Genomic DNA, 55,298 nt, shown 5'->3' with positions numbered 1-55,298 from the left:
ATCGACACCGACGACGACCGGAAGGTCCACTGATCGGGCCGTCCACGGAGTCGACCACCTGCGACGCGGTCAGTTCTCAGCGATCTCCTCCGGCCGGACGGGGGCGAGCCCGCGCCACTCCAGTTCGGCCTCGATCTCGTCGATCCGGGGCGCGATGACGCCCGGCTCGTGGCTGTCGGTGCCGACGCTCACCCGGAGCCCGGCGTCGACGAGCCGGTCGAGGAAGTCGGGAGCCGGGTGGAACTCCCCGTAGTCGTCGAGCAGGCGCCCGGCGTTGATCTCCGGGACGGTCCGCGAGTTCCGGAACGCCTCGACGACCGCCGCGTAGTGGTCCTCGGTCGCGAACCCGCGGAGGTGCGGGTTGCGCTCGATCAGGTCCGGATGCGCGGCGATCGCGAACAGCTCGGCGTCGATCAGCGCGACCAGCTTCTCGAAGTACCGGTCGACGAGCGCCTCCCGTTCGTCCGCCGGCTTGTCGGCGAAATGCGCGCGCGTGTGGACGTTCGCGCCGTCGAGCTCGTGGACGCTCCCGATCGCGTAGTCGAACCCCGCCCCGTCGAGGAAGTCGGCGATCGCCGCCTCGTGGTCGGGGTCGTAGTCCATCTCCACGGCGTCGAACACGTCGAGACCGACGGCGGGGTCCTCGCGGATCTCCTCGATCGCCTCGCGCCGCCGCTCGTAGGTCATGTCGAGGTTGAAGCCGAGCGCGCGCTTGAACCGCTCGGCCTCCGGGTCGGGCGAGACGTTGCAGTGGTCGGCGATCCCCACTCCGTCGAGCCCCGCGTCGGCGGCGGCGTCCACCATCTCACGGAGGAACGCGCCGTCCGAGTAGGTCGTGTGGACGTGGTAGTCGTGCACGGGCCGAGTTGATCCCGGACCGACTCGTAGTCTTCGGATCGCGTGCGACGCCGACTCGTGGCTTCCCGCCCGCGGCCTCGCGTCAGTACCCCGTCCCGAGCGCCCAGTTCGCGACGAGCGCGGCGAACGTGACCCCGAACAGGGCCGCCAGGATCCCGAAAGAGACGCCCCAGCCGAACAGGTCGGCCGCGAGTCCGACGCCGACGGAGCCCGCGGAGCCGATCACGGTGTACACCGTCCGAACGAGTCCGAACCCGGCGCCGCGCTCCGCGTCGCCGAGCGCGTCCATGAACCGGGGGTCGATCGCCGAGAAGAAGCTCGCGCCGGAGCCGGCCAGCAGCACCGCGACCGCGACGCCGGCGAAGCCCGGACCGAGGACGAACGCGGCGGTTCCGATCGCGCCCGCGAGCATCGCCGCGCCGATGGCGACGTCGCGGCCCGCTCGATCCGACAGTCGCCCGAGCCCCACCTGTGCGACGGCGCGGACGACGAAGAACGCCGAGAACACCCCGGCGGCGCCCGACGACGAGAAGCCGCGGAACTCCACGAGGAAGGTGGGGAGAAACGACATCACGCCCTGAACCACGTACGTGCCGGTCATCGCGACGAACAGCGGGAGGAGGACGTTCGGCCGGGAGAGGAGCTCGACGAGCGGCGCGAGCGCGAACCGCTCCCGCATCGGCTGGTCGGGGCGCCGCGGCTCGGTCGGGCGGACGCGCCACGCGAACAGCAGGAACACGGGTACGCCGACCAGCGCGGCCAGCGCGACCGCGGGACGCCAGCCGTACCGGACCCCGACCCACGCGGCGGCGACGGGCGCCACGAGCCCGGCGAGCGGCCCCCCGATCGAGTGAAGCCCGAGCGCCGTCCCGAGGTCGTCGAACGTCCGCGAGAGCAGCGTCGTCGCCACCGCGTAGTGGAGCCCGGCGACGAGCCCCAAGAGCACCGCCGCCAGCACGAACGCGGGGAAGACGGGCGCGAGAGCGAGGACGACGCTCGTCGCCGCGGTGCCGCCGACGGCGACGAGGATCACGGCGCGCTCGCCGTACCGGTCCGCGAGCACGCCGCTCGGGAACTGGGCGGCGCCGTACGCCAGCCACATCCCGGAGAGCGCGAACCCGATGGCGGTGTTCGACACCGTGAAGTCGTCGACGATCAGCGGGACGACGGGGCTGATCGCCAGCCTGGCGAAGTACGTCACCAGAAACGCGAGCATGCACAGCGACAGCACCGTGTGGCGGTACTGCCAGCTCATCCGACCGTCACTGGCGATTCGTCAGGGCGGGACGGCGCCAACGGTTTCGAGTCCGGACGGCACCGCGGCCGACGGTCACTCTCCGTGCGAATCGGACCGGTGGCGTCCGCCGGACGAGCGCGCTCGCAGACGGGCCCCGATCGTGTCGACCCGCTCACTCGTCGAAGGTCCCGGCGGTGAGGTAGCGCTCGCCGCTGTCCCAGAAGACGGTGACGACGAGTGGTTCGTCGCCGGCGAACGCGCCCGACTCCCGGAGTTCGGCGGCGACGTCTTTGGCCGCGAGGTTGGAGGCGCCGGAGGACTGGCCGACGAGCAGCCCCTCTTCGCGCGCGAGCCGGCGACACTCGGCCTCGGCGTCCTCGATGTCGACCGTGTGCACCCCGTCGAGCAGGTCCGTGTCGAGGTTCGGCGCGACGAACCCCGGTCCCATCCCCTGGAACTCGTCGACGCCGGGCTCGCCGCCGGAGAGGACGGCGTTGTCGCTCGGCTCGACCGCGTCGATCCGCACGTCGGGGAACGCCTCTCGGAGACGCCGCCCGATCCCGGTGAGGGTACCCCCCGTGCCGACGCCCGCCACGAGGGCGTCGACGGGCCGACCGTCCACCTGATCGAGGATCTCCGGTCCGGTGGTCTCGTAGTGAGCGCGCGGGTTCGCGGGGTTCTCGAACTGGCGGAGCTGGGTCATCCCCTCCTCGCGTTCGAGCGCGTCGGCGCGCTCTTTGGCCTCGGAGATGTCGCCCTCGACGAGCTCCACGTCGGCGCCGTACGCGAGCATGAGCCGCCGGCGCTCGACCGACTTCCCTTCGGGCATCACGAGCGTCACGTCGTACCCCTTCACCGCTCCGACCATCGCCAGCCCGATACCCGTGTTGCCGGAGGTGGGTTCGACGATTCCGTCGCCGGGCGTCAGGTCGCCGGCCTCCTCGGCGGCCTCAACCATGTACAGCGCCGGGCGGTCCTTCGCGGAACCGCCCGGGTTGTGCGACTCGACCTTCGCCGCCACCGTCGTCCCGGGCGGCGAGCCGACTCGCACGAGCGGCGATCCGAGCGCGTCCAACACGTCCTCGTCCATGTGCGACCCGAGGGGGGCGCCACTCAAATGCCCCGCGGACTGCGGCAAGGCGTGTCCGGAGAGCCGCCGACCCGTTGCCACCGACGAGGCGTTTACAAGCGTCGCCGGCGTGCGACCGGGTATGACGCTCGAAACGCTCGATCCACACTTCGACGACGCCGACGCCCCGACTCCCCCCGACGACGAGTTCGATCCCGCCGTGCTCGACGCGCTCGGAACCCGCGACTACCGGTTCAAAGTCTGGGGCGGCGACTGGTGCGGCGACTGTCAGCGACAGCTCCCGGCGTTCGGCGCGGCGCTCGCGGCGGCCGGCGTCCCCGACGACCGGATCGAGGACTTCCCGGTGACGAAGGGCCCGAACGGCAAGGAGGGGGAGGCCGTCGACGAGTACGGGATCGAGCTGATCCCGACGGTCGTCGTCGAGACTGCCGACGGCGAGGAGGTCGCGCGGTTCGTCGAAGAGGAAGACGTGTCGATCGCCGAGTTCCTCGCTGACGAGCTTGCGGGCGCGGAAGTTGACGCCTAGACGGTTACGCCGAGACGGTTACCGCCGAGACGACGAGAGCCGGACCCCGTTTTGAGAGTCACTAGCGACTGAGTCGGCGATCTCCTGTACAGCAGCGTTTACCGCTCGACTGTGCCCCGGGCGAATTCGACAGCCGTGAACTCGAAGCGTGCCCCACCGTCGCGCCCCTCCGTGAGTGCCACGTCCCAGTTGTGGGCTTCGGCCACGTGGCGAACAATTGAGAGGCCGAACCCCGTCCCGTCTTGGTCGCTCCTGTAGCCGTGAGCGAACACCTCGTCGCGTTCGTCAGGAGGTATTCCCTTTCCGGCATCCGCAACGAAAAATCCGGTCGTGGACAGACGGTCTTCGGTGGTCCTGTCGATACGTCCGATAGTGAGAGAGACGGGCGGCTCGTTGTGATCGATCGTATTGCGAAAGAGGTTCTCCAGGAGGTGTAACAGGGGTGAACAAGTCTATAGGCTTAGTGCAAGAGCCCGTTCATCGGAAGTAGAACAGCGATTACTTTCACCCCGGACAAGACGCGCTAGCGGTGTAGAAACCGAAATTGGGTGGTCGGGGAGTCCCAGAGTCCATCTACACGGAGTGACCCTTCGTCTTTATCGCCCACCTAAAATTGTCTGAATCATACGGCTTAACAGGTCTATTGAACTCGGGATGTCGGCCGTGCCCACGAATACTCCACGAAGCAGGTGTGCTCGGGTGTCCGATCGAGAATCCATGACACGAAGCGACTCTTCCCGCCGGGATAGGGAAGGCGGCGTCCGCCATCACCGACTCCCCTAGGCGCTCGACGACGACGCCGGCGACCCGCTCGACCCCGTCCGTGACGTCGTCCCCGTGGACGATTGAACTGTCGCGAAAGCCACGTAGGGTTCCGATCGAATCGCTCACCATTTGAGGATTCAGTTGCCAGTCGGCGCGGTCTGAGAATTCCGATTCCCGTAGCCGAATTCAACTCCTCAACACACGCCGTGAACGGATCTCAGGCCGAACCTGAAGCTATTGAATCGGAATTCTGGGTGGAGCAGAACACCCCGGCCAGATTTTCGGTCCGACCCTGAACCACCTCTGGAGTATCATAACGATATGGGGCTGTCCCCATAGAACTAGTTGAGCGCCCCCCGGGTGATGTCCGATGTCGTGTATCGGCGTCTCGTGGGTCGCGTGCGATCAACAACGGAGCAGTCCGAATACATATGCAGAGAAGAGATATACTCAAGACGATCGGAGGTATCGGAGCGACAGCAACCGCTGCAGGTGTGGGTATCGGTACGATGTCGGGCAGCGCAGCCGCTTCATCGCTCAGCATCGGCTCTGGCGAAGCTAGTGTTGCGACCGCTCAGGGCGAGATCGATAGAGTGTCCATCCAGCCCAATATCAACGTTTCCTGGGATGGGTTTGATGAAGTCGTGGGGAAGGTGAGAGTTCTTATTGAGGCAGCACCACACGATGTCGAAAACGAGAATGTCGGCGACTTTGCTCCCGTTTTCAGAGCTACCGGATGGCTGAATGGCACCGATGACCCCGGTACCGAAGTCGAAACGGGGCCCGGCTACTCTGGTGAATTCGCTATTGCTGGAGAGTGGCTCGGTGGGTCCGACGGGATCACACTCTACGACCGAACGGGTCCAGACTACTCCGGAGTTAGTCAACCTGAGAACTTCTTCAGCGGCACGTCTGTAGCGCAAGATGTTCCTGAAGATGGCTTCGAGAACGGGAATTACGAACAAGCAGGAACCGTTGATAGGTTCTTCAACCCGTCTGATGGCACTACTGAAAACAGTGAGGTCCAACTCCGGTATACAGTAAGCTTCCACGCACCAAACTCCAGTATCGCCGCGGACTACGACATTCCTGAGAGCGATGTCAGTGGGTCGTCACCGCTTGTGATGGCGGGTGCTGATGACGTTGGCTCACCGATCACGAGTTATTCCGCGGATGTAATTCCGTACGATGTGCTGCAGAATAACGCGAGTGGACACCCAGCTATCCTTACCACTACGTCCACTTTCAACGTCAGCGTAGAAAATGAGTCAACCAGCGCTAGTGGTGGTGGAGACAGTAACACTGATGCTTCTGGCTCTGACGAAATCAGTGCAACCGGAGACGAATAGAGTAGGTAGCTAACCCTCACGGGTCATGTTAATTTAAGCATCGATTCCAGCAGACTGCGAAGGCTCGGGGTCATGATCCTTCCTCTGTTCGGCGTCGCGCTGCCAGCGCAGGCGGGCCGCGTCGACGACGTTAGTGCGTGCACCGGCGGACGGATTCTAGAGTTCGAAAGCTCGGACGAAGAGCGTCATCCTGACGGTCCTCCGCTCTGCGGTTCCCTCGCGTTGCGGCAGGGATCGTCTTCGCGTTCGTCGTCGGCACGTCCTTCGACGCCGCACTCCACTCACAGATCCGCACCCACGAGTCGCACTCGGGGCAGCGGTGCGCGCGATCGTCGTCGTCGCCGTGGACTCGTCGGAAGTCGCTCGGAACGTGAGCGCCACACTGGAGGCAGTTGCTCCGGCTACTGTGAGATCGGAGCAACATCATGCCGAGACCACCTCGGCTAACGCAGATCGGGGGACGGCGGTGACTACCGGCTTAATTCTAGCCCGGACAAGACTCGCTAGCGGTGCCCCTAATGGTGTAGAAGACCGAAATTGGGTGGCTGGGGAGTCCCAGCCCACCAATCTCGCCCGGTCAAAGACCGAGCGGACAGTAGGTGGGCCAACACGGATTTGAACCGTGGACCTCCCGGTTATCAGCCGAGCGCTCAACCTGACTGAGCTATTGGCCCAGGTGAGCGCATTCATTCGTTGCGCTGGTAGGATTTTAAGGGTTTCCTTTCGCGAATCGCCCGCAGTCAGCCGGTTTCAGATCGCGCCAGAAACGGGTCACGCGGAGGGGAGAGCGCGTAGAAAGCGACGGCGTCAGTCGCCCCGGTCCGACTCTTCGTCTTCGACCGTGAAGTCCACGTCCACGACGTCGTCGGCGTGGTCCGGGTCGTCGAATCGGTCGCCGTCGGAGGCGTCGCCGGCGTCGTCGCCGGCGGAGCCCTGCTGGTCGAAGCCGTCGTTGCCGCCGAACGCGCCCTCGTCGAACTCGTCGCCGTCGAAGTTGCCTCCGCCGAAGTTGCCGCCACCGAACGAGCCGCCCATGGTGAACCCGGCTCCGTCTCCGTCACCGCCCGGGAATCCGCCGACGTAGACGTTTCCGGTGGTGAACCCGCCGGTCTCGCTGTCGAGGTACGGGATCACGACGTACTTCTTGAGAGCCATGCGGATCGGGACCCGAGAGAGCGGGAGCGCGAGCAGAAACCCGACCGCGTCGGTGACGAGCCCCGGCGTGAGCAGGAACGCGCCGGCGGCGATCAGGAGGCCTCCGTCGAGCAGTTCGTCGGTCGGGGGCTCGCCGCGGGCCAGTTTGCGCTGGACCCTCGCGAGCGTCGCGCGCCCCTCGGCGCGGAGGAGGAGCATCCCGAGGACGGCCGTCAACACGACGAGCGCGACCGTGACCGCCCACCCCAGCCGCGTCGCGACGACGATCAGGAACAGCGCGTCCACGAGGGGGACGACGAGGAGCAGCGCGAGCAGCGTTCGCGGGCGCATACCGTTGCCTTCCCGCCGGGGACGCATAGCCCTTTTCGTCCCGGTTCCCGCGCCCGACGCGCCACCACCGTTCCGCGACCGCCACGGCTTTGACCGGGCGGTCCGAGCCGACCGTATGGACATCGTCGGCGCGCTCGGCCGCGACCCGCCGGACCGCGAGTCGCTGCCGCGGTGGCTCGCCCCGCTCCCGAAGGCGCTGGAGGACGTGGCCTTTCGGTTTGTCTGGGTGATCGTCGCCATCAACCTCCTCGGCACCGCGTTCGGCTTCTGGTACTACCGGTTTCAGTTCCGCGAGCTCCCGGTCGAGATGTGGGCGTTCATCCCCGACAGCCCCGGCGCGACCCTGTTGATCGCGCTCGCGCTCGCGGCGTGGGGGCTCGGGCGGTCGAGCGACACGCTTGCGGCCCTCGCCTTCTTCGGGAACGTCAAGCTCGGGCTCTGGACGCCGTACGTGCTCGTCGCCTTCTCCCCGGCGTTCCTCGCGAACTCGGGCCCCGCGATGTACGCGTTCCTCTTCGTGAGCCACCTCGGGATGGTCGTGCAGGCGTTCGTCCTCCACCGGATCACCGACTTCCCGCTGAAGGCGGTCGCGGTCGCGACCGCGTGGTACACGGTCGACCTGCTGATGGACTACTTCGTTCCCGTGATCGGCGAGGTGACCCACACGTCGATCCCCTACCCCGACGCCGAGCCCTGGTTCACGACGACCGTGCTGCAGGTCGCGGCGGCCGGGGCCGTCGCGCTCACCGTGATACCGCTGTTCTGGGCGCTCTCGACCCGGATCGCTACGCTCCGCCTTCGTCTCCGATCCGGCGACGGCGCCTGATCCCGCGACGACACCGAACTGTGATCCTTCCGGCTGCGTCACCCGTTTAAGTTCCCGCGGACCGTGGGGGGTGTTATGAGCGCGTACGAGCGGATCGCGGACCTCTCGGTGACGATCGAGTCGGTCGAGCGTCGCCGGTACACCGGCGAGACCACGAGCGGGTTCGAGCGAACGACCACGGAGTTCCGGCTCGCCGGCGACGGCGTCGTCGGGCGCGGCGAGGACGTGACCTACGAGACCGCCGACCACGACGCGCTCGTCGGGACCGACCCGATCGACATCGAGGGCGAGTGGACGATCGACGGGCTGTCGGCGCGCCTCGACGAGATCGACCTATTCGCGCACAAGGAGCCCGAGCAGGCGTACTTCCGGAACTACCGCCGGTGGGCGGTCGAGAGCGCCGCGCTCGATCTGGCGCTCCGTCAGCGCGGGGAGTCGCTCGGCGAGTGCCTCGGGATCGAGCCCGACCCGGTCCGGTTCGTCGTCTCGACGCGGCTGGGCGAGCCGCCGACGACCGACCGCGTCGAGGAGCTGCTCGCGCTCGACGACGAGCTGGAGTTCAAGCTCGACCCGACGCCCGACTGGCCGGAGGAGGCGTTCGAGACCCTCAGAGAGACCGAGGCGGTCCGGATCCTCGACCTGAAGGGCTGGTACGAGGGCACCGACGTCGACGTCGAGGCCGACCCCGAGCTGTACCGCGACGTGTTCGCCGCGTTCCCGGCCGCGGTCGTGGAGGACGCCGCGTTCACGACCGAGACGCGCCCGCTCGTCGAGCCGCAGGCCGACCGGCTCTCCTTCGATTACCCGATCGACGGCGTCGAGAGCCTGAAGGCGCTCCCGGTCGAGCCGGGGTGGTGTAACGTCAAACCCTCTCGGTTCGGCACGCTCGAATCGCTGTTCGAGGCGATAGCGTACTGCGAGGAGCGCGGGATCGAGCTGTACGGCGGCGGCCAGTTCGAGCTCGCCAGCGGGCGGACCGCGATCCAGACGCTGGCCGCGCTCTTCTACCCCGAGGGGCCGAACGACGTGGCTCCGCGGCCGTTCAACGACCCCGAGGCGTCGCCGCCGTACCCGACGAGCCCGATCCGGCCCGACCGCGACGCCGTCGGCTTCGAGTTCTAAGGCGGGAAGCGGAAGCGGCGGGCGGATCGGGTTCGGGGCCCACCTATCGCTCGCGCTCCGCGAGCCGGTCCGACGACCGCGACGATTGCGAGTCGCGTTCCGCCGCGGACCCGAACCGCGACGCCTCTTCGGCCTCGCGCTCCCGGACCGTCGCGATGCGCTGGGCGGCGTCTGCGATCGCGTCGAGCGCGGCGAACGCCCGGTAACTGAGGTACAGGCCGGCCGGCAGCGCGACCCCGACGACGACGCCGAGGAGGACTTGCGCGACGATCACGAGCGAGTAGACGAACGCGAGGACCGAGACGGCGGCGAGCACCGCCCCGACCGGCGTTCGGAGGGCCTCGGAGGGGGAGAGCGGGTCGTGTCCCATGCGCGACGCTACCGGCGCGGGAGACGTAAAAATAAACGCGAACGGGGGACTGGACCCGCGCGCCGCGGCCGCGGCGGCGACCGCGATCAGTCGTCGGCGGGGGCCGCGGAGTCGCCGGCGGAGACGCCGGTACCCGGCCCGACCTCGATCCCGAGTTCGTCGAGCTTCTCGTCGGGGACGACGCCGTCGACCCAGTCGCGGGTCTCGTAGTACTCAGCCTTCATCTCGTCGAGTTCGCAGAGCTGACCCTCGCTGGCGCCCGTGCCGGGGATGGCGTCCGGGTGCCCCTCGACGAACCGGTTCGGCAGAGTGTCGTCCGCCCCGTCGAAGCCGACGAGGTTGTTGTAGTAGCGTTCGAGGTTGTAGACGCGCTCGCCCGCCTCGAACAGCTCGTCCTCCGAGACGTCGCGGCCGGTCATTCCGTTGTATTGGAGCACGTACTCCTCGATCCCCTCCGCGAACGCGCTGAACTTGCAGATGTCGAAGGAGTCGGAGACGGCGTGTAAGTCCTGGAAGGTGGCGGTGAGCTCTCCTTTGCCCTCCCACTCGTACGGATCGACCTTCTCCGGAATGCCGAGGATCTCGGCGGCCGGCGTGTAGCCGCGCAGGTGGCAGGCGCCGCGGTTGGAGGTCGCGTACGCGATCCCCATGCCCTTCATGCAGCGCGGGTCGTAGGCGGCCATCGTCTGGCCCTTGACGGAGAGCTTGTTGCCGTGCGCGTCCTTCGCGTCGGCGACGCGCTCGGGGCCCTCTGCGAGGAGGTCACCGAGGTCCGAGGAGCGGTGCCCGATCTCGTCGAGCAGGTCGATCATCGTCTCGGAGTCGCCCCAGTCGAGGTGACCGACGCCGTCGAGCTTCTCCTCCTCGCTCATCTCCATCGCCATCGCCATCATGTTGCCGGCCTCGATGGTGTCGATGCCGAGGTCGTTACAGCGCTCCAGCATGAGCGCGATCTCGTCGCGGTCGGAGTGGCCCGAGTTCGGGCCGAGCGCCCACGCGGACTCGTACTCGTACGACTCCGTGCGGACGTTCATGTCCTCGCCCTTGTGCGTAACGTCGACCTCGACCTCCTTCTTACACGCCACCGGACAGGAGTGGCACGTCGGCTCGTCGACGAGGATGTTCTCGCGGACGTTCTCGCCCGAGACGCGCTCTGCCTCGATGTCCACGCCCTCCGTCTCGTTGTACGCCTCCGTCGAGGTGTACTTCGCGTTCTTCGTCGGGAGGCCGTCCATCTCCTCCGTCGCGTTCATCAGGACGTTGGTGCCGTACATCGAGAGGCCGCCCTCGTTGGGCGCGGTCACGTCGGACTCCCGGATGACCTCCATCGCCTGCTGGTACCCCTCCTGGAACGTCTCGGGGTCGGCGGGTTTCGGCATGTCGGTGCCGCTCTTCACGACGACCGCCTTCACGTTCTTCGAGCCCATCACGGCGCCGGTGCCGCCGCGGCCCGAGGCGCGGTCGTCCTCGTTGATGACGCAGCCGTAGCGCACCTCGTTCTCGCCGCCCTGCCCGATCGCCATCACGGAGACGTCGCGACCGACCTTCCCGTCGACCTCCTCGCCGAGGGCGTCGATCGTATCGTGGACGCCCTGTCCCCAGAGGTGAGAGGCGTCGCGTACCTCGACATCGCCGTCCTCGACGAACAGGTAGACGGGCTCGTCGCTCGCGCCGTCGAGCAGGATCCCGTCGAGCCCGGCCCACTTGAGCCGCGCACCGGACCAGCCGCCATGGTGCGAGTCGGTGACGGTCCCCGTCAGCGGGGACTTCGTCACCAGCGCGATCCGACCGCTCATCACGGTCTGGGTCCCGGTGAGGGGCCCGGTCATGATCGCGAGCCGGTTGTCCGGCCCCAGCGGGTCGACGTCCGGGCCGGCGTCGAAGACGTACTTCACGCCGAGTCCGCGCGCGCCGATGTACTTCTTCGCGTCCTCGTCGTCGATCCCGCGGTAGTCGACCGCCCCGTCCCCGAGATCGATCTGTGCAACTCGGTCTCTGTAGCCGCCCATTTCAGTCATGTAATGTTCTACCATTATATTAGGGCCGTGTCGTGTTAGGTGTTAATTCGAGATAGTAACCGGAATGAGTTACTCGGAGCCGTCCGACCTCGGCCGGTCGCGATCCCCCGGGGAGTGGCCGAGTCCGGCGATTTCGCCGCGGTAGCGCGGTCGGGACCGTCGATACCGGGACTTAACCCGATCCGAGTCCTAGCGGACCGCGTGAGTTGCCCTCCAGACGACGGGCGCGGCGAGGCCGAACGCGACCGGGACGGACGCGACGAGGCCGAACGCGACCAGGACGGACGCGACGAGGCCGAACGCGACCAGGACGGACGCGACGAGGCCGAAGCGGGGGGCGACTCGGCCGGCCGCGGCCCTTGGCTCGTCACCGGCGCGTTCGCGGCTCTCCTCCTGCTGTCGTCGGTCGTTCCCGTGCCCGGATCGGCGCCCCCAGTGGGGAGCGGCGTCGGAGCGCTCCCGCTCGACATCGGGCTCACGGACCCGTTCCACCTCCTCGGCTACGCGGTCCTGACGCTCCTCGCGGGGCGCGCGATCGGTCGGGGGCGGGGCGGGCTCTTCGTCGCCGCCGGCGCGGCGGTCGCCGTCGGGTTCGGGATCGAACTCGTGCAGGCGCCGATCCCGTGGCGGTCGTTCGCCTGGCGCGACGCCGCCGTCAACGCGGTCGGGGCGGTGATCGGGGCGGGCGCTCTCGCCGCGGTCGACGCGGCCGCGGCGGTTGGTCTGATCGGCGCGTCCCGCGATCGCTCGCGATGACGACACGGCTTTACGCGCTCGCCCGCTTCTTTCGATAATGAGCAAGCCGAGCCCCGACGCGTACGAGCAGGGGCGCGGGATGGACGCGCACAACGCCGTGATGCGCGACATCCGCGCCGAGCGCTCGGAGACGTACGACCCGACCCAGCCGACCCGCGTGTGGATCGACGAGGACAACACCCCGGACGGGGTCGTGAACTCCCTCACGATCATCCTCAACACCGGCGGCTGCCGGTGGGCCCGCGCCGGCGGCTGCACGATGTGCGGCTACGTCGCGGAGTCGGTCGAAGGCGGCAGCGTGAGCCACGAGGCCCTCATGAACCAGATCGAGGTGTGCCTCGACCACGAGCGCGAGGAGGCCGACGCCCCCGCCGAGCTGATCAAGATCTACACCTCGGGCTCGTTCCTCGACGAGCGCGAGGTCCCCGCGGAGACCCGGCGGGCCATCGCCGAGACGTTCGCGGACCGGGACCGCATCGTCGTCGAGTCGCTACCCGACTTCGTGAGCCGGGCAAAGATCGGCGACTTCGCGGACCACGGCATCGCGACCGACGTGGCGGTCGGGCTGGAGACCGCGACCGACCGCGTCCGTCACGACTGCGTCAACAAGTACTTCGACTTCGCCGACTTCGAGGACGCCTGCGCGGAGGCGGCCGCGGCCGACGACGAGTTCGCGGCCGACGTGGGGATCAAGGCGTACCTCCTGATGAAGCCGCCCTTCCTCGCCGAGCCCGAGGCCGCCGCCGACATGATCGACTCGATCCGCCGGTGCGCCGACGTGGACGGCTGTCACACCGTCTCGATGAACCCGACGAACGTCCAGCGCTACACGATGGTCGACGAGCTGTTCTTCGAGGGCGGGTACCGGCCGCCGTGGCTCTGGTCGGTCGCGCACGTCCTCGAAGCGACCGCCGACGTCGACGCCATCGTCGTCTCCGACCCGGTCGGGCACGGCTCCGACCGCGGCGCGCACAACTGCGGCGAGTGCGACGACCGCGTCCAGACCGCGATCAAGGACTTCGACAAGCGACAGGACCCGAGCGTCTTCGAGCAGGTGTCCTGCGAGTGCGAGGCGACCTGGGAGCTGGTGATGGAGGAGGAGACGAGCTACAACATGCCGCTCGCGCGTTAGGCGCGTCCGAAACCGCCGCTATGGAGGGTGTCACCGATCACTAAGTTGCGATTTCCCGAAACGTTCGATCTATTCTACGCGGATTTTTGAATGTAATGTGTGTGAGAACGCGGATCATACCGAACGATCAGGTCGAAAAAGACCCTTATACCTCCGGATACTGAGTTGAGGTATGAACGCAGACGCCAGCAGCTCCCGATCCTTCCGCGGGAAGTCGGTCCTGTTCTGTGCGGAGTGCAGTTTCGAGAACCCCGTCTCGGACGGGTGGCTCGTCGTCAGCGACGGCGACGAGCGCACCATCGTCTGTCCGGAGTGCGGTCACGTCGCCGACCATCGGACGGAGCGGTCGGCGCCGGCGCCGCGGGCGGACTGAGCAGTATCGGCGACGAGTCGTATCGACGACCGAGTCGTATCGGCCGACCGGGCGCCGATCGGCGCTCTCACTCCCTCCCCGGCGCGCGCTCGGCCAGTACCGGAATCGCGTCCAGTTTGTCCTCGCCGAGCGCGTCCCAGTCGATCCCCGTCGGGCGCGCGTACGGGGTCCCGGTTCGAATCGTTCGCTCGGGAGTCACTACCAAGTCGAGCGGCACGTCGTGCGCGTCGGGTGCCGGGAGATCGGCGGCGTCGGCGATCGGCGACTCCGGACCGTCGAGGACCGATAGCTCGTGGACCGTGGTCGCCACGACGGTCGCGTCGTCGTTGACAGCGCCGAGTTCGCTGAGCACGCCCCACTCCAGATCGCTGTACCCCTCGCCCTTTCCGATCCGGGCGCCGTCGGTCGTGACGCCCACCGAGCCGGCGACCACGAGGTCGACGTGGGACACGTCCTCCGGCGCGGTCGGAACGCCGTACTCGGAGATACCCGAGACGGTGGTGGCGTCGTCGAACTCTTCCGGAGCGATGTCGTCCGGATCGAGCCGGAGGAAGGGGTCGGCGTCGCGGAGCCGCGGCTGTGCGACGTACACCGTTTTCCCCGCCCGAAGCGCGGCGCGTCGCACGGGGAGCTGCGGCGCGTCGGGGTTACACTTCAGCGTCGCCGCCGACGCCCACGCGTCGGTCTCCGTCAGCCGATCGCACGCGTCGGCGGCGCCCGCGAAGTTCGGGATCCGGTCGTGGGGCGGGAACGGGAACCGGGCCTGGTCGCCGGCGTCGAAGGCGTCCCAGACGGCCTCGCGGACGGCCTGTTTCTCCATGGTCGACACAGGGCTCGCGGCGACAAGTAGCCCACGAAACCGATCCCGACACCGTCGCGTCTCGCGCACGTCTCCCTCGCGTACCCCACTCATCCCGCTTGAGTCTCGCGATCCCGCTGATCTACCGGTGTGTTTATATATCAGATGTGTGTGAAATCACCTATGCTCGAAGACGGACTCTCGTACCCGGTTCGGGACGACTGGATCGGACGGATCATCATCGGGGGGGTACTGGGTTTCCTCTCGGTATTCCTCCTCCCGGCGTTCGTCATCGTCGGGTACCTCGTCCGCGTGCTCGAACAGACGATCGCCGGCGAAGACGTCCCGCCGGAGTTCGACGAGTGGGGCGACCTCCTGATGAAGGGGGTCATCGGCTCGGTGATCACCATCGCGTACACGGTGATTCCGTTGGTCGTGTACGGCGTCATCGTCGCGATCGTCGGCGGAACGAGCGGCGCGATCGGCGGCGACGCCGGCGCGCTCATCGGCGTGGTCGGGATACTGCTCGCGCTGGCGTTTATCCCCGTGCTGTTCCTCATCTACTACGCCGTTCCCGCCGCGCTGTCGGCGTACGCGGCCCGCGGCGAGATGGGCGCCGCGTTCGACCTCGACCTGCTGAAGCCGGCGCTGTTCAGCACCGAGTACCTCGTCGCGGTGCTGATGCCGATCGTCGTGGCGGTGATCACGTGGATCATCACGGCGGTGCTGGCGGTGACGTTCATCGGCCTCCTGCTCGTCCCCTTCGTCCAGTTCTACGGGCAGGTCGCGGTGTTCCGGATGTTCGGCTCCGCGTTCGCGAGCGTGAACGACCGGGTCGAGGCGGGTGCGACGGGCGGCGACGCGGACGCGGTCGGCGGCGACGACCTCGCGTACTGATACTGAGGAAGCACGCGACGCGCCCGCGACGCGCCTTTTAAACCGTTCAACCGCCCACGTACGGGTATGTTCGAAGACCGGCCGGACCGCGACGCCGAGGTCGTCCTCGTGGGGCGCTCGAACGTCGGCAAGTCCACGCTGATGCGCGAGCTGACGGGGCACGACTTCTCGACCGGCGGCAAGCCGGGCGTGACCCGCCAGCCGAACCACTTCGACTGGGCCAGCGAGAGCTTCATGTTCACGGACCTGCCCGGATTCGGGTTCATGTCCGGCGTCGAAGAGGAGCACCGCGAGGCGATCAAGACGAACATCGTCCGCTACCTGGAGGAGAACGCCGACTCGATCCTGGCGGGCGTCGTCGTGATGGACGGGAAGGCCGCCGTCGACATCATCGACCGCCACGCCGAGCGCGGGAACATCCCGCACGACGTGGAGATGTTCGGCTTCCTGGAGGACGTCGGCGTCGAGCCCATCGTCGCGGTCAACAAGACCGACAAGATCGACGACCTCGACGAGCGGCTCGACGAGATCTGCGACCGGCTCGGGCTCTACCCGCCGTGGCAGCAGTGGTCCGACCGGATCGCCCCGATCTGCGCGAAGCGCGGCGATATCGAGGCCCTAGAGGAGTGTCTCCGAACCCGGTTCCACGAGCACAACCGCGACGACCTGCTGAAGTTCGTCTCCTAAGGCTCGCCTCCGAAGTGAAGCCGCCGCCGGCGCGCTCACCTCGTCACCTCGCGAGCGACCGCCTGCTCTTTTAAGCCCGCAGGCGGCGTTGGCGTCGGCATGAACGCCCGTCCCGTCGCGACCCTCGGCGTCGCGCTCACCACGTTCCTCGCCGTCGCCGCGCTCCTCACCGAACTCCTCGCGGCCCGGGTCGCGTTCTCCGCGATCGTCGGGCTCCCGGTCGGGCTCGTCGCCGGTGCCGCGGCGGGAATCGCGGCGTGGGCGCGTCTCTGGGCCGTCCCGCGGACTCGACCGCCTCTGCTCGGGGTCGCCGCGTTCGGGTACGCCCTGCTTTTCGCCGCCGCGCTCTCCTACGCGGTACCGGCGGCCCGCGCGCTCGTCGGCGTCGACACGGCGGTCCCGTTCGCCGCGGTCTGTGCGATAACCGCGTTCCTGCTCGCTCGCCGGTACGGCGACCGGATCGCGTGAGTCGGGGGTGCCGGGAGGGGGCGAACGGTCGGCGTAGTCAGGCGAACACGACGAACCGGAACAGCCACAGCGTGGCCATTCCGGCCCCGATAGTCGCCATCACGTTCTCCGTGCGCCACGCGATCACGCCAGCGACGGCGCCCGCGATCAGCCGCTCGTCGACGAGCGTGGCGGCGACCGAGGGGCGGATCGTCACCAGGTCGGGGAGCACGAGCGCCGCGAGCACCGCCGGCGGCACGTATCGGAGCGGGCGCTTGATCCGGGGTGGCACCTCGTCGATCCGCCCGAACAGGTAGATGAAGGAGAGCCGGAACCCGTACGTCGCGAGACCGATGAGGACGATGGCGAGCCAGACCCCGAGCGAGCCGCCGAAGGGAAGCGCGGACCCGCCCGTCACTCGCCGAACACCTCCGTTAGCAGGCCGACGACGATTCCGGAGACGGCCCCGACAAGCAGTCCGAGGTTCAGAGGGAGCCCGGCGGCCGCGACCGCAATGGCGCCGCCGCCGACGCCAGCGGCGGTGGTCGGTCGGTCCTTCATCGCGGGGACGAGGAGCGCGAGGAACACGAGCGGGACCGCGAAGGTGAGTCCCCACGCGTCGGGGACGCCGGCGCCGACCACGACGCCGACGACCGTCCCGACCTGCCAGACGACCCACAGCGCCGCGGCCGCGCCGACGTAGTAGCGCCACCGGCTCCGCTCAGGGTTCGCCTCGAACTCCGCGACCGAGAGCGCGTACGCCTGATCGGTCAGCACGTACGCGAGGCCCGCCCGAAGCTTGCGGCCGTAGTCGGCGAAATGCGGCGCGATGGAGGCCGAGTACATCACCATCCGGACGTTGATCACGACCGCGGTGCCGATCACGACCGCGAGCGGTGCGTTCGCTCCGATCAGTTCGATCGCGGCGAGCTGGGAGGCGCCCGCGAACACGATCACCGACATCCCGACCGCCTCGGCGAGTCCGAGTCCGGCGTTGACGGCGGCGATCCCCGCGACGAGCGCGAACGGGGCGATCCCGAGCAGCAGCGGCGACACGTCTCTGACGCCGGCCCAGACGTCGCTGTCGAAGGGGGTTCCGTCGGGGGAGTTGCCGTCGGGGGAAGCGCCGTCCACGGTCACTCGCTCGGGTAGACGGGCTCGTCGTACTTCGCCGCGAGGTGATCGGCGTGCTCCAGCTTCGTGTTGGCTTTGCGAAGCGTCCCGAGCAGCGAGTGGATCTCCCGTTCGGTCGGGTGCGCGCGTCCGAGCAGCCGGCGCATCAACAGCTCGTTCTTCGCGCGGTGGTGTTCGCGCTGGCCGGTGGCTTCGAGGAACTCGCCGAAGTAGTCGTGGAAGCGCTCCACGTCCGCCTCGGGGGCGCGAGTGACCTCGGTGTCGGGCAGTTGCGTCTCGTCGACGGTCAGATCGCGGAGCTCGTACAGCAGGACCGTGGCGGCCTGCCCGAGGTTCAGGACGGGGTAGTCGTCGTCGGCCGGGATCGAGCACACCTCGTCGAGCCGCGAGAGCTCCTCGTTGTTGAGCCCGCGCCCCTCTCGGCCGAAGACGATGGCGGTCGGCGCGTCCACGGTCTTCAGCGACTCACGCAGTTCGACGGGCGTCTTGAAGGGGTACCGCTCGTGGCTCCGGTCGTCCTCGCCGGTGATCGCGGTGGTGCCGACGGTGTGGTAGTTCGCGACGACCTCGTCGAAGGTCACCTCGTCGGCGTTCGGGAGCACGTCCTCGCGGGCGTGTCCCGCGAAGCCGTACGCCTCGCCGTCCTCTTTCAGCTCCGGCGGATCGACCAGTTTGAGGTCGGTGAGACCGAAGTTCTTCATCGCTCGGGCGATGGTGCCGATGTTACCGGGCGTCTCCGGCTCGACGACGACCACGACCGGCTTGCGGCTGGTCGGTCGACCGCGCTCGTCGCCTTCAGCGCTCACGCCGTCGTCAACGGTCGCGTCCTCCTCCCCGCCGCTCATCGGTTCGACGGGTAGTCGGTCGAGAGGTCGACGTCGCCGAGGTCGTCCTCGTCCAGTTCGTCCCCCTCGTCGTTGCTCTCGCCGGCGAGTTCGAGGATGTCGATCCGGTCGCCGTCGAAGTCCTGCTCGACGCGCTCCTGGATGTCCTGCTGGTCCGGCAGGTCCGGGAGCCCGTCGGGGTCCTCGTCGACGTGCTCGACCGAGCCGTACCCCTCCGGGGCCTCGTTGCCCGCGGCGACCCACTCGTGGAAGCGGTCGGCGAACTCCAGGGTGCCGGCGTGCTCGCTGCCGCCTTCCTCGCGGAACCAGTAGAGCAGGTCCCGCTCGTGTTCGGGACAGAGCAGCACCTCTCCCTTCGGCTCGCCGTAGACGATCTCCGCCTGGTTACAGCGGTGGATCTCGTCTTCGCCGTGTTCGAGGTAGCAGACGTCACAGGGCTCCTCGACGAGGCCGACGAGCCTGACGAGACGCTCTCGGGGCTCCTCGGGGATCTCGTCGAGGGGCTTCAGCTCCTCGTCGTCGGTGAATATCTCCTCCTCGTCGAACCGCCATCCGCGGAGGCCGACGCTCACTTTCGCCATGTCCGATCCCACGCGAGGCGCGGATAAAAACGCGTCCTTCCGGGGACGAACGCCCCGTTCGCGAGGCATATACGGGTCCGGTCCGTATCCCCGCCAATGCGACGACGGGAAGTCCTCGCGGCGGTGAGCGCGGCGTCGACCGGCGGGATCGCGGGCTGTGGCGGAGGCGCTCCCATGGCTGACGACGGGGGCGACGGGGGCGACGGGGGCGACGGCGATGGCGGCGGCGAAACCGACATCGCCACCGACGACCTCCCGACCGACTGGCCATCCGGGACCTACGCCGACTACGAGTCGACCACCGTCACGGTTCGGAGCCCCGACGACGAGGTCCGAGGGATGGTGCGAGCCGCGATCGCGGATACGGGCGACAAGCGATATCTTGGACTGAGTGACGCGAGTTCGCTCCCCGAAAACGCCGGGATGCTGTTCACGTACTCGGCACCACGTGATACGCTGCGGTTCGTCATGCGTGAGATGGACTTCGGGATCGACATCGTCTACGTCGATGGCGACCGGACGATCACCCGGATCCACAACGCCCCGGAACCGGGTCCGAACGAGGACGGGAGCGAGCAGGGGTACGACGGCTCGGGGCAGTACGTGCTCGAAGTCCCCTACGAGTGGACCGACCGACGCGGCGTCGAGGTCGGGGACTCGCTGGCGTTCGATCTGTGACCCCGGTTATCGGGCCCCGTCGGTAACCGTCGGTTCGGGGGCGTTCAGCGATCGAGCGACGCCCGCTGTGAGCACGACGCTCATGACCGCGAACAGCGCTAACAGCGCGGCGGCGAACCCGGCCACGCCGACCGTGACGAGAAGTTGACTCCCGAGTAGTTCGCCCCCTATCGTCGCGACGAGGGCGGCCAACGCGAGTCCGATCAGGCGGTCTTCCGTTTTCGTGTCCATACTTCGAGTCCGTGCTGGACGGTATTAACGCGTGCCCGACGGCTGCCGTCGTGGCTCACACTGACACGTCACGTCGCGAGCGGAGGCCGATCGACGGCCCGTCGCCGGTCGACTCCGCCCGGTCGATCTATCGGCGGCCTCGCCCGCGCCGGTCGCTCCGCTCCGCGCACTCGTCCCGTTTATGTCGCTCGCGCCCGTGGTGAGCGTATGCGAAACGTGGACGCCGCGGGGCTCGGGATCGGCGACGACCACCCGCCCCGGATCATGGGCGTGCTCAACGTCTCCGCGGAGTCGCCGTACGACCCGAGCGTGTACGACGACCCCGGCGAGGCCGCCAAGTACGTCGACGAGGAACTGATCGGCGAGGGCGCCGACATCGTCGACGTGGGGCTCGAATCGGCCAACAAGGACTTAGAGGTGCTCTCTGCCGACCAGGAGTTAGCGCGGCTCGACACCGCGGTCGAGACCCTCGAATCGACCTCGGGCGACGCCGTCTGGTCGATCGAGACCCGCTACCACGAGGTCGCCGACGAGGCGCTCGCGCGCGGCTTCGACATGGTCAACGACATCTGCGGCTTCGCCGACCCCGAGATGCCACGCGTCTGCCGCGAGCACGACGCCGCGGTCTCGAAGATGGCCTCGCCGCCTGACCTGGATCGACCGGGGGCGATCGAGGACGTCGACGACATCTACGAGGCGCTCTCGCGGAACGGCCTCACCGACAAGACGATCCTGGACCCCGCGTTCGGCGGCTGGTCGGTCGAGAAGACACACGCCGACGACCGCGAGACGTTCCGCCGCCTGCGGGAGTTCCGGGGATACGGTCGCCCCCTCCTCGTCTCGATCAACCGCAAGAGCTTCCTCAAGACGATCGCGGGACGGAGCACCGAGGAGGCCCTCCCGGTGTCGCTGGCGGCCACTTCGATGGCGGTCGAGCGCGGCGCACACGTGATCCGCACCCACGACGTGGCCGAGACGCGAGACGCCGCCCTCGTGGGGGCCGAGTTCGCTCGCAATCGGGTCCGATCGGACGCCGAGGCCGGTGATATCGCCGTCGAGGAGCTCGACGTGACGACCGTCCGGGAGGCCGAACGCCACCTCGACCGGCTCGCCGCCGACCCCGAAGTCGCCGGCGACGCCGTCGTCCGCACCTACGAGCTCGGCGGGCTCACCGACGAGGCCGTCGGCGCGCTCCGGGCGGCGACCGCCGACCTCGGCGTCGGCGCGGCGTTCGCGCTCGCCGGCTCCGCCTCCCACGAGGTGACGGCCTCGCCCTCAGCCACCGACGGGGGGGCATCCGACCGCACCGGCGCCGGCGGGGGAGCCGGGCTCCTCGTCGGGACGCCGGCCGCGCTCTCCGAAGTTCGATCGTCTGCTTCGAGCGTTTCAGGCGCTCTCGACGCCGTGTTGGAAACGATCGACGGCACCTCCAAGTAAGAGAAAGTTTATGCCGTCGTGTAGACAACCCGTCCAGTGGACGCCGGAGGGGCACGCGGGTAGGGGTACTCAGTGCTACTCCGGCCCATACCATATTCCGCTCCGCCAGCGGCGGCGCCGTCCGGCGCCGCGGTCGAGCCGCTGTACCGGCGCGCCGGCGGCGAGTGATCCGAAATGAACTTCGAGACCTTCGAACCCGTCTACGAGGCGATCCTCGCGGACTTCGGCTTCGACCGAGCGGCCGACGAGCGCGCCCGCGACGTCGCCGCCGATATCGCGACCCCCTTCCCCCTCGGTCGGCTCGACGACTGGCGCGGCCGGACGGTGGCGATCGCGGGCGCCGCCCCCCGCCTCGCCGACGAGGTCGACGTCGCCCGCGACGCCGACGTCGTCGTCGCCGCCTCCACCGCCGCCGACGCGCTCCGCGATCGGGGGGTCACAGTCGACTGCATGGTGACCGACCTCGACAAGAACCCCGAGACTGCGGCGGAACTCACACGCGAAGGTGTTCCGGTCGCGGCCCACGCCCACGGCGACAACATTCCCGCGGTCCGCGAGTGGCTCCCGCGGTTCGCGGACGACGCGACGCTCGCGACGACGCAGGCAGCCCCGGTCGGACCGGTCCGGAACCTCGGCGGGTTCACCGACGGCGACCGCGCCGCCTTCCTCGCGGACCACGTCGGCGCCGGGCGCCTCGTCTTCCCCGGCTGGGACTTCGACGACCCGGACGTGGATGCGATGAAGGCGCGGAAGCTCGACTGGGCCGCGCGGCTGCTGCGCTGGCTGGAGCGCCGGCGCGGCGAGCGGTTCGCCGTGCTCGACGGGCGCCGGGAGGAAGCCGATGCCGCGCTCGATCCGGTTCTCCGCGGACGCGACGGTGTCGACGACGTTTAAAAGGGCTACTCCACGCGATCCTTCGGCAACAGCTCCGCGCGGTCGCGGGCGCCGAGCCACTCGACCAGTTGGACGAGCTGGTCGCTCGCGGCCTCGAACAGCCGCGCCGCCTTCTCCTCGGTCACGTCGGTCGGGTCGCCGAACGCCCCGTTCGCGGAGTTGTCGATCGAGTCGTAGAACGTCCGGGCGCCGTGGACCACCGCGTCCGACTCGTCGAGGTGGACGAGCCCCTCGTCGCGGGCGTCTTCCAGCCGGTCCGCGTCGACCAGCTCCGGTGCGATGTGGGTGATCATCGCGGTCTCCTTCGGTCCCGCGTGGGGGCCGTTGTGCTCGAACAGGTCGTCGACGAGCTCCGGGATCGACTCGTCCCACATCCACTCGATGGCGTACGCCGTCTCGTCCTCGTGGAGTCGGCGCCCGACCTCACGGAGGTGCTGGACGTTGCCGCCGTGGGCGTTCACGAACACGACGCGGTCGATCCCGTGGTACGCGAGGTTCCGCGTGAACGACTCGACGTAGTCGCGGAACTCCGGCGGGTCGACCCACATCGTTCCAGGAAACTGCCGGTGGTGGGGACTGACGCCGACGGTGACCGTCGGGGTGCGGACGGCGCCCGTCTCCTCGGCGGCCGCGGTCGCGAGCGCCTCGGCGATCAGGTGGTCGGTCGCCAGCGGCAGGTGCGGGCCGTGCTGTTCGGTGGAGCCGAGCGGAACGAGCGCGACGGACTCGTCTCCGAGCGCCTCCCCGAGCTCCGGCCACGTGTGGTCGGCGAGATACATACCCGACCTCGGGTTCGGGGACGTATGAAACCCGCTTTCTCGGACGCGTTCGCCGGGAGGGGAACTCCTAGCGACCCCGAGCGGCGCCGTCGGCCCGTGTCGCCACCCTTTTTGTGTCGTCCCGCCGAATTCGGGCGTATGTTCGGAGGAGGCGGCATGAACCCGCGAAAGATGAAACAGATGATGAAACAGATGGGGATCGACGTCGAGGAGATCGACGCCGAGCGGGTCGTCATCGAGACGGCCGACGGCGACGACCTCGTCTTCGACGGCGCCGACGTGACCAAGATGGACGCCCAGGGCCAGGAGACCTACCAGATCGTCGGCTCGCCCGACGCGGTCGCCGACGCCGGCGCCGGCGGGAGCCCCTCTGCGGTCGAGGGCGGCGACGGGTCGGTCGACGCGACGGAACGCGACGCGGGCGTGACCGACGCCATCCCGGACGAGGACGTGGCGCTCGTCGCCGAGCGCGCGGGCGTCCCGCAGTCGGCGGCCCGCGAAGCCTTGGAGAACGTCGACGGCGACCTCGCGGCTGCCATCGCGGAGCTGGAGTGACTGATCCGGCGTGACCGACGCCGCGTACCTGCTGGTCCACGAGGACCGGGAGTACCTGCTGGAGCCGGGCGAGGAGTTCGGCACCGACCTCGGCGTGCTCGAGGTCCCCGAAGACGTCGAGGGCGGCGACACCGTGGAGACCCACCTCGGCACCGTCTTCGAGGTCCGCGAGCTCCGCGGTCCGGACCTGTTCAACCACCTCGAACGCACCGGCGCGCCGATGATGCCCCGAGACGTGGGGCTCGTGATGGGCCACACGGGCGCGTCGGGCGGCGACCGCGTGCTCGACGCCGGGACGGGGACGGGGATCCTCGCGGCGTACCTCGGCCGCGCCGGCGCCGACGTGACCACCTACGAGATCGACGCCGACTTCGCCGAGGTCGCTCGCGGGAACATGGCGACCGCCGGCGTGACGGACCGCGTCGAGGTCCGAACCGGCGACCTCACCGAGGAGCTGGACGCGCTCGCCGACGAGGACTCCTTTGACGTGTTAACACTCGACACTGGCGACGCCCCGGCGGTCGTCGAGCGCGCGGACGACCTCCTGGTCTCCGGCGGATGTCTCGCCGTGTACTCCCCGTTCGTCGAGGGGACCCGCGAGGCCGCCCTCGCCGCCCGCGAGGCCGGCTTTGAAGGCGTCGAGACGCTCGAAACGATCCAGCGCGAGATGGACTTCTCAGACCGCGGTTCCCGCCCCTCTACCGCGGGCGTCGGCCACACCGGGTACCTGGTGTTCGGCCGGGCGCCGTAGCCCGAGCGGCGCAACGTTCTTTCCGATTCCGCCGGCTACGGAGCGTATGGCTTCGCCGACGACCGGCGACGACTCAGTTGACGGCGACCGCCCCAGCGAGGGCGACGGCCTCGGAGACGACCCCTCACCGGTCGCCGTCGCGCTCGACGAAGCCGACGACGGGCTCGTCCAGGCGATCGAATCGGCGCTCGCCGGCCGGTCCGAGGTCGTCGCCGTCGGCGTCCCGCTGGCGCTTCTCCCGCCGGTACTCGCCGCGAGGGACCGCACGACGGACGGCACGTGGCGCCTCGCCTGTCGGCCGGGCGTCGCCGAGGCGCTCGGTCAGGCGTTCGTCCTCGGTACCGCGGTCGCCGAGGCGGTCGCGGAGGGGGCGATCGAACTTCGGACCGGGACCGATCTCGTCCGCCCCCGTCCGGAGATCGGTCCCGGACGGATCCTGTTCGCGTCGTCGGACCGCGTCGACGCGGTCGCCGGCCCGGAGGGGAGCCGGACGCTCGTCGGTGAGGAAACGGCGGAACGCGTCGCGCCCGCGGTCCGGGCGGTGCGCCGGCGGTTCGCGGCGGCGACGCCCGCGTCGGTCGACATGCCCGCGCGAAGCCGTCTGGTCGCGGCCGCCCGCGAGACGCTCGACGACCGGTTCGCGGACGACGTGGCGGCGGCGCTCGACGCCCTCCCGTACGGCGCGGTCGGCCGGACCGGCGAAGTCACCGACCGGACGCTCCTGGTCGCGCTGGCGGCCCGGCACGACCACCTGCTGTGGGACCTGCGGCGGTGGATCGGCGACGAGAGCACCGAGAGCGGGGCGGGTAGCGAAGGGGTCGGGATCGCCGCGGGACAGGACCTCACCGACGACCGTCGCGCCCTCGTGCGACGCGGCCTGATCGAGGCGATCAAGGTGCCCGCGGGCGACGGTCGGCCGCAGCTCCGACTTCGCGCCGTCGACGACGCGCTGCTTCGCGCGACGCCGGGAGAGGTGCTCAGCGTGCTTCGCGGACGGTTCGCGCTCCCGCTCGACGGAGACGGGACGATCCAGCGCCCCCAGAACGAGGAGCGGCGCCCGGTGTGGGAGCGGGCGCGACGTGACAAGAACTAACTCCCGGCGGCGCCCCCGAACGGGTATGCCGAACTTCTCCGACAGGGTCGAGCGGATCTCGATCAGCGGGATCCGCGAGGTGTTCGAGGCGGCCGGCGACGACGCGATCAACCTCGGGCTCGGCCAGCCCGACTTCCCGACGCCGGACCACGCGCGACGGGCGGCGGTCGACGCCATCGAAGCCGGGAAGGCCGACGCCTACACCGAGAACAAGGGGACGCGATCGCTGCGCGAGGCGATCGCAGAGAAACACCGGACCGACCAGGGAATCGACCTCGACCCGAGTAACGTCATCGCTACCGCGGGCGGGAGCGAGGCGCTCCACGTCGCCTTAGAGGCGCACGTCGACGACGGCGACGAGGTGTTGATCCCGGACCCGGGGTTCGTCTCCTACGACGCGCTGACCAAGCTGACGGGCGCGGAGCCGGTCCCGGTCCCGCTGCGCGACGACCTCACGATCGACCCCGCCGCGATCGAGGCGGCGATCACCGACGACACCGAGGCGTTCGTGGTGAACTCGCCCGGCAACCCGACCGGAGCCGTCTCCTCCGAGGATGACGTGCGCGAGTTCGCGCGGATCGCCGACGAGCACGACGTGCTCTGCGTCTCCGACGAGGTGTACGAGTACACCGTCTTCGACGGGGACCACCGCTCGCCGATGGAGTTCTCCGAGACCGACAACGTGGTCGTGATCAACTCCGCCTCGAAGCTGTTCTCGATGACGGGCTGGCGGCTCGGCTGGGTGTACGGCTCGGCCGAGCGCGTCGACCGCATGCTGCGGGTGCACCAGTACGCGCAGGCCTGCGCGTCGGCGCCCGCCCAGTACGCCGCCGAGGCCGCGCTGCGGGGCGACCGCGGGATCGTCGACGAGATGACCGCCTCCTTCGAGCGCCGGCGCGACCTCCTGCTCGACGGCTTCGACGACATCGGGATCGACTGCCCGACGCCGCAGGGCGCGTTCTACGCGATGCCGCGGGTGCCCGAGGGGTTCGTCGACGAGTGTCTCGACCGCGGCGTGGTCGTCGTTCCCGGCGAGGCGTTCGGCGAGGGCGGGCGCGGCCACGCCCGGATCTCGTACGCGACGGACGAGAGCGAGCTTCGCGAGGCGCTCGACGTGATGGCGGACGCCTACGAGGCGGCGAAGTAAGGGTCGGGAGCGACGAGATACTGGCAACACCTGCCAAACAATAACTATAGAACATTACCCAGTGGCGGGAGGTTTCCGCAAGTTATACTGCCGCCGGTGAAGTACCGGGTGGTAATGGACCGGAACATTCAGGTCAGCCGCCTCGATCGCCGCGCGGTCGAGGACCAGGAGGTCGAAATCGTCGAGCGGAAGGGTGTCGGCCACCCGGACTCGATCTGCGACGGTATCGCTGAGTCGGTGTCGCGCGCGCTCTCGCAGCTCTACTTGGACCGCGTCGGGAAGGTGCTCCACTACAACACCGACGAGACGCAGCTGGTCGCCGGGCGCGCCGCGCCCGCCTACGGCGGCGGCGAGGTCGTCGAACCGCTCTACGTGCTCATCGTCGGGCGCGCCACGAAGGAGTACGAGGGCGAGCAGCTCCCGGTCGACTCGACCGCGCTCGCGGCCGCCCGCGACTACCTCTCCGAGGCGATCCCGGAGCTGGAGTACGGCACCGACGTGGTCGTCGACGTGAAGCTCGGCGAGGGCTCGGGCGACCTCCAAGACGTGTTCGGCGAGGACACCCAGCAGGTCCCGATGGCCAACGACACCTCCTTCGGCGTCGGGCACGCCCCCCTGACGGAGACGGAGGCGATCGTCTACGAGGCCGAGCGCGAACTCAACACGACCTACCACTCGGACCACCCCGAGCTCGGACCGGACGTAAAGATCATGGGCAAACGCGAGGGCGACCGGATCGACATCACCGTCGCGGCCGCGATGGTCGACCGGTACGTCGACGACCTCGACGACTACGACGACGCCGTCGCCGACGTACGCGAGTTCGTCACCGAGCTGGCCGAGGCGCGCACTGACCGCGAGGTTCACGTCGACGTCAACACCGCGGACGACTACGACGAGGGCTCGGTGTACCTCACCGTCACCGGCACCTCTGCCGAGCAGGGCGACGACGGCTCCGTGGGGCGCGGCAACCGCGCGAACGGGCTCATCACCCCGAACCGACCGATGTCGATGGAGGCGACCTCCGGGAAGAACCCCGTCAACCACATCGGGAAGATCTACAACCTCCTGTCGACCCGAGTCGCGGAGTCCGTCACCGAAGAGGTCGACGGGATCCGCGACCTGCAGGTCCGCCTGCTCTCGCAGATCGGGCGCCCGATCGACGAGCCCCACGTCGCCGACGCGCAGCTGGTCACCGAGGAGGGGATCGAGGTCGACGACATCGAAGACGAGGTCGTCGCCATCGTCGACGAGGAGCTGGCGAACGTCACCGACGTGACCCGTAGCGTCATCGACGGCGACGTGTCGACGTTCTGAGCCGGCGACAGGGGGCCGCGGAGCCGACCCCACCGACCGCAACCGATTTGTGGAGCGACCGAGTCCGATCGCGTGTGACGCGGGTGTGTCTCCTCGGCGATCCGGACGTGAACCTCACCTACGAGCTGCTGTCCCGCGAGACGGCTCGGGACGCGCTCGCGACCTACGAGATCGAGGAGCCCTTCGAGAACAGCGTCGCCGTCGACACCGTGAGCCTCGGCGCGGCGGTGTCGCTTCTGAACGACATCAACTGGTACCTCGTGCGCTTCGTCGACGAGGCGCTCGTCCGCGAGCCGTCGGTCTCGCCCGACGAGTGGCTCTCCCGCGACCTCGCCCGCGAGGTGCGCGACGGCGCGGTCCCGCCGGAGGAGACCGACCAGCGCCTGAAGGTGTTCGGGCTCGTCGACGGTCGACCGGTCGAGCCCCTCTACGTGCGCCGGACGCAGGGGGAGACGCCCGAGTACGACCTCCGAGACGTCGACGAGACGGTGGTCGTCCGGGTGAGTGAATCGGAGTTCTCTGGGTGAGTGAATCGGAGTGTCGATGTCAGACGGGAGCGAGGTCGTCCGGGACTCGAAGCGCGGCCCTCAGTCGGAACGCCCCGTTTCCTCGCCCTCTTGCGGTTGGGGATCCGCAAACTCGACGGCGGTTATCTCGAACCGAGCTCCCCCCTCCGCCCCCTCGGTGACCGCGATCTCCCACCCGTGGGCGTCGACGATCTGCTTGACGATACTCAGTCCGAGGCCGTTTCCGTCATCGCTCGTCGAATAGCTGGTGTCGAACACCCGGTCGCGGTCCGCCTCGGGAATGCCGGGACCCGTGTCCTCGACGTAGAACCCGTTTCGGCACTCGCCGACTCGCACCGTCACGGTGTCGCCCCCGTGTTCGATCGCGTTTCGAATGAGGTTCTCAAGCAGCCGCTTGAGGCGGGGCTCCGACGCTCTGACCGCACCGCTAACGTCGAGCGTGAGCACGGCGTCGCGGGTGTCGACGTGCTTCCAGCACTCCTGACAGAGGGCCCGGAGGTCCACGACCTCGGTCCCGCTCACGTCGATCCCCTCCCTGGCGAGCGCGAGGAGATTGACGATGAGATCGTTCATGCGTTCGTGTGCCTGGTCCACCTGTGCGAGTTCGGGGCTGTCGTTCTCCTCGCGGGCGAGCGTGAGGTATCCCCGAGCGACGCTCAGCGGGTTTCGCAGGTCGTGTGAGACGGTGCTCACGAACTCTTCGAGACGTTCGTTCGTCCGCTTGACCTCCTCTCGCTCCGTAATGTCGATATACATCGCGAGCGTTTCCACGCTCCCGTCGGACTCGTTGCGGTGGGGAACGTCTCGCATGTGCGTCTCGACGACTTCGCCGTCGGCGGTCACCAAGCGACGGTGCGGGGTCGTCTGCGCCTCGTCGAAGCCGCGATCGCCGCCGGTTTCGAGCACGTCTTTCGAGCCGGGCGCGTAGAACTCCGCCAGTTCGCGCCCGACGATCGCCTCGTCGTCGTATCCGACCGCGTCCGCGAACCGCTGGTTACACTCCGTAACGACTCGCCGCCCGTCCTCGACGGTCGTGATAACGGCCATCACCGGGGCGTTTTCGAACAGCCTTCGATACCGCTCTTCGCAGCGCGTCGAGAGCGTCGCGAACTCCTCTGCCCGTCGACTGAGCCGTTCCTCTCGGGCCTTGCGCACGGTGATGTCTTGGACGACGCCCCGGAGGGACTCCACGTCCCCGTTTTCGGTCTCGGGGACGCCGATCACGCGGAGCCAGCGCGTCTCTCCGTCTGAGGGGCGATAGCGGACGTCCGTATCGAACGGCTCCCCCGTTTCGAGCGCCGACTCGATCGCGGTTTCGAGGGCGGTCCGGTCCCCGTCGTGGCGGTTCTCAAGGGCGCCGTCGAGTGTCACCTCCTCGCCGTCGAGCGTCGGTCCCTCGCCGTCGAGCCCCAGCAGGTCGGACAGGTGATCGCTCCACACCAGCTCCCTCGTGTCCGGATCGATCTCCCAGCCGCCGACGTCCGCGATTCGGGTGGCCCGTCTGAGCGGGCCTCCCCCGCGTTCGAGTTCTCGTTCGAGCAAGTGTGCGATGAGCTCCGCAACCAGCATCTCACCGGCGGTGAACGGCTCGGATCTCGGCGCGGTAGCGACGAAGCAGACGGTCCCGAACGGCTCTCCGTCGACGACGAGCGGCGTTCCGTGATAACACCGGAGCCCGCGGATTTCGAGGGCGGGGTCGTCTTCCCACCCCTGACCCGGGGCGTCGTGAAGCGCCAGCTCGGAGTCCGATTCGATCGCGTGCCGACAGTAGGTCGTCTCAAGGTCGAGCACCGGGTCGGGCGGAAACCCCCCGTCGGGCGAACCGGTACTGACGAGCGCCTCCCAACGACCCGCGTCGCTGTCGATCCGTGCGAGATGAGCGCTGTCGGCGTCGAGAAACTCCCGTCCGAGTTCGAGCGCGCGGCGCGCCTTCTCCTCGAACGGGACGTCTCGGCGGAGCGCTTCGTATAGCCGGCGTCGGACGGTGTCGGTCGCGTCGAGAGGAGTTGTCATTCGATATTGATATCGTACTGATAGGTTCGGATGGGCTGGGTCGGCACTATCCGTCGCGTTGTCTACCGCGTTACGGGTATAAACCCACTCGCCCTGAACAGGAATAACCGTGCCCTGTGTCCTGCTTGTACTGACAGGGGTATACAAATACTCCCGGAGCTAGTCCCGAGACGTCTCTGGGAGGTTGAGCGTGTCGAAGACGACGTTTCGCACGCCCCGACGAACCCGTTCGGAGGTCGCCTGTTGGGTGATTCCGAGTTCGTCACCGATCGCTTTCAGGTTCGTCTCGCGGGGGATATCGAAGTATCCGTCCTGCGCGGCGACGGTCAGCGCTTCGCGTTGCTGCGGCGTCAGCGTCTTCGAATCACGACCGCTCGAATTGGTGAGTTCGTAGATGCTGTCGATGGTGAAATCGGTGATCTCGTTGTCGGCGAGGTACTGATAGAACTCGGCGACGCGCTGGTGCTTCTCGAACCGGAACCGGAGCCGCCAGTAGTGGTTGCTCGCCTCGCCTTCGAGAATCGACCCCTGCGCCGAGATGATCCCCTTGATGATGTCGAGGTCGTCGAGGACCCACTCGATGCGGTAGAGGTAACTGCGGTTTCCCGAGTTGTTGACCGACAGATCGTCGAGCACGGTGACGTCGTCGGTCTTCCCACTCTCGTCGAGCGTGTCGGTCAGTTCGTCGAGCGTCTCGGGAGGGCCGGTCACCCAGACGTACGGAATCGCACGGTCTTCCGTCGGGACGATCCGTTCGAGCTCGGCCTCCAACCCCTCGTACCGGCTGATGAAGTCGCCGAGCGCGAAGCGATCGGTGGAGATCGAGAATTCGACAAGGATGCTCATACCGTCGCCTTGTCACTACCAGAATTATAACTCATCGTGTTTTCAGTTCGGAGGGTAGCGACAATCGGCGACCGACTCGGGAGCCTCAGGGGCGGTTCCGCCGGAGACGGGTTGAAAGGGATCCGGACCAAACACGTGTTATGGGACTGAAATCTGACGGCGACGCGGAGCTCCACGAGATCGATCGCTTCGGCCGCGGCGTCGGCTGGATCGCGTACCCGGACGAGGGGATGGAGCGGGCGAGCCACGCGGTCGCGGTCCCGAACGAGGAGAGCGAGACGGACGACGTGTGGGTGTTCGACCCGGTCGACGCGCCCGGCGTCGACGACCTGCTCGAAGGGCTCGGGGCGGTCGCGGGCGTCGTGATCGGGCTCGACCGTCACAAGCGCGACAGCGCCGAGATCGCGACCCGACACGACGTTCCCGTCTACGTCGCAGAGTGGATGACCGGCGTCGCCGACGAGATCGACGCGCCCGTCGAGCGGTTCGGCTCGCGGGTGGCCGACTCGGGGTTCGAGGCGTTCCGGATCCGCGACTCGTCGGTCCCGCCGTGGCAGGAGGTCGGCTTCTTCGACGGCGAGACGCTGATCGTCCCCGAATCGCTCGGCTCCGCCTCGTACTTCCGGGGCGACCGCGAGCGGCTCGGCGTCCACCCGATGCTGCGGCTGACGCCGCCGATCGAGGCGCTCTCCGGGCTGAACCCGGAGCGGGTTCGCGTGGGGCACGGCGTGGGCGTGGACGAGCGGGCCGCCCTCGCCGTCGAGGACGCGCTCTCCGGGTCGCGCCGCAAGGCGCTCGGCCTCTACGCGAAGACGCTCCGCTCGGCGATCGGGATCTGACCGTGTCGGTACCGCTCCGCTCGTGATCCACGTCACGCGCGACCTGTTGACGGTGCTGCTCGACCACGCCGCCGAGCGCGACCCCGAGGAGACGAGCCTGAAGCTCTCGGCCACGCGGGCCGGCGAGTTCGGCGAGGACACCGGGCTCGATCCGGTGACTCCAGTGCTCACCCACTTCACGCCTGCGGGCGTCGGCGGGTCGGTGAACGCGGTGTTCGGCGTCGACATCGGGACGCCCGCGGGCCGGGGCGGCGCGCGGTTCGTCTCGCACCCGGACGGGTTCCTCGGGGTGTCGAAGACGGACGACCTCGCGGCGGTCGTGCTCGTCACCGTTCCGCCGTACGACGACGATTCGGTCGCCGCGTTCGATCGCGCCGGCGACGGGATCGAGCTCGGGGTCCTCGACGCGGCGCCGCCGGAAGAGACGCTCCCGGAGTGATCGCGTCCCGGAGTGGTCACGTCTCGGAGTGGTCGCGCCCAAGAGACGGACAGCGATCTATCGGCGCCCGCGATCCGAGCATGGGTTTAAAACGTCCCGAGCGAGTACCGTCCCGCAATGGCAGCACGCCCACCCGGCGGCGGATCCTCGGAGCCGGACGCGATCGAGTTCGGTATCGCCGTGCTCGACGAGCGGATCGAGGAGGCGGAGGTGTCGTTCCCGGCGACGGCCGAGGAGGTCCGAGACGCCCTCGGCGACCGTGAGATCCCCTACGACGCTAAGGGCCGGACGATCACGCTCGGCGAGGCGCTCGACGAGGTGCCACAGAGCCGGTTCGAAAACGAGACGGAGTTCCTCGACGCGCTGTACCCGGTGTTCGACCGCAAGCGGCGGGAGGGCGGCGGATTCCTGACGAGCCTGCGAGACGCGCTCCCCTTCTGACGCCCTCGACCGTCCGCTGGGCCCGCCGGACTGCCCGGTCGTTCGCTAGACCTCCACTTCCGGCTCGGCCTCGGCCTCGTCGCTCCCGGTGTCGAGCCGTTCGATGATGTCGTTGATCAGCACCACGTCGCCGACGGCCCGGACCCACCGGTACGGGACGATGACGCCCGTGTTCCCGCCGACGCGACCGGCGAACAGCTCGTGGTTGAGTTCCGCGAGCGCGAGCCCGGTCACCGACTGCGCGTCCAGATCGAGGCGTACGTCCTCGATCTCGCCGACGAAGACGCCGTTGTTCGAGTACACCTCGCGACCGACGAGAGACGTGATCTCTTCCGGAGCAGCGTTCATATGCGATACGGTCACGAGCGCGCCTATTAAGCGTTCGTTGTCGAACGACGCCCGTCAGACGGAGCGGGCGGGATACGGGGTGAGGAGAGGGGTCACTCCCGCGGCGCGACCAGCTCCACCGGGTGCATCGGCGGCGTCCCCAACAGCGCGTCCAGCTGTTCGCCACAGGAGGTGCCGGAAGCGACGACCGTGCGGTCGGTGTCGCCGAACTGCTCGCGGAGGGGCTCGCCCACGTCCATGCTCAGCTCGTAGTAGTCCGTCTTGTAGCCGAACGAGCCGGCCATCCCGCAACACTCCGTCTCGGAGACGCGCACGTCGTAGCCGAGCCGTTCCATCACGGCGGTCGCGTGCTCGCCGACGCCGATCGTCCGCGCCTGGCAGTGCGGGTGGTAGGCGACCCGCTTCCCCGAGGCGACCGGTCCCGTGCCTTCCGCGGGCGCCCGGAGCGCGCCCGGGTCCCCGCCGTTCTCTAGCAGTCCGAAGACGTACTCCATCACGTCGTAGCTTGCGTCGGCGAGCCGCTCGAACGACGACGCCGGGAGGAGCTTCTCGTACTCGCTCCGGAACATCGCGAGGTCGCTCGGCTCGACCACGACCACGTCGCGGCCGGCGTCGACGTGAAGCGCGAGCCCGGCGTACGCGTCTTCCGCCGACGATTTCGCGGTCGAGATCATCCCCTGCGACAGCGGCGGCCGGCCGCTTCCGGGGAGGTCGGGAACCCGGACGTGAACCCCGAGCGCCTCCAGCGCGCGCACCGCCGCCTTCCCGCGGTCGACGTCGACGTAGTTTGTCGCCGTGTCGGGGTAGAGCACGGCTTCTCGGGCCGCGTCGTCCGCGGGGACCGCGGCGCCGCCCCGACGCTCGAACCAGTCGACGAGCGACTCGCTCGCGAACTCGGGCAGGTCGCGTCGACGGTCGATCCCTGTCACGCGCTCGGCCAGCGCGCGGAGCGGGCCGGCGTCGGCGAGCCGATTCGCGATCGGTGCGGCGAGGCTCCCCAGCTTCGCGACCGTCTCGTAGTTGCCGACGACCCGCGTCCCCAGATCGAGTCCCGCGGGCTCCTCGTCGGGGACCAGCTCCTCGAACAGCCAGTCGGTCTGCCCGGAGTCGACCTCGCCGCGGTTGATCCGATCGCGGACGACCGTGTTGATCCACGGGATGTCGATCTCGACCGGACACGCCGGGACGCAGCGCGAACAGCCGGTGCACAGGTCATTGAACTCGGCGGCGGTATCGAGCCCCTCGATGCCCGCCTCCCAGCCGGTCGCGATGCCGCCGGAGTACGTCTCGCCGCCGAACGCGTGGCCGCCGACGCTCTGGAAGTTGCCGCAGGCGTTCGAGCAGGCGGAACACCGGATGCAGTAGAGCGTCTCCTTCAGCTCCTCGTCGTGGCGCATCGCCATGCGCCCGTTGTCGATGAGGACGAGGTGGAAGTCGCGGTCGTCCCCCGAGCCGTCGGCGAGGGGATCCGCGTCGTTCCGGAAGTCCGGCACCGGCGATCCGACGGGCGGGGTCAGCGTCGAGATGTAGGAGGTCACGTCCTGTCCAGTCCCGGACCGACCGATCAGCTCGACGAACGGGGCGAAGTCCTCGACGGTCGGGACGAGCTTCTCGACGCCCGCGACCGCGACGTGCGTGTCGGTCGCGGTCACCGTCTTCCGCGCGTTGCCCTCGCTGGTGACCAGGAGCATGGTGCCGGAGTCGGCCGCGATGAAGTTCGCGCCGGTCATCCCCACGTCGGCGTCCTCGATCAGCTCTCCGAGCCGCTCGCGGGCGAACATGGTGAGCTCCTCGGCGGTCTCCGGCGGGTCGTCGAGGTCGAACCGCTCCGCGAACAGCTCCGAGATCCCCTCGCGGGACTTGTGGATCGCCGGCGCGACGATGTGAGAGGGCGCCTCGTCGGCCAGTTGCAGGACCCACTCGCCGAGGTCGGTCTCGACCACCTCCACGCCCTCCTCCTCCAGCGCCTCGTTCACCTCGATCTCCTCGGAAGTCATCGACTTCGATTTCACGAGGCGGTCGGCGTCGCGCTCCTCCGCGGTCAGCTCCGCGATGTACCGGTTCGCGTCGGCGGCGTCGTCGGCGAGGTACACCGTCCCGCCGTTGGCTTCGACCGACTCTTTCACCCGGTCGATCAGCTCCGGCAGTCGGCCGATGGCGTCCTCCTTGATCTCGCGGGCGTCGCCTTTCAGCTCCTCGTAGTCGTCGAGCCGCCCGGTCGACTCGATCCGCCCCTCGTTGAACCCGCGGGTGTTCTCGGCGACCGCGTCGCCCTCGGTGGCCATCAACTCGCGGATGCGGTCGGCCTTCGAGGCGTCGCTACTCATCGTCGGTCGCCTCCGATTCGTCCGCCCCCGACTCGCCCGCCGCGTCCCCGTCCGCCCCCGACTCGCCCGCCGCGTCCCCGTCCGCCTCCTCGTCCCGCAACAGCACCACGTGAACCTCCTTCGGCCCGTGTGCGCCGTGGACCAGCCCGCCCATGTCGGCGGTGGCGCTGGGACCGGTCGCGAACACCACGTCGCTCGACTCGTCGCGCGCCCTGGGCCCGAGCCACTCGAACGCGTCCGGCATGTCCGGGACGAGGTCGGCCTCGCGGAGGACGACGACGTGGCGGTCGACGAAGAGGCTCACCGGCTCGGTTCCCGCTCTGTCGGCCTCGATCGCGACGCTGCCGTACGCGGCGACGCCGAGTTCCGCCGCGGTGACGCCGGTGTGAGCCTCGCGGAGGTCTGCGGTCGTCGGCTCGGTCTCGACCCGGTCGGGGAGCTCGGCGGCGGCGCGCGCGACGCCGACGGCCGGCTCACCCGCGGCCTCGTCAACCAACTCCGCGCACGCGCTCCGGGGGCCCTCGGTGACCGTCACACCGAGGTCGTCGAGTCGACGCTTGAACGTCGTTCGGTCGGCGAGTGACATGTCGGGTTGTCAGGCGGCGAGTATATGGAGTTTGTGTCGCCTCCCGGGGTCCGGGAGGGGGAAACCCGCGGCCCGCCAGCCGGGGGGAGGTTTTTCATCGTTCGACCGAGAGGGGTTCGCATGGCGACCAACACGCCGGACCCGCGAGACGGGGGAGACTTCGACTACACGGGCGGGACGGTGGAGCGGCCAGAACTCGTCGATGCGCTGGAGGACCGCGTCGACGGCGACGTGCGCTTCGACGAGTATTCGAAGCGGCTGTACGCGACCGACGCGTCGGCGTACGAGGTCACGCCGATCGGCGTCGTGATGCCGGAGTCGACGGCGGACGTGGCGGCGGTCCAGGAGTACTGCTCCGAGGAGGGAATCCCGGTGTTGCCCCGCGGCGGCGGCACCTCGCTCGCGGGACAGACCGTCAACGAGGCGGTCGTCCTCGACCTCACCGACTCGATGGACGAGGTGATCTCGACGGACCCCGACGCGGCGACCGCCCGGGCGCAGGCGGGGGCGTACGTCGGCGACCTCAACGCCGCGGTCGAACCCGACGGGCTGAAGTTCGCGCCCGACCCGGCGTGGCGCGACAAGTCCGCGATCGGCGGCGCGATCGGCAACAACTCCACCGGGTCGCACTCGCTGAAGTACGGGAAGACCGACCACTACGTCGAGGAGCTGGAGGTCGTGCTCGCGGACGGGACGGTGACGACGTTCGGCGAGGTCGCCGTCGAGGAGCTCAGGGAGTCCGCTGACCCCGACGCCGACGACCTCCTGCCGCGGATCCACGCCGAGGTCGTCCGGATCCTCGACGAGGAGGCGGAGGCGATCGACGACCGCTTCCCGGAGATGAAGCGGAACGTCTCCGGCTACAACCTCGACCGCCTGCTCGCCGAGTACCGGGGCGAGTACCGCGAGGAGGGCGTCGTCAACCTCGGTCGGCTCATGGCCGGCAGCGAGGGGACGCTCGCGACGGTGACGGAGGCGACCGTCTCGCTCGTCGAGATCCCGGAGACGAAGGCGGTCGCGCTGCTCACCTACGACGACCTCCTCGACGCGATGGAGGACGTGTCGCCGATCCTCGAACACGGCCCCGCGGCCGTCGAGGTGATGGACGACGTGCTCCTGGGGCTCGCCGCCGACACGCCGGAGTTCGAGGACGTCGTCGGGATGTTGCCCGAGGGGACCGACTCCGTCCTCCTCGTCGAGTTCTACGCCGAGAGCGACGCCGAGGGAAAACGGAAGGTCGCGGACCTGATCGCGGACCGGGTGGGCGCCGCCGACGAGGCCGTCGCCGACGCGGATGCCGTCGCCGACGCGGTCGTCCCCGAGACCGAGGCCGACCCGCGGGAGGGCGCCGACGAGACGACGAGCCAGCCGCGCCGCGCGGTCGACGCGATGGAGGCGCACGACCCCGAGAAGCGCGACCGGTTCTGGAAGATGCGCAAGTCCGGGCTCCCGATCCTCCTCTCGCGCACCACCGACGAGAAGCACATCTCCTTCATCGAGGACTGCGCGATCCCCCCGGAACACCTCCCCGAGTACACCCGCGAGTTCCAGGAGATCCTCGACGACAACGACACCTTCGCGACGTTCTACGCGCACGCCGGGCCGGGCGTGCTCCACGTCCGACCGCTGATCAACACGAAGGACGTCGACGACGTGGACGCGATGGTCGACATCGCCGACCGCGTCACCGACGCCGTGGTCCGGCTCGGCGGGTCGGTGTCGGGCGAGCACGGCGACGGCCGCGCTCGGACCCAGTGGAACCGGAAGCTGTACGGCGAGGACCTCTGGGACGCCTTCCGCGACCTGAAGACCGCCTTCGACCCCGACTGGCTGCTCAACCCGGGGAACGTCTGCGGCGACTTCGACATGGGCGAGAACCTCCGGTTCGGCTCGGAGTACGAGTACGACGCCGGCTTCGACCCCGCGATGGAGTGGGCGATCGACAACGGGATGCAGGGGATGGTCGAGCTCTGTCACGGCTGCGGGGGCTGCCGGGGTCCACAGGAGACCACCGGCGGCGTGATGTGTCCGACCTATCGCGCTTCCGAGGAGGAGATACAGGCGACTCGCGGCCGGGCGAACATGCTCCGCGGAGCGATGAACGGCGAGCTCCCGGACGACCCGACCGACGACGAGTTCGTCACCGAGGTGATGGATCTGTGCGTCGGCTGTAAGGGCTGTAAGGTCGACTGTCCGAGCGGCGTCGACATGGCGAAGCTCAAGGCCGAGGTCGAGCACGCGCACCACGAGGAGCACGGGATCGACCTCCGCACGCGACTGCTCGGGAACTTCGAGCGGCTGGCACCGCTCGGCTCGGCGCTCGCGCCGCTCTCGAACCTCCACGCGAAGCTCCCCGGAGCCGGCCTCGTCACCGAGAAGGTACTCGGGATCGCGAAGGAGCGCGACCTCCCCACGTTCCGCTCGGAGAGCCTGACCGACTGGTTCGAGGCCCGCGGGGGCGCCGGGGTCCCCCGCGCCGAGGCCGACCGCGACGTACTCCTGTTCCCCGACGTGTACACCACCTACACGAACCCCGGCGCGGGGAAGGCCGCGGTGCGCGTGCTGGAGGCCGCGAACTGCCACGTCGCGATTCCGGACGTGGACGGGAGCGGTCGCCCGCCGCACTCGAAGGGGATGCTCGACGAGTCGCGCGCGGCGGCGAGGGACGCCGTCGAGACGCTCGCGCCGGACGTGCGAGACGGCTGGGACGTGGTCGTCGTCGAACCCACCGACGCCGTGATGCTCCAGAGCGACTACCACGACCTGCTCGACGGCGACGCCAGCGACGTGCCCGACGCCGACGTGGCGACCGTCTCGGGGAACACCTACGGCGTCATGGAGTACGTCGACGCTCACCGGCTCGACGAGGGGATCGCTCTCGACGCGCCAACGGAGTCGCTCACCTACCACGGCCACTGTCACCAGAAGGCGACGAAGAAGGACCACCACGCGGTCGGCGTGCTCCGGCGCGCGGGGTACGGGGTCGACCCGCTCGACTCCTCCTGTTGCGGGATGGCGGGCTCGTTCGGCTACGAGGCCGAGCACTACTCGATGAGCAAGGCGATCGGCCGAGTCCTCTTCGATCAGGTCGCGGAGAGCGACGGCGACGAGGTCGTCGCGCCCGGCGCCTCCTGCCGGAGCCAACTGAAGGAGCGCGACGGCGGTGCCCCCGAACCGCCGCACCCGGTCGAGAAGCTGGCGGCGGCGCTCGCGTAGGCGGGGGCCGCGGGTCGTCCGCGGGCGACTCGGCCGGTTCCGACGTGACCCTTACTCCCCGTTCGATCGCACGTTCGCCACGACGAGAGCGATCAGGTATGAGAAGGCCGGGAACATAACCGCGACCGCGATGAGGAACGCCGGGTCGAGTCCGGCTGGGTCGTCGGAGAGCCAGCCGGTGTACTGGAGGACCGCCAGCGTGAGGACCACGACCGCCGTGTTGATCGCGTACTCGGAGAGCGACGGGTTCGGGACCCTCATACGGCCGGTTGGCGCCGCCGCTCACTCAACGCTTTCGGCCCGGTCTCGCTCGCGCGCTCGCCGTCGGGCCAACACCCGCTTGAACCCCTTCCCGGGGCCGCCCTCGATCGGCCAGCCCTTCGTCCGCCACTGCGGCGGCTCGGGCGAGAACGAGGGGCAGGAGCCCGAGCACTCGCGGGAGGTTGGAACCTTCTCCTTGGCCGCGCAGTACGGAACGAGGGCCCGCCCCTCGCGCCGCAGTTCGAAGTGCCGACAGTCGGGTCGCATCGTCTCGTGGTACGAGCGCCACCCCTTCCCGTAGGCGCGCTCGGCGATCTCCAGCCGCAGCGTCTCGGTCTCGGGGTCGCGGCGCTCTCCCTCCGCGGGCGCCAAACCGCTCGGGTGCCACGCCACGTCGGCCGCGTCGGCGTCGACGCCCCCGGAGAAATCGGTCGCGAGGATGCCGGCCTCGACTGGCAGCTCGCGGAGCAGCGCCGGCTCGACGCGCTCGCCGGTCGTCTCGGTGGCGAGCCACGCCTCGTCGGCGAGGCCGGTCTCCACGTCGTGAGCCAACTGATCGGCGAGCCTGTCGGCCGCGGATCGGTCCAGGTCCGGCTTGTTCTCGATCGCGACGATCCGCTCGACCCAGTCCGGGTACGGTCGCTTCCGGCGGATCCGGATCCGGTTGCCGTCGCGGCGCTTCTCGATCAGATCACGGCCCGCGGTCCGGTGGACGGCCTGTCGGACGTAGCGCCACGGGTAACCGGGATGCGGAAGCGCGTCGCGGTACCACGCCCACTCGGCGGGGGCGTGGCGCACGACGTGGAGGAGGTCGGAGTCCATGGTCCGGTCTCCGAACCGGCGCCGGGCCGCGAACGCCGCCGGATCGACCTCGATCACGAGAGTGTCCCAGCGGCGCTCCTTGGTCCCCAGTTGGCGGGCGACGATCGAGGGACGGAGATCGTCGCCGAGGCCGTCGCTCGGATGCCACGCAAGTTCGGCGTACCGACAGACCAAGAGCTCGTAGCTGAACTCGGCGTCCGGAGTCACGGTTGCGGTAGTCGGCCGGTGTTTAAAAGTGAACGGGGCGGGGCAGCGCGGGACGACCCGATCAGACGTAGTCGCCCGTCTCCTCGTCTTTCCGCTCGTCGAGGTAGTCGTGGGCGTCTTCGAGGATCTCGCGGGGCCCGGTCTGCGTGATCGTGTTGAGCGCCTGGTCGTAGTCGCGCCACTGCAGGTCGCGGTGTTCGTTCGAGATCTCGGCGCTCGCTTCGAACGAGCGCGCGATGAACAGGTGAACCGTCTTGTGGATGGTGTTGCCGTTCGCCTCGAACACGTAGTCGTACTCCTTGCGGAAGCCGTCGATCAGCCGGAAATCCTCGATCCCGGCCTCCTCGCCGACCTCCCTGATCGCCGTCTGCTGGAGCTCCTCGTCCCCCTCGACCCCGCCTTTGGGGAACTCCCAGTCCCCCGGCCGGCTCTTCAGGAGCAAGTACTCCCGTTCGCCGCGGGTGTCGCGGAAGAGGATGGCTCCAGCGCTGGTCGCTTCGACCGTCATTACCGTCAGGTAAGCAACCGCCCCTAAAGAGGGTGTCGGAGTCGCGAATGCACCGGCCGTTGCAGCCGTTTTCGACCGATCTACGCGGCGTTAGTCGCCCGACACAGAGGTTTTTATACGACGCTCTTGAGGCTGGATGTAGCGTCTCGCGCTCGGTAGATGCGTTTTTACTCCTCGGGCCTCCATACCCGGACGACCCCCAGCCATGACCTTCGTCACGAAACTCTCCTTCGCCTCCGGCGACCGCGACGTGCTCGCCGAGACCGTCCAGGATCTCAAGTCGACGCTCGAACGCAAGGGCGCGGAGTGCAAGGGCCCGCACGCCACGCCCGCCGAGACCGTCCGCGTCCCGCTTTACAAGCAACTCCGCGCCGGCGACGAGTTCTCGCCGTGGAGCTACGACGTGTACAAGCGCTCGATGGAGATCCACGGCGCCGACGACATCGCCCGCGCGGTCGTCGCCCGCGACTTCCCCGACTCGATCCACGTCGAGGTCGAGGTCGACCAGAAGAAGCCGCTCGGCCACCGCCGGGACTGAGTTTCAAGGGATCCACCGACCCCCCGCGCCTCAGTCGTCGTCGCCGGTCGCGACGACCCGCTCGCCGGAGACGAGCCACCCGTCGTCGTTCGCGCGCTCCGCGATCTTCGGCTGGAACACCCACGCCGTGAGCGCTAGGATCGGGATCATCGACGCGCCGACGATCGCGTAGCCGACGTGGAGGTTCGGGAGGTACGCGGCGGAGAAGGCGAGCGGGTAGACGACCCCGCCGACCGTGCCGATCCCGCCGACGATCCCCGCGACCGACCCGGAGTTGTCGGGGAACATCGCGGGCACCTGCGCGAAGATCGCGCCCTCGGAGAACGCGCAGCCGACCCCCACGAGGAAGCCGGCGCAGACCGCGACGTAGATGTTCCCTGTCAGGCCGGCGAGCGTCATCCCGAACATCGACAGCACGACGAACCCCAGCGTGGCGAAGGTCCACTGGTTGCGGTACTGCCCCTCGAAGACGGGGAGCAGGCTCGTCTCGTTGCGGGCGACGCGGTCGCTGACGTACCCCCCGATCGGCCGGAGGAGCCCGGCGGCGACCGAAAAGGAGGCCGCGAACGTCGCCGCGATCACCACGTCGCCCTGCCCGAACGCCTCGCGGTAGTAGGTCCCGAGCCAGCCGTTCATCGCGAGCTCGAGCCCGAACGTCATCGCGTACGCCACCGAGAGGACGACCGCGCCGTAGCGGGTTGCGATGAAGCGCCACTGGTCCCAGCTCACGCCCGCCTTCGTCGCCTCCCGCTTCGCCTCGCTCTTCGCGGCGTCACCGAAGACGTAGTAGACGGTCCCGAGCAAGACGGCGAGCACGCCCGTGTAGAAGAACGCGGCCCGCCAGTTCGACGAGGTGGCGAGGAACGCCGAGCCGAAGATCGGGTCGACGTATCCCTCACCGAAGATCCGCGGCAGGGTGAAGTACGCGCCCAGCCCGGCCCCGGCGTTGCCGATCCCGGCGAAGATCCCCTCGGCGGTGCCGAGGTTCTCCTCCTCGAACCACTCGGCGACGTGCTGGATCCCGATGACGAACGTGATCCCCGACAGCGACGCGACGATCCGCGACCCGATGAACACCTCGTACGACTGCGAGAACGCGCTGACGATCGCGAACGCGCCGACCGTCACGAGCGTGACGCCGCCCGTGACGTTCGCCCCGAACCGGTCGGTCAGCGGCCCGATGACGATCCGACCGAGCGGGACGGCGACGACGGCGGCGCTCGCGACGACGCCGAGCTGCTGGACCGAGAGGCCGAACTCCTCGGCGATGCCGCCGGTGAACGGCGCGAACGAGAACCAGATCACGAACCCGAGGTTGAACATCGCCGTCGCGAGGACCAGGTTCCGGTACTTCCCGTACAGCAGGTCGGTGAGCTTCACCGCGAGTCACCTCCCGCGGAGCGACCGAGGGCGGTTGCGTCGTCGTGAGCCTCACTCGTCCGATCGACCGCCTCCTCCGACGGAAGGATGCGGTTCGACGCGGATCCGGCGGCGTCGGAACCGGGACCGCAAACCGATCCCGGTTCGAATTGGTTGTACATGGTATTTCTTACGAACCAGAAACACAGACTAGATATTAATAAACAAATCGATTGACAAAATTAGAATTTTGAAGGTAAACACTTCGGTATCCTCAAGAAGCGTTCTCTCTGGAAAGTATTCCCAGAAAAACAGCCGAAATTAAAAAGTGGGTATCTTATCTCGCTATTATCTGAAAAGCGCCGACCGCCGAGCTGTTCGGCGATCCGTTTTAATTCTTTAATCACGATCGTATGTGAGACCGGTACGCGATGACGCGGGCGGCGTCGCCGGCGCTACGCGCCGGCTGCCAGAGGCGCTTCGCGCCTCGCTGCGCCCGCGAGCGGCGTCACCGGTGGCCGCGAGTAGCGAGAGACCGGAGGGCTCTCTGAAAACCGGCGGCAAAGCCGCCGGTGACAACCCGCGAGGTCGACGGCGTCTCGGAAAGCGAGCGGCTGTCGCGAAATAAGCCGTTAAAAAGGGGATCGACGGCCGACGACCCGGTTCAGGGGTAGGAGCCGGTCCCGTTCGGCTGTCCCGACCCGCCGGCGACCTCGGTGGCGGTCCGGTCCGGCGCTCGCAGCGCGATCGCGCACTGCTTGAGGTTCGGCTCGGCCGAGTCGGGGTCGGCGGCGGACAGCGTGAGCCGGTTCGCCGCCGGGTTGTGAACCGGGAGCCAGACGAGCCCCGGCGGCACGTCGGCGTCGGGCGCGACCCCGACCGTCACCGCCGAGCGGCGGGACTCGATCACCGTTTCCCCGCGGTCGAACGCCTGCAGGTGGTCGGCGATCGTCTCCGGATGCATCCGCGCGGCGGTCGCGCCGTCGACCTCGTCGCTCCCGTCGCCGTCGGCGGCGTCGGCGCCGATATCTGCGTCGGGCCGAGTCCGGACCCCGGTGTTGTACGCGTCCGGACGCCGGCCGGTGGTGAGCGTGAGGGGGTACGACCCGTCGATCGGCTCCGGGACGCCGCCGTGCGACGCGTTCGAGAACCGGGCTCGGCCCGATTCAGTGGGGAACGACCACCGGTCGTCGCCGTCGGCTGGCGGCGCGGCACCGGCCTCCGCAGCGCCGCCGCCCCCGACGTAGTACCGGTACCCGCCCTCGCTGGTAGCGTCCGAGGCGGGCCACCGGACGGCGAGCTCCTCGGAGAGCCGCTCGTAGGAGATCCCCGAGAGGTCCGCCGTCGTGCCGCGCGTCAGGGCGCTGACCTCGTCGAACAGGGCTCCCGGGTCGGGCCGAGTCGAGTCGAACAGCTCGGGGACGACCCGGTCGGCGACCGCGCCGATGATGTCCACGTCCTGCCGGACGCCCTCCGGCGGCTCCCGGGCCGCCGTGACCCGCGAGACGCGGCGCTCCATGTTCATCACCGTCCCCTCGGACTCGCCCCACGTCGCCGCCGGCAGCACCACGTCCGCCAGCTCGACGGTGTCGGAGCGGAACGCGTCCTGGACGATCAGGAACGTGTCGTCGAGGGCGCTCTCGACGTGGTTCGCGTCGGGCATCCCCGCCACCGGATTCGTCGCCACCGTCCAGCAGACGTCGACGTTGTCCCGCGCCAGCTCGTCGACGATCCGAACGAACCCCGGCCCGGACGAGTCGGGGAGTCGGTTCAGGGGAACGTCCCACGCGTTGGCGATCGCCTTGCGGTGTGCGGTGTCGTCGAACGCCCTGTACCCCGGCCACGACGACTTCGAGGCGCAGACGCGGTTCCCCATCGAGTTCGCCTGTCCGGTCAAAGAGAAGGGGCCGCTTCCCGGTCCCAGATTTCCGGTGGCCAGACAGAGGTCGATCAGCGAGCGGGCGGTTCCCGTCCCCTGGACGCTCTGGTTGACGCCCATCCCCCAGTAGACGAGGGTTCGAGCGTCGAACGCCGCGGCCAGCTCGGAGACGCGCTCGACCGACACCCCGGCGGTTTCGGCCGCGACCTCGATGTCGGGAAGCGATCCGACCATGGCCTCGAACCCCTCGGTGTGGCGCTCGACGAACTCCCGGTCGACGAGTCCGTCGTCGACGGCCCGCGCGAGCACGGCCCGCGCCAGCGCCAGGTCGGTCCCCGGCTCGGGGCGAACGTGGAGGTCGGCGTCGGCCGCGGTCTCGCTCTCGACGGGGTCGACGACGATCAGATCGCCGTCGTCGCTCGCGCTGTCGGCGATCCACCGGTATAAGACCGGGTGAGCGATCTTCGGATTCGCGCCCCAGATCACGTGGGTCTCGGCGTCCGGGACGTCGTCGTAGGTCGGCGGCGGTGCGTCGCTCCCGAACGCCTGCGTGTACGCCCGCACCGCCGAAGCCATACACAGCGTGGTGTTGGCGTCGTAGTACCGGGTGCCGAACCCGCCCCGCGCGAGCTTCCCCAGCGCGTACGCCGCCTCGTTCGTCTGCTGGCCGCTNATACACAGCGTGGTGTTGGCGTCGTAGTACCGGGTGCCGAACCCGCCCCGCGCGAGCTTCCCCAGCGCGTACGCCGCCTCGTTCGTCTGCTGGCCGCTCCCCAGGACGGCGACGTTGTCGTTCCCCTGCCTGAGCGCCTCGACGATCCGCACCGAGACGGTCCCGAGAACGGTGTCCCAGTCAGTCGGCCGGAGCGTCCCGCCGCGGCGGATCAGCGGCTCGGTCACCCGCTCGCCGCTCGGGTCGACCGTCTCGCGGACGCCCCGACTACAGGTGGCTCCGTCGTTCGTCGGGTGGTCGTCGTCGCCGCGAACGTCGACGAACCGCCCCCCGTCACCGGCGCGCTGTCGGTAGCCGCAGCCGACCGCACATCGCATACAGGTTGTTGGTTTACGATCACTCATTGGCAATTTCGGTTCGGGTTTGTCCCGATCGAACGCGTTGATCGATTCATTCGTCTGCTGTTTCCGGATAGGTCTGGGCTCTCTTTTTTCTCATCTGGCATAACTCTTTTTTCGCATGAATAACGATGTAGTATAGGGATCGAGACGGTCGCCGCAGGCGCGGTCTGACGGCATGCGCCGGAGCGTCAGTCGTCCGTCGAGGCCGGCTCGCCGTCCGCCGCGGGTTGGCCCTCGTGAACCAACGGGTTCGTCGGTCGCGGCGCTCGGACGTCGACCGCGCACTGCTTGAGGTTCGGCTCGTCGGACTCGGGATCGACGACCGGGAGCGTGAGGGCGTTCACGGCCGGATGGTGGATCGGCAGCCACACCATCCCCTTCGGCACGCCGTCGTCCGGGTTGACCGCGACCGTCACCGACCCCCGGCGCGACGCGACGACCGTCTCCCCGCGGTCGAACGCCTCGATGTACTCCAGCGTCGTCTCCGGGTGGATACGGGCCATCGGGGTCGCGTCGCTCCCGCCGCTCCCGTCACCCCGGCTGCGGACGCCGGTGTTGTACGCGTCGGCCTGCCTCCCGGTCGTCAGAGTGAGCGGGAACTCGTCGTCCGTCGGCTCGGCGAGGCCGTCGTGGGCGCCCGTCGAGAACCGCGCGCGACCCGACGGCGTGGGGAACGACCACCCGTCGTCACCGACGTAGCGGTAGCCGCTCTCGGCCTCCGGCGACGGCGCGGGCCATCGGACCGCGCGCTCCGCCTCCAGCCGGTCGTACGAGATTCCCGACAGATCCGCCGGCGTCCCGGCCGTCAGCTCGCGCAGCTCCTCGAACACCGACTCCGGCGAGACGGACGCTCGCGGGAACAGCCCGTCGTCGATCGCGGCGCCGATCGCGACGATGATGTCGAGGTCTTGCTTGATCTTCGGCGAGGTCTCGGTGGCGGCGCGGACCCGCGAGATCCGGCGTTCCATGTTGGTGACCGTCCCCTCTGACTCGCCCCACGTCGCCGCCGGCAGCACCACGTCCGCCAGCTCCACGGTCTCAGTCCGGAACGCGTCCTGCGCGACGAGGAACGTCTCGTCGAGCGCCTCGCGGACGCGGTCGCCGTCGGGCATCCCCGCGACCGGGTTCGTCGCCACCGTCCAACACACCTCGGGCGGGCCGTCGACGACCGCGTCGACGATCCCCACCGGACCCGGCCCCGGATCGTCCGGGAGCCGCTCTCGCGGGACCCCCCACGCGTCGGCGATCGTCCGGCGCTCCTCGGGGTCGGTGAACGCGCGTTGGCCGGGCCAGGTCCCCTTCGACGAGCAGACTCGCGTCCCCATCGAGTTCGCCTGCCCGGTCAAAGAGAAGGGACCGCTCCCTGGCCGGAGGTTCCCCGTCGCGAGACAGAGGTCGATGAGCGCCCGCGAGGTCGCGGTCCCCTGGACGCTCTGGTTGACGCCCATCCCCCAGTAGACGAGCGTCGGGTCCGTCAGGGCGTCGGCGACGCGCGCGACGGTGTCGACCGAGACGCCGGCGGTCTCGGCGGCCTCGTCGACCGACGGTAACGAGTTGACCGTCGCCTCGAAGCCGGTCGTCGCCTCGGCGACGAACTCGCGGTCGACGCCGCCGTCGGCGACGACCTGCGCCAACACCGCCCGAGCGAACGCCAGGTCGGTGCCGGGGTCGACCTGCGCGTGCAGGTCGGCGTCGTCGACGGTCTCGCTCTCGACGGGGTCGACGACGATCAGCTCGCTGTCGTCGTCGCCCGCGCTGTCGGCGATCCAGCGGTACATCACCGGGTGGGCCACCGCGGGGTTCGCGCCCCAGATCACGTGGGTCTCGGCGTCGGGGATGTCCTCGTACGTCGGCGGCGGTGCGTCGCTCCCGAACGCCTGGTAGTAGGCCGTGACGGCGGAGGCCATACAGAGGGTGGTGTTGGCGTCGTAGTACCGGGTGCCGAACCCGCCCCGCGCGAGCTTCCCCAGCGCGTACGCCGCCTCGTTCGTCTGCTGGCCGCTNGTGGTGTTGGCGTCGTAGTACCGGGTGCCGAACCCGCCCCGCGCGAGCTTCCCCAGCGCGTACGCCGCCTCGTTCGTCTGCTGGCCGCTTCCCAGGACGGCGACCCCGTCTGCGGTCCGGGCGAGCGCGTCCTCGACGTGCGAGACGACGGTCCCGATCGCCGTCTCCCAGCTGGTGGGGACGAGCGTGCCGTCCTCCCTGACGAGGGGCCGTGTCAGCCAGTCGCCGCCGGGATCCGCGGTCTCGCTGACGCCGCGCTGGCAGGCGAGACCGCGGTTGACCGGGTGCGACGCGTCGCCCCGGACCGTGTCGAGTCCGTAGTTGTTGGTGTACCCCTGCTGGAGGTGACCGCACCCGACCGCACACCGCATGCACGTCGTCGGCGTCCAATCGCTCATCGGCGGTCCCGCTCCCCGGTGGTGGTCTCGCGCCGCGCCGAAGCGGGCGGTACGCCGGCGGTTCCGATCCGTGGCCGGTCCGAAATAGGTGGCCCGCACACGTAGTGTCGCATCAGTTGATATCTGAATATTACATACCTTATCTCCGCTATAATTGTTTTGGTATGGGAATATATGCGGTATATATAACAAATCTCCGCTTTATTTGGGATATTTCTAAACAAACATGCGCATACCCGCCCACGTGGCCTTCCGCTCGTGCACGTGGGCGTCCCGCCCGCAACGCGCGTCGCCGGCACAGTCGAGGCGCGATCGCGAACGGCGACGGAGGCGTGGCTGGTCGGGAATCGCTTAGGCGTGGCCGCCCGGAGATCGATTCCGGCCCACACGACGCTCGACAGCTCGATTCCATTTGTGAAGTTCTGGCTCGCTCCGTTACCGGGAATATAATTTCTTATCTTGAGAGAGAAAATATAGTCCGCTCTGGCGCCCGCCTTTTCGATCGCTCCGTTATACTTCTTATTTTGTGATTTTATAAAAACCGAAGTACTTTATGCTATCCTGTAAACTTCTACCCGAGATGACCCACCATTCGGCCAGTATAGGTGCGGAGAGGTTGTTCATTGACGACGAGCGTGATCGGTAATGGCGAACAAAAAGGAGGAGTGGAAATCGGAGCTGTACGGCGACAAGGTGCGGGAGAAGATACTGGAGTTCGCTGAGACGGGGTTCGAGTCGATCCCGGAAGACGAGCGGGAGGCGTGGTTCACCCGGTTCAAATTCTGGGGCGTGTTCCACCAGCGCTCGGGCCAAGAGGGGTACTTCATGCTGCGGCTGACCAACGCCAACGGGATCTTAGAGCCCGGCCAACTCCGCGCGATCGCCGAGGTCGCCCGCGACTACGCCTCGGGACCGGTGTCGAACCCCGAGTTCGGCGACAGTTGGATCGACCTGACCACCCGGCAGTCGGTCCAGCTCCACTGGATCGAACTCGAGGATATCCCGGAGATCTGGGAGAAACTGGAGGCCGTCGGGGTGACCACCCGGTCGTCGGGCGGCGACACGATGCGGAACATCTCCGGCAGCCCGGTCGCCGGCAAGGACGCGAACGAGGTGATCGACACGCTCCCGCTACTGGAACGGTTCCAGGAGGAGATCCGCGGCGACGACGACCTCTGTAACATGCCCCGGAAGTTCAACATCAGCATCTCCGGGACCCCCGAGGGCGGCGCGCAGGACGCGATCAACGACATCGGCCTCGAACCGGCTGAAAAGGAGATCGACGGGGAGGAGACGCTCGGCTTCAACGTTCGCGTCGGCGGCGGGCTCGGCGGTCGCGAGCCCCGCGTCGCTCGCCCCCTCGATGTGTTCGTGACCCCGGACGAGGCGTACGACGTGGTCCGCGGCTTCGTCGAGCTCTACCACGACCACGGGGACCGGCAGGTCCGCGCGAAGAACCGCTCGCGCTTCTTCGTCGACGACCACGGCACCGACTGGATCCGCGACCTGCTCGACGAGGAGTACGTCGACCGCGACCTGCGGACCGCCGGCGAGGACATCCGCGACGAGTACACGTACAACGCCGGGTCGGCCCCCGACGACGGGAAGAAGGACTACACCGGCGTCCACGAGCAGGGTGACGGCAGGCGGTACGTCGGTCTCAGCGTCCCCGTCGGCCGGCTGCCGGCCGAGGAGGCCGTCGAGCTGGCGGACCTCGCCGACGAGTACGGCACCGGCGAGGTCCGGCTCACGCGCCGGCAGAACCCGATCATCGTCGACGTGGAGCCCGACCGGGTGGACGACCTGCTCGCGGAGCCGCTGCTCGCGAAACACCGGCCCGAGCCGAACCCGTTCGTCCGCGGCGCGATGGCCTGTACCGGCACCGAGTTCTGCTCGATCGCGCTCGTCGAGACCAAGACCCGGACGGCGACGATGCTCCGCTGGCTCCGCGACAACGTCGACCTCCCGGACGACGTCAAGCAGCTGAAGATCCACTTCTCCGGCTGCACCGCCGACTGCGGCCAGGCCAACACGGCGGACATCGGGCTGCTCGGCATGCGGGCGCGGAAGGACGGCGAGATGGTCGAGGCGGTCGACATCGGCGTCGGCGGCGGGATGGGCGAGGAGCCCTCCTTCGTCGAGTACGTCCAGCAGCGGGTGCCGGCCGACGAGGCCCCCGGCGCGATCCGGAACCTGATCGAGGCGTTCGCGGAGCGCCGCGAGTCGAGCCAGACCTTCCGCGAGTGGGCGGACGCGACCGACGACGAGACGCTCGCGGAGCTGTGCGAGCCCGAGGAGACCGACTACGTCGACCCGTCGCTCACCGACGCGAAGCAGTCGTGGTACCCGTTCGCCGAGGAGGGGACGACGGCCGCGAATCCGGAGGTCGCGTCGTCCGATGACTGACCGTTCGATCGGCTCGGTGGCGGACGAGACCGCGGCCATCACCGAGGGCTCCGCGACGGCCGTCGAGGACCCCGAGACTACCGAAGACCCCGCGGACGACGGTGCGCAACACGCCTCGGCCGACGTCGCCCCTGAGCTGTTCGGCTGGTAGACCGCCGGGGGCGCGGCCGATCAACACCCATTCGACATATGTACGACGAGATTCTGTTCCCGACCGACGGCAGCGAGGCATCGAAGCGGACGCTTCCGCACGCGGTGAGTCAGGCGCAGGCCTTCGACGCGCGGGTCCACGTCCTCTACGTCGTGAACACGACGTACGCCGGCGTCGGCGCCGGCGGCAGCAAGAACGTCAACTCCCTCCGCGCGGAGGGCGAGGAGGTGACCGAGGAGTTCGAACAGCGGCTCCGCGACAGGGACGTGGACGTGGTCACGCGGGTCGAGGAGGGAGACCCGCACGCGAAGATCACGGAGTACGCCGCCGACGAAACCGACATGATCGTCATGGGGACGCGGGGGCGCAGCGGGATCGAGAAGTACCTGCTCGGCAGCGTCACGGAGAAGGTCGTCCGAACCGCCGACGTTCCCGTGTTCACGGTCCGCACTCCGGAATGACCGGTTCGCGAGCGAGATGAACGAACGGATCACGTCGGTGACCGCGTACACCACGCTGGACTTCGTCGACGGGGCGGCCGTCGGCCACGACTGGACCGAAGGCGGCTCGGGCGTGTTGAACGTCTCCGTGCCCGACGAGGCGCCCGACCGCGTCGAACTCCAGTTCGAACTCGACGGCCTCGACGTCGACCGGCTGCCGAACCACGCCGACCGGATCGATCTCACCGCCGAACAGGCCCGGACCGTCGCGGCCGCGCTGACGCGGCACGCGGACCGGATCGAAGACGGCGACGCCGGCTGACCCGCTCCCGAGAACGACCCGCTTCGCCACGCGATCGTTTAAGCCCGGCCGCGGCCTTCCGCCGGTATGAGCGCTCTCGACGACGACGCGTACCGCTCCTTTCGACGCGACTTGCACCGCCACCCGGAGCCCGCGTGGCGCGAGTTCTACACCACCGCCCGGATCGTCGAGGAGCTCCGGGAGCGCGACCTCACGGAGCTGTACGTCGGTCCGGACGCGCTGGCGACCGACGACCGGATGAACGTCCCCGACGACGAGGAGCTTGCCGAGTGGGAACAACGCGCACGCGACGCGGGCGCTGACCCGGAGATCGTCGACCGGCTCTCGGGCGGGTACACCGGCTGCGTCGCGGTCGCGGAGCGCGGTCCCGGCCCCGTGGTCGGCCTCCGCGTCGACATCGACGCGCTCCCGATCACCGAGTCCGCGAACGACGATCACGTCCCCGCGGCCGAGGGGTTCCGATCGGAGCGCGAGGGGTACATGCACGCGTGCGGTCACGACGCGCACGCGACGATAGGGCTCGGAGCCCTCGACGCGGTGCTGGACTCCGACTTCTCGGGCACGCTCAAGGTGTTCTTCCAGCCGGGCGAAGAGCAGGTCGCGGGCGGCAAGCCGATGGCGGAGTCCGGCCACCTCGACGACGTGGACTACCTCTACGCGGTCCACGTCGGCCTGGATCACCCCTCCGGCGAGGTCGTCTGCGGCGTCGACGGCTTCCTGGCGGTCAGACACTTCCTCGCGGAGTTCGAAGGCGAGCCGTCCCACGCGGGCGCGCGTCCGGAGCAGGGACGGAACGCGGTGCAGGCGATGGCGGCGGCGGTCCAGAACCTCTACGCGATCCCCCGGCACGCCGACGGGCCGACCCGGGTGAACGCCGGGCTCGTCGGCGGCGGCACGGCGACGAACGTCGTCCCCGAGGAGTCGTACATCGAGGGCGAACTCCGGGGGGCGACGACGGAGCTGGCCGACTACATGTCCGACCACGCAGACCGAATTCTGGAGTCGGCCGCGGGGATGCACGACTGCGAGGTCGAGGTCTCGACGAAGGGGGAGGCGCCGAGCGCGACGAGCGACGACGCGCTCGCCGGGATCGTCGGCCAGGTCGCGGGCGACGTAGCGGGCGTCACCGAGATCGTCGACAGCGCCGATCTGGGCGGCTCCGAGGACGCGACCTATCTGATGCGGTCGGTCCAGAAGCGCGGCGGGCTGGCCTGCTACGTCGGCGTCGGCACCGACCACCCCGGCGGTCATCACACGAGCACGTTCGACGTGGTCGAAGGCGACATCGCGATCGGGATCGACGTGCTCGCCGGCGCGATCCGGAAGGTCGCCGAGACGCGTCCCTGATCGAGGGTGAAACGGCGAACCCCGAACGGAGTCCCGTTGAAATTCTCTGTTTCGGACGCGCTGTCGTCCGAAACGGCTGATCGGTGGTGAGTGCGAGTTGGTCGGTCGTTCTCACGTTCGGAGGAATTATCAGCGGCACCGTTCGAACTGGTTTCGATGCCCTCCAAAACACACGAACTGCTCGAATCAGTTCGGCGTCTCCTCTTCGTCGTTGTATTTCTACTCGGACTCGGCGTCGCGGCGCTCGGTGATATCGCTGTTGCGGTCCGCGGCTACACGACGGCGATACCGACTGCCGCCCGCGTAATCGGGAGTGTGGTCGTACTTACGGCGCTTGCGCTTCTCTTTTCCACGCTGTTTCAAGCAGATGCGGATCCGGACTCGACGGACTGAGTGTACCGATCGGGAGGTGAACCGTCCGTACTGACTGATGCGTGAGGTCCCTACCCGTACTGACCGGGCTCGAATCGGGCGTGTCAACCACCATCGGGTTTCGAAGTCCCCGGATCCATCCCCCTCGCTGATCGGATCGCCGGCCTCGAACCTGGCCCGGTTGTGGACGACGAACGGGATCGCAAGGAGGCCGGCGAGCGTCGCGAACGCCAGCGACCACCGCCGCTGGTCTCCCGGCGACAGGTAGAAGCGAGCCGCCGCCCGTCGGGTCGCGCTCACGGCCCCGTCCGAGCGACGGCACTCGCGGTCAGGTCGCTCTCCTCCGCGGTCACCTCGCCGACGATTCGGTACCGTCCCGCAGGGGGATCTCCCCACGTCGCCTCGTAGGTGGTCGACTCGCCCGGCTCCAGGGTCTCGCTGCCGAGCACCTGCGTGAACACGCGACCGGTGCCGTACCGCCAGACGGGATCGTCTTCTCCCTCCCTATGGTCTTCCACGCCCTCCCTATCGTCGCCCTCGCCCTCACCGCCGATCCGGTACGCCGCGAAGTCGGCGCGCTGGCCGGTCCGGAATCGTAAGGTGTCGGGATCGTCGCCGCCGTTTCGGACCGTTAACGCGAGGTCGATCGCGTCGTCGCCGCCGGCGTCGTCACGGGCGTCGACGGTGTGGGCAGTGAGCGCGGCGTTGAGCATGGGGATACATCGCCGAGCGTCGGCATAAACACACGTGCGGAACTGACGGGGCCCTCGACTCCCAACCGTTCCGGCGACGACGCGCCTAAGTCGCGGCTCCCCCTACGGGATCGCGTGCAGGTCGTCGGCTACGAGTCGGGCGAGGGACTCACCGTCGCCAGCGGCGGCGCGGTCGAGTTCGTCGAGGCGACCCCGGGCACGGAACTCGCGTTCGGGCTCGGCGACCGCCGCTGCGCGGGGACCGTCCACGACGGCGAGCACGTCGCCTGCGACGCGGCCGACGCTCCCTACTGCGACGCGCACCGACACGTCTGGGTCTGCGCCCGGTGTACGGGAACCTGTCTGAAAGACGAGATGGACTGCCGCGAGGCGCACGCGGTGTACCTCGCGGCGTTCGCGCCGGACGTGCTGAAGGTGGGCGTCACGCGCCTGTGGCGGCTGGAGACCCGGCTCCGCGAGCAGGGCGCCGACCGCGCGGCCCACGTCCGGACGTACCCGGACGGGCGGATCGCGCGCGAGGTCGAGGCCGAGCTGGCCGAACGCGACGACCTCGTCGATCGAGTGCGCGTCCCGACGAAGCTCGCGGGGTTCGGCCGCGACGTGGACGCGACGACGTGGGAGGCGCTGCTGGAGGGGTTCGACCCGATCGAGCGGTTCGCCTTCGACTACGGCCTCGACCTCGACGACCGGCCCGTCGCGGAGCGGATGGCGTCCGGGACGGTCCGGGGCTGGAAGG

Annotated in this window: 59 protein-coding genes and 1 tRNA gene (2 of these 60 running past the window's edge); 32 read left to right on the top strand and 28 right to left on the bottom strand. The window is 68.8% G+C overall.

Annotated elements, in window-relative coordinates; translation table 11 throughout:
* Nucleotides 1-33, top strand: the final stretch of a protein-coding gene (locus tag C471_RS00715; RefSeq protein WP_004045835.1) for a ThuA domain-containing protein. Its footprint begins 711 nt before the window's first position; 33 of the gene's 744 nt are visible here — the last part of the coding sequence; the start codon falls outside the window, past its left edge; its stop codon occupies nt 31-33.
* A 36-nt stretch (nt 34-69) separates the two neighbouring features.
* On the opposite strand, the gene C471_RS00710 is transcribed toward C471_RS00715, so the two are convergent.
* The 3 genes from C471_RS00710 to C471_RS00700 form a co-directional block, all read right to left on the bottom strand.
* Nucleotides 70-858 carry a PHP domain-containing protein gene (locus C471_RS00710; protein ID WP_004045834.1) on the bottom strand — a complete coding sequence of 263 codons (789 nt, stop codon included), beginning with the start codon at nt 856-858 and terminating at the stop codon, nt 70-72.
* A gap of 82 nt (nt 859-940) precedes the next feature.
* Entirely contained in the window at nt 941-2,113 is a 1,173-nt protein-coding gene (locus C471_RS00705) for an MFS transporter (protein WP_004045833.1), read from the bottom strand.
* Between the two features lie 154 nt (nt 2,114-2,267).
* Nucleotides 2,268-3,185 carry a PLP-dependent cysteine synthase family protein gene (locus C471_RS00700; protein ID WP_004045832.1) on the bottom strand — a complete coding sequence of 306 codons (918 nt, stop codon included), beginning with the start codon at nt 3,183-3,185 and terminating at the stop codon, nt 2,268-2,270.
* A 121-nt stretch (nt 3,186-3,306) separates the two neighbouring features.
* On the opposite strand from C471_RS00700, the gene C471_RS00695 reads away from it, so the two are divergent.
* Nucleotides 3,307-3,711, top strand: coding sequence for a hypothetical protein (locus tag C471_RS00695; RefSeq protein ID WP_004045831.1), 405 nt, complete (start codon nt 3,307-3,309; stop codon nt 3,709-3,711).
* Nucleotides 3,712-3,809: 98 nt separating this feature from the next.
* On the opposite strand, the gene C471_RS16125 is transcribed toward C471_RS00695, so the two are convergent.
* Nucleotides 3,810-4,115, bottom strand: a complete 306-nt coding sequence (locus tag C471_RS16125; RefSeq protein WP_239638599.1) for a sensor histidine kinase — start codon at nt 4,113-4,115, stop codon at nt 3,810-3,812.
* 792 nt (nt 4,116-4,907) lie between these two features.
* Here C471_RS16125 and C471_RS16755 point away from each other — a divergent pair.
* Nucleotides 4,908-5,825: a hypothetical protein gene (locus C471_RS16755; protein WP_152421788.1), complete on the top strand. Its 918-nt coding sequence runs from the start codon at nt 4,908-4,910 to the stop codon at nt 5,823-5,825.
* Nucleotides 5,826-5,955: 130 nt separating this feature from the next.
* On the opposite strand, the gene C471_RS18415 is transcribed toward C471_RS16755, so the two are convergent.
* The 3 genes from C471_RS18415 to C471_RS00680 form a co-directional block, all read right to left on the bottom strand.
* Nucleotides 5,956-6,249, bottom strand: coding sequence for a DUF7563 family protein (locus tag C471_RS18415; RefSeq protein ID WP_449272073.1), 294 nt, complete (start codon nt 6,247-6,249; stop codon nt 5,956-5,958).
* Nucleotides 6,250-6,425: 176 nt separating this feature from the next.
* Nucleotides 6,426-6,499 (bottom strand) — tRNA-Ile (locus C471_RS00685).
* A 133-nt stretch (nt 6,500-6,632) separates the two neighbouring features.
* Nucleotides 6,633-7,310 (bottom strand): FxsA family protein, encoded by a 678-nt coding sequence (locus C471_RS00680; RefSeq protein ID WP_004045829.1) that lies wholly within the window; start codon nt 7,308-7,310, stop codon nt 6,633-6,635.
* Nucleotides 7,311-7,425: 115 nt separating this feature from the next.
* Between C471_RS00680 and C471_RS00675 the strand changes: the two genes are divergently transcribed.
* Nucleotides 7,426-8,136 (top strand): DUF1405 domain-containing protein, encoded by a 711-nt coding sequence (locus C471_RS00675; protein WP_004045828.1) that lies wholly within the window; start codon nt 7,426-7,428, stop codon nt 8,134-8,136.
* A gap of 75 nt (nt 8,137-8,211) precedes the next feature.
* A complete protein-coding gene (locus tag C471_RS00670) occupies nt 8,212-9,258 on the top strand; it encodes a hypothetical protein (RefSeq protein ID WP_004045827.1) in 1,047 nt (348 codons plus the stop codon).
* A gap of 43 nt (nt 9,259-9,301) precedes the next feature.
* Here the strand turns inward: C471_RS00670 and C471_RS00665 are convergent, their stop codons facing one another.
* Together C471_RS00665 and C471_RS00660 are read right to left on the bottom strand one after the other, a co-directional pair.
* Nucleotides 9,302-9,628, bottom strand: a complete 327-nt coding sequence (locus C471_RS00665; RefSeq protein WP_004045826.1) for a hypothetical protein — start codon at nt 9,626-9,628, stop codon at nt 9,302-9,304.
* 86 nt (nt 9,629-9,714) lie between these two features.
* The gene (locus C471_RS00660) at nt 9,715-11,646 is read right to left on the bottom strand and encodes an aldehyde ferredoxin oxidoreductase family protein (protein ID WP_004045825.1); all 1,932 of its coding nucleotides are present in this window, start codon (nt 11,644-11,646) and stop codon (nt 9,715-9,717) included.
* Nucleotides 11,647-11,847: 201 nt separating this feature from the next.
* Between C471_RS00660 and C471_RS00655 the strand changes: the two genes are divergently transcribed.
* The 3 genes from C471_RS00655 (at nt 11,848) to C471_RS00645 (ending at nt 13,907) form a co-directional block, all read left to right on the top strand.
* On the top strand, nt 11,848-12,402 hold the full coding sequence (locus tag C471_RS00655; RefSeq protein WP_004045824.1) for a hypothetical protein: 555 nt from the start codon (nt 11,848-11,850) through the stop codon (nt 12,400-12,402).
* A 37-nt stretch (nt 12,403-12,439) separates the two neighbouring features.
* A complete protein-coding gene (locus tag C471_RS00650; RefSeq protein ID WP_004045823.1) occupies nt 12,440-13,534 on the top strand; it encodes an archaeosine biosynthesis radical SAM protein RaSEA in 1,095 nt (364 codons plus the stop codon).
* Nucleotides 13,535-13,706: 172 nt separating this feature from the next.
* Entirely contained in the window at nt 13,707-13,907 is a 201-nt protein-coding gene (locus C471_RS00645; protein ID WP_004045822.1) for a hypothetical protein, read from the top strand.
* 67 nt (nt 13,908-13,974) lie between these two features.
* On the opposite strand, the gene C471_RS00640 is transcribed toward C471_RS00645, so the two are convergent.
* Complete coding sequence (locus tag C471_RS00640) at nt 13,975-14,727, bottom strand: 5-formyltetrahydrofolate cyclo-ligase (protein ID WP_004045821.1); 753 nt, start codon at nt 14,725-14,727, stop codon at nt 13,975-13,977.
* 162 nt (nt 14,728-14,889) lie between these two features.
* Between C471_RS00640 and C471_RS00635 the strand changes: the two genes are divergently transcribed.
* From C471_RS00635 to C471_RS00625, 3 genes are all read left to right on the top strand, one after another.
* Nucleotides 14,890-15,603, top strand: a complete 714-nt coding sequence (locus tag C471_RS00635) for a DUF4013 domain-containing protein (RefSeq protein WP_004045820.1) — start codon at nt 14,890-14,892, stop codon at nt 15,601-15,603.
* Nucleotides 15,604-15,669: 66 nt separating this feature from the next.
* Entirely contained in the window at nt 15,670-16,290 is a 621-nt protein-coding gene (engB, locus tag C471_RS00630; RefSeq protein ID WP_004045819.1) for a GTP-binding protein EngB, read from the top strand.
* A gap of 99 nt (nt 16,291-16,389) precedes the next feature.
* Nucleotides 16,390-16,758, top strand: a complete 369-nt coding sequence (locus C471_RS00625; RefSeq protein ID WP_004045818.1) for a hypothetical protein — start codon at nt 16,390-16,392, stop codon at nt 16,756-16,758.
* A 37-nt stretch (nt 16,759-16,795) separates the two neighbouring features.
* Here the strand turns inward: C471_RS00625 and C471_RS00620 are convergent, their stop codons facing one another.
* Genes C471_RS00620 through C471_RS00605 form a run of 4 tightly spaced genes read right to left on the bottom strand, consistent with a single transcriptional unit; the run spans nt 16,796 to nt 19,297 of the window.
* The gene (locus C471_RS00620; protein ID WP_004045817.1) at nt 16,796-17,155 is read right to left on the bottom strand and encodes an AzlD domain-containing protein; all 360 of its coding nucleotides are present in this window, start codon (nt 17,153-17,155) and stop codon (nt 16,796-16,798) included.
* On the bottom strand, nt 17,152-17,877 hold the full coding sequence (locus C471_RS00615; RefSeq protein ID WP_004045816.1) for an AzlC family ABC transporter permease: 726 nt from the start codon (nt 17,875-17,877) through the stop codon (nt 17,152-17,154). The genes C471_RS00620 and C471_RS00615 overlap by 4 nt, the downstream gene beginning before the upstream one ends.
* On the bottom strand, nt 17,874-18,716 hold the full coding sequence (locus tag C471_RS00610) for an RNA methyltransferase (RefSeq protein WP_004045815.1): 843 nt from the start codon (nt 18,714-18,716) through the stop codon (nt 17,874-17,876). The genes C471_RS00615 and C471_RS00610 overlap by 4 nt, the downstream gene beginning before the upstream one ends.
* On the bottom strand, nt 18,713-19,297 hold the full coding sequence (locus C471_RS00605) for a hypothetical protein (protein WP_004045814.1): 585 nt from the start codon (nt 19,295-19,297) through the stop codon (nt 18,713-18,715). Before C471_RS00605 ends, C471_RS00610 begins: the two co-directional genes overlap by 4 nt.
* Before the next feature lie 96 nt (nt 19,298-19,393).
* Here C471_RS00605 and C471_RS00600 point away from each other — a divergent pair, with 96 nt between their 5' ends.
* The gene (locus C471_RS00600) at nt 19,394-19,975 is read left to right on the top strand and encodes a DUF192 domain-containing protein (protein ID WP_004045813.1); all 582 of its coding nucleotides are present in this window, start codon (nt 19,394-19,396) and stop codon (nt 19,973-19,975) included.
* 6 nt (nt 19,976-19,981) lie between these two features.
* On the opposite strand, the gene C471_RS00595 is transcribed toward C471_RS00600, so the two are convergent.
* A complete protein-coding gene (locus C471_RS00595; RefSeq protein WP_004045812.1) occupies nt 19,982-20,206 on the bottom strand; it encodes a hypothetical protein in 225 nt (74 codons plus the stop codon).
* A 207-nt stretch (nt 20,207-20,413) separates the two neighbouring features.
* On the opposite strand from C471_RS00595, the gene folP reads away from it, so the two are divergent.
* On the top strand, nt 20,414-21,643 hold the full coding sequence (gene folP / locus C471_RS00590; RefSeq protein ID WP_004045811.1) for a dihydropteroate synthase: 1,230 nt from the start codon (nt 20,414-20,416) through the stop codon (nt 21,641-21,643).
* Nucleotides 21,644-21,817: 174 nt separating this feature from the next.
* On the top strand, nt 21,818-22,537 hold the full coding sequence (locus tag C471_RS00585) for a 6-hydroxymethylpterin diphosphokinase MptE-like protein (protein WP_004045810.1): 720 nt from the start codon (nt 21,818-21,820) through the stop codon (nt 22,535-22,537).
* Nucleotides 22,538-22,542: 5 nt separating this feature from the next.
* On the opposite strand, the gene C471_RS00580 is transcribed toward C471_RS00585, so the two are convergent.
* Nucleotides 22,543-23,316, bottom strand: a complete 774-nt coding sequence (locus C471_RS00580) for a creatininase family protein (RefSeq protein ID WP_004045809.1) — start codon at nt 23,314-23,316, stop codon at nt 22,543-22,545.
* A 138-nt stretch (nt 23,317-23,454) separates the two neighbouring features.
* Between C471_RS00580 and C471_RS00575 the strand changes: the two genes are divergently transcribed.
* The 6 genes from C471_RS00575 to C471_RS00550 all read left to right on the top strand — a co-directional run bounded on the left by C471_RS00575 (nt 23,455) and on the right by C471_RS00550 (nt 28,706).
* Nucleotides 23,455-23,871, top strand: coding sequence for a nascent polypeptide-associated complex protein (locus tag C471_RS00575; protein ID WP_049908893.1), 417 nt, complete (start codon nt 23,455-23,457; stop codon nt 23,869-23,871).
* Between the two features lie 10 nt (nt 23,872-23,881).
* A complete protein-coding gene (locus tag C471_RS00570; RefSeq protein ID WP_004045807.1) occupies nt 23,882-24,622 on the top strand; it encodes a methyltransferase domain-containing protein in 741 nt (246 codons plus the stop codon).
* Between the two features lie 46 nt (nt 24,623-24,668).
* Entirely contained in the window at nt 24,669-25,715 is a 1,047-nt protein-coding gene (locus C471_RS00565; RefSeq protein WP_004045806.1) for a transcriptional regulator TbsP domain-containing protein, read from the top strand.
* Between the two features lie 25 nt (nt 25,716-25,740).
* Nucleotides 25,741-26,862 carry a pyridoxal phosphate-dependent aminotransferase gene (locus C471_RS00560; protein WP_004045805.1) on the top strand — a complete coding sequence of 374 codons (1,122 nt, stop codon included), beginning with the start codon at nt 25,741-25,743 and terminating at the stop codon, nt 26,860-26,862.
* A 114-nt stretch (nt 26,863-26,976) separates the two neighbouring features.
* Complete coding sequence (locus tag C471_RS00555; RefSeq protein ID WP_004045804.1) at nt 26,977-28,179, top strand: methionine adenosyltransferase; 1,203 nt, start codon at nt 26,977-26,979, stop codon at nt 28,177-28,179.
* A 74-nt stretch (nt 28,180-28,253) separates the two neighbouring features.
* Nucleotides 28,254-28,706: a DUF5804 family protein gene (locus C471_RS00550; protein ID WP_004045803.1), complete on the top strand. Its 453-nt coding sequence runs from the start codon at nt 28,254-28,256 to the stop codon at nt 28,704-28,706.
* 60 nt (nt 28,707-28,766) lie between these two features.
* On the opposite strand, the gene C471_RS00545 is transcribed toward C471_RS00550, so the two are convergent.
* Together C471_RS00545 and C471_RS00540 are read right to left on the bottom strand one after the other, a co-directional pair.
* The gene (locus tag C471_RS00545) at nt 28,767-30,719 is read right to left on the bottom strand and encodes a sensor histidine kinase (protein WP_004045802.1); all 1,953 of its coding nucleotides are present in this window, start codon (nt 30,717-30,719) and stop codon (nt 28,767-28,769) included.
* Nucleotides 30,720-30,878: 159 nt separating this feature from the next.
* Nucleotides 30,879-31,565 (bottom strand): helix-turn-helix domain-containing protein, encoded by a 687-nt coding sequence (locus tag C471_RS00540; protein ID WP_004045801.1) that lies wholly within the window; start codon nt 31,563-31,565, stop codon nt 30,879-30,881.
* Nucleotides 31,566-31,711: 146 nt separating this feature from the next.
* Here C471_RS00540 and C471_RS00535 point away from each other — a divergent pair, with 146 nt between their 5' ends.
* The 3 genes from C471_RS00535 to C471_RS00525 all read left to right on the top strand — a co-directional run bounded on the left by C471_RS00535 (nt 31,712) and on the right by C471_RS00525 (nt 33,284).
* A complete protein-coding gene (locus tag C471_RS00535; RefSeq protein WP_049908901.1) occupies nt 31,712-32,404 on the top strand; it encodes a hypothetical protein in 693 nt (230 codons plus the stop codon).
* A 22-nt stretch (nt 32,405-32,426) separates the two neighbouring features.
* Nucleotides 32,427-32,843, top strand: coding sequence for a hypothetical protein (locus C471_RS00530; protein ID WP_004045799.1), 417 nt, complete (start codon nt 32,427-32,429; stop codon nt 32,841-32,843).
* Between the two features lie 117 nt (nt 32,844-32,960).
* The gene (locus C471_RS00525) at nt 32,961-33,284 is read left to right on the top strand and encodes a DUF5789 family protein (RefSeq protein WP_004045798.1); all 324 of its coding nucleotides are present in this window, start codon (nt 32,961-32,963) and stop codon (nt 33,282-33,284) included.
* A gap of 45 nt (nt 33,285-33,329) precedes the next feature.
* Here the strand turns inward: C471_RS00525 and C471_RS00520 are convergent, their stop codons facing one another.
* The 3 genes from C471_RS00520 to C471_RS00510 form a co-directional block, all read right to left on the bottom strand.
* Nucleotides 33,330-33,632: a PRC-barrel domain-containing protein gene (locus C471_RS00520; protein WP_004045797.1), complete on the bottom strand. Its 303-nt coding sequence runs from the start codon at nt 33,630-33,632 to the stop codon at nt 33,330-33,332.
* Nucleotides 33,633-33,724: 92 nt separating this feature from the next.
* A complete protein-coding gene (locus C471_RS00515) occupies nt 33,725-35,959 on the bottom strand; it encodes an LUD domain-containing protein (RefSeq protein ID WP_004045796.1) in 2,235 nt (744 codons plus the stop codon).
* Entirely contained in the window at nt 35,952-36,545 is a 594-nt protein-coding gene (locus C471_RS00510) for an LUD domain-containing protein (protein ID WP_004045795.1), read from the bottom strand. The genes C471_RS00515 and C471_RS00510 overlap by 8 nt, the downstream gene beginning before the upstream one ends.
* 120 nt (nt 36,546-36,665) lie before the next feature.
* Between C471_RS00510 and C471_RS00505 the strand changes: the two genes are divergently transcribed.
* Entirely contained in the window at nt 36,666-39,761 is a 3,096-nt protein-coding gene (locus C471_RS00505; RefSeq protein WP_004045793.1) for an FAD-binding and (Fe-S)-binding domain-containing protein, read from the top strand.
* Between the two features lie 51 nt (nt 39,762-39,812).
* Here C471_RS00505 and C471_RS00500 read toward each other — a convergent pair whose 3' ends face one another.
* From C471_RS00500 to C471_RS00490, 3 genes are all read right to left on the bottom strand, one after another.
* A complete protein-coding gene (locus tag C471_RS00500; protein WP_004045791.1) occupies nt 39,813-40,022 on the bottom strand; it encodes a hypothetical protein in 210 nt (69 codons plus the stop codon).
* Nucleotides 40,023-40,043: 21 nt separating this feature from the next.
* Nucleotides 40,044-41,051, bottom strand: a complete 1,008-nt coding sequence (locus tag C471_RS00495; protein WP_004045789.1) for a DUF5787 family protein — start codon at nt 41,049-41,051, stop codon at nt 40,044-40,046.
* Between the two features lie 61 nt (nt 41,052-41,112).
* Nucleotides 41,113-41,559 carry a bis(5'-nucleosyl)-tetraphosphatase gene (locus C471_RS00490; protein ID WP_004045787.1) on the bottom strand — a complete coding sequence of 149 codons (447 nt, stop codon included), beginning with the start codon at nt 41,557-41,559 and terminating at the stop codon, nt 41,113-41,115.
* Nucleotides 41,560-41,764: 205 nt separating this feature from the next.
* Here C471_RS00490 and C471_RS00485 point away from each other — a divergent pair, with 205 nt between their 5' ends.
* Nucleotides 41,765-42,097: an uS10/mL48 family ribosomal protein gene (locus tag C471_RS00485; protein WP_004045785.1), complete on the top strand. Its 333-nt coding sequence runs from the start codon at nt 41,765-41,767 to the stop codon at nt 42,095-42,097.
* Nucleotides 42,098-42,127: 30 nt separating this feature from the next.
* Here C471_RS00485 and C471_RS00480 read toward each other — a convergent pair whose 3' ends face one another.
* From C471_RS00480 to nasA, 3 genes are all read right to left on the bottom strand, one after another.
* Nucleotides 42,128-43,477, bottom strand: coding sequence for an MFS transporter (locus C471_RS00480; RefSeq protein WP_004045783.1), 1,350 nt, complete (start codon nt 43,475-43,477; stop codon nt 42,128-42,130).
* Between the two features lie 643 nt (nt 43,478-44,120).
* On the bottom strand, nt 44,121-46,412 hold the full coding sequence (locus tag C471_RS00475; protein ID WP_049908892.1) for a molybdopterin-dependent oxidoreductase: 2,292 nt from the start codon (nt 46,410-46,412) through the stop codon (nt 44,121-44,123).
* Between the two features lie 185 nt (nt 46,413-46,597).
* Nucleotides 46,598-48,811, bottom strand: a complete 2,214-nt coding sequence (gene nasA, locus C471_RS00470) for an assimilatory nitrate reductase NasA (protein WP_049908900.1) — start codon at nt 48,809-48,811, stop codon at nt 46,598-46,600.
* A gap of 645 nt (nt 48,812-49,456) precedes the next feature.
* Here nasA and C471_RS00465 point away from each other — a divergent pair.
* The 6 genes from C471_RS00465 to C471_RS00445 all read left to right on the top strand — a co-directional run bounded on the left by C471_RS00465 (nt 49,457) and on the right by C471_RS00445 (nt 53,870).
* A complete protein-coding gene (locus C471_RS00465) occupies nt 49,457-51,217 on the top strand; it encodes a nitrite/sulfite reductase (RefSeq protein ID WP_004045775.1) in 1,761 nt (586 codons plus the stop codon).
* Nucleotides 51,210-51,368: a hypothetical protein gene (locus tag C471_RS17325; protein ID WP_160163118.1), complete on the top strand. Its 159-nt coding sequence runs from the start codon at nt 51,210-51,212 to the stop codon at nt 51,366-51,368. Before C471_RS00465 ends, C471_RS17325 begins: the two co-directional genes overlap by 8 nt.
* Nucleotides 51,369-51,406: 38 nt before the next feature.
* Nucleotides 51,407-51,829 carry a universal stress protein gene (locus C471_RS00460; protein ID WP_004045773.1) on the top strand — a complete coding sequence of 141 codons (423 nt, stop codon included), beginning with the start codon at nt 51,407-51,409 and terminating at the stop codon, nt 51,827-51,829.
* Nucleotides 51,830-51,845: 16 nt separating this feature from the next.
* Nucleotides 51,846-52,130 (top strand): DUF6360 family protein, encoded by a 285-nt coding sequence (locus C471_RS00455; RefSeq protein ID WP_004045771.1) that lies wholly within the window; start codon nt 51,846-51,848, stop codon nt 52,128-52,130.
* Nucleotides 52,131-52,196: 66 nt separating this feature from the next.
* Complete coding sequence (locus C471_RS00450; RefSeq protein ID WP_004045768.1) at nt 52,197-53,477, top strand: amidohydrolase; 1,281 nt, start codon at nt 52,197-52,199, stop codon at nt 53,475-53,477.
* Between the two features lie 156 nt (nt 53,478-53,633).
* A complete protein-coding gene (locus C471_RS00445) occupies nt 53,634-53,870 on the top strand; it encodes a hypothetical protein (protein WP_004045767.1) in 237 nt (78 codons plus the stop codon).
* Between the two features lie 275 nt (nt 53,871-54,145).
* On the opposite strand, the gene C471_RS00440 is transcribed toward C471_RS00445, so the two are convergent.
* Nucleotides 54,146-54,562: a BsuPI-related putative proteinase inhibitor gene (locus C471_RS00440; RefSeq protein WP_004045764.1), complete on the bottom strand. Its 417-nt coding sequence runs from the start codon at nt 54,560-54,562 to the stop codon at nt 54,146-54,148.
* Nucleotides 54,563-54,676: 114 nt separating this feature from the next.
* Between C471_RS00440 and C471_RS00435 the strand changes: the two genes are divergently transcribed.
* A protein-coding gene (locus tag C471_RS00435) for a DUF2797 domain-containing protein (protein WP_004045762.1) crosses the window boundary here: on the top strand, nt 54,677-55,298 show its 5' portion. 131 nt of this gene lie beyond the right edge of the window; the window shows 622 of its 753 coding nt (coding positions 1-622); it begins with the start codon at nt 54,677-54,679; the stop codon falls past the right edge of the window.

It is taken from the genome of Halorubrum saccharovorum DSM 1137 (assembly GCF_000337915.1).
Classification (GTDB): Archaea; Halobacteriota; Halobacteria; order Halobacteriales; family Haloferacaceae; genus Halorubrum; species Halorubrum saccharovorum.
This window is presented reverse-complemented; position numbering and strand designations above follow the sequence as displayed.

Coding starts and splice junctions, on each gene's coding strand:
- C471_RS00440 (WP_004045764.1), bottom strand. CDS start 54,562: ATGCTCAACGCCGCGCTCACTGCCCACACCGTCGACGCCCGTGACGAC.
- C471_RS00665 (WP_004045826.1), bottom strand. CDS start 9,628: ATGGGACACGACCCGCTCTCCCCCTCCGAGGCCCTCCGAACGCCGGTC.
- C471_RS00695 (WP_004045831.1), top strand. CDS start 3,307: ATGACGCTCGAAACGCTCGATCCACACTTCGACGACGCCGACGCCCCG.
- C471_RS16755 (WP_152421788.1), top strand. CDS start 4,908: ATGCAGAGAAGAGATATACTCAAGACGATCGGAGGTATCGGAGCGACA.
- C471_RS00585 (WP_004045810.1), top strand. CDS start 21,818: ATGAACTTCGAGACCTTCGAACCCGTCTACGAGGCGATCCTCGCGGAC.
- C471_RS00455 (WP_004045771.1), top strand. CDS start 51,846: ATGAACGAACGGATCACGTCGGTGACCGCGTACACCACGCTGGACTTC.
- C471_RS00450 (WP_004045768.1), top strand. CDS start 52,197: ATGAGCGCTCTCGACGACGACGCGTACCGCTCCTTTCGACGCGACTTG.
- C471_RS00610 (WP_004045815.1), bottom strand. CDS start 18,716: ATGAGCGGCGGGGAGGAGGACGCGACCGTTGACGACGGCGTGAGCGCT.
- C471_RS00700 (WP_004045832.1), bottom strand. CDS start 3,185: ATGGACGAGGACGTGTTGGACGCGCTCGGATCGCCGCTCGTGCGAGTC.
- C471_RS00445 (WP_004045767.1), top strand. CDS start 53,634: ATGCCCTCCAAAACACACGAACTGCTCGAATCAGTTCGGCGTCTCCTC.
- C471_RS00640 (WP_004045821.1), bottom strand. CDS start 14,727: ATGGAGAAACAGGCCGTCCGCGAGGCCGTCTGGGACGCCTTCGACGCC.
- C471_RS00675 (WP_004045828.1), top strand. CDS start 7,426: ATGGACATCGTCGGCGCGCTCGGCCGCGACCCGCCGGACCGCGAGTCG.
- C471_RS00660 (WP_004045825.1), bottom strand. CDS start 11,646: ATGACTGAAATGGGCGGCTACAGAGACCGAGTTGCACAGATCGATCTC.
- C471_RS00635 (WP_004045820.1), top strand. CDS start 14,890: ATGCTCGAAGACGGACTCTCGTACCCGGTTCGGGACGACTGGATCGGA.
- C471_RS00515 (WP_004045796.1), bottom strand. CDS start 35,959: ATGAGTAGCGACGCCTCGAAGGCCGACCGCATCCGCGAGTTGATGGCC.
- C471_RS00540 (WP_004045801.1), bottom strand. CDS start 31,565: ATGAGCATCCTTGTCGAATTCTCGATCTCCACCGATCGCTTCGCGCTC.
- C471_RS00560 (WP_004045805.1), top strand. CDS start 25,741: ATGCCGAACTTCTCCGACAGGGTCGAGCGGATCTCGATCAGCGGGATC.
- C471_RS00525 (WP_004045798.1), top strand. CDS start 32,961: ATGGCAGCACGCCCACCCGGCGGCGGATCCTCGGAGCCGGACGCGATC.
- C471_RS00575 (WP_049908893.1), top strand. CDS start 23,455: ATGTTCGGAGGAGGCGGCATGAACCCGCGAAAGATGAAACAGATGATG.
- C471_RS00460 (WP_004045773.1), top strand. CDS start 51,407: ATGTACGACGAGATTCTGTTCCCGACCGACGGCAGCGAGGCATCGAAG.
- engB (WP_004045819.1), top strand. CDS start 15,670: ATGTTCGAAGACCGGCCGGACCGCGACGCCGAGGTCGTCCTCGTGGGG.
- C471_RS00650 (WP_004045823.1), top strand. CDS start 12,440: ATGAGCAAGCCGAGCCCCGACGCGTACGAGCAGGGGCGCGGGATGGAC.
- C471_RS00595 (WP_004045812.1), bottom strand. CDS start 20,206: ATGGACACGAAAACGGAAGACCGCCTGATCGGACTCGCGTTGGCCGCC.
- C471_RS00605 (WP_004045814.1), bottom strand. CDS start 19,297: ATGGCGAAAGTGAGCGTCGGCCTCCGCGGATGGCGGTTCGACGAGGAG.
- C471_RS00705 (WP_004045833.1), bottom strand. CDS start 2,113: ATGAGCTGGCAGTACCGCCACACGGTGCTGTCGCTGTGCATGCTCGCG.
- C471_RS00485 (WP_004045785.1), top strand. CDS start 41,765: ATGACCTTCGTCACGAAACTCTCCTTCGCCTCCGGCGACCGCGACGTG.
- C471_RS00600 (WP_004045813.1), top strand. CDS start 19,394: ATGCGACGACGGGAAGTCCTCGCGGCGGTGAGCGCGGCGTCGACCGGC.
- C471_RS00520 (WP_004045797.1), bottom strand. CDS start 33,632: ATGAACGCTGCTCCGGAAGAGATCACGTCTCTCGTCGGTCGCGAGGTG.
- C471_RS00510 (WP_004045795.1), bottom strand. CDS start 36,545: ATGTCACTCGCCGACCGAACGACGTTCAAGCGTCGACTCGACGACCTC.
- C471_RS00625 (WP_004045818.1), top strand. CDS start 16,390: ATGAACGCCCGTCCCGTCGCGACCCTCGGCGTCGCGCTCACCACGTTC.
- C471_RS00505 (WP_004045793.1), top strand. CDS start 36,666: ATGGCGACCAACACGCCGGACCCGCGAGACGGGGGAGACTTCGACTAC.
- C471_RS18415 (WP_449272073.1), bottom strand. CDS start 6,249: ATGTTGCTCCGATCTCACAGTAGCCGGAGCAACTGCCTCCAGTGTGGC.
- C471_RS00565 (WP_004045806.1), top strand. CDS start 24,669: ATGGCTTCGCCGACGACCGGCGACGACTCAGTTGACGGCGACCGCCCC.
- C471_RS00580 (WP_004045809.1), bottom strand. CDS start 23,316: ATGTATCTCGCCGACCACACGTGGCCGGAGCTCGGGGAGGCGCTCGGA.
- C471_RS00555 (WP_004045804.1), top strand. CDS start 26,977: ATGGACCGGAACATTCAGGTCAGCCGCCTCGATCGCCGCGCGGTCGAG.
- C471_RS00490 (WP_004045787.1), bottom strand. CDS start 41,559: ATGACGGTCGAAGCGACCAGCGCTGGAGCCATCCTCTTCCGCGACACC.
- C471_RS00670 (WP_004045827.1), top strand. CDS start 8,212: ATGAGCGCGTACGAGCGGATCGCGGACCTCTCGGTGACGATCGAGTCG.
- C471_RS00465 (WP_004045775.1), top strand. CDS start 49,457: ATGGCGAACAAAAAGGAGGAGTGGAAATCGGAGCTGTACGGCGACAAG.
- C471_RS00545 (WP_004045802.1), bottom strand. CDS start 30,719: ATGACAACTCCTCTCGACGCGACCGACACCGTCCGACGCCGGCTATAC.
- C471_RS17325 (WP_160163118.1), top strand. CDS start 51,210: ATGACTGACCGTTCGATCGGCTCGGTGGCGGACGAGACCGCGGCCATC.
- folP (WP_004045811.1), top strand. CDS start 20,414: ATGCGAAACGTGGACGCCGCGGGGCTCGGGATCGGCGACGACCACCCG.
- C471_RS00500 (WP_004045791.1), bottom strand. CDS start 40,022: ATGAGGGTCCCGAACCCGTCGCTCTCCGAGTACGCGATCAACACGGCG.
- C471_RS00680 (WP_004045829.1), bottom strand. CDS start 7,310: ATGCGCCCGCGAACGCTGCTCGCGCTGCTCCTCGTCGTCCCCCTCGTG.
- C471_RS00645 (WP_004045822.1), top strand. CDS start 13,707: ATGAACGCAGACGCCAGCAGCTCCCGATCCTTCCGCGGGAAGTCGGTC.